Source organism: Pseudoalteromonas sp. '520P1 No. 423' (genome assembly GCF_001269985.1).
Taxonomy (GTDB): domain Bacteria; phylum Pseudomonadota; class Gammaproteobacteria; order Enterobacterales; family Alteromonadaceae; genus Pseudoalteromonas.
In genome coordinates this window covers 3,806,319-3,863,989 of record NZ_BBZB01000001.1, presented here as the reverse complement: position 1 = coordinate 3,863,989, position 57,671 = coordinate 3,806,319, and the positions used below count along the sequence as shown (strand labels likewise).

The following is a 57,671-nucleotide window of genomic DNA, read 5'->3' as shown; positions in this document are numbered from 1 at the left end:
CTATCGTTCTGAGCTAACTGATATCACCAAAAAGCTTAATCAGATTTTCAAGGGAGGCAGTATAGACAGCTGCCAGAGTAATAAATAATGTACACAGAACAAGCAAATATATTATCAGAGCATTTTGGACTAAATAATAATTTAGATAGCCAAGTTACCATAAAGCCAATAGGCAATGGTCATATTAATACCACTTTGTTACTTCAAAGCGCGAATGCGCCTGTAGTAGTGCAAAAATTAAATACTTATGTTTTTCCACAGCCAAATGAATTAGTTAATAATGCGAGATTAATTGAAAAACACTTAACAAATAAAAAACAAGATAATAATTACGATCTTGAAATCATCAAACATGTTGCTACTCTAAATAAAGACTATTTGATTGATATAAAAGGTGATAGCTGGCGTGGTTTAGAGTTTATTGGTGGCAGCTATAGTGAAGATGTTGTTGCCAATGTTCAGCAAGCCAAAATCGCTGCTAATGCTTTTGGGCAGTTTGCAGCAGCATTAGAAGATTTTGATGCAACACAACTTTTCTCAGTTATTCCTGATTTTCACCATTTAGCCAAGAGAGTAAACACTTTAAAAAAAGTCGCTAATTTAGATAAATGTGATCGTTTGAAGAGCGCAAAAGAAGAAGTCGATTTTTGCTTGAGTCAAAATGCACTAATTGATGAGCTTGAAACTTTAAAGTCTCAATTACCACTGAGAGCATGTCACAATGATACAAAAATTAATAACATGCTTTTTTGCTCTAAAGCGCACAATGCAAAAGCGGTTATTGATTTAGATACCTGCATGTCCGGTTATTGGTTATTCGACTTTGGCGATATGGTACGTACATTTTGTTCTCCTGAAGAAGAAGATTCAACAAACTTAGATAATGTCATTATTCGTGAAGATATTTTTGCAGCGATTGTTGAAGGGTATGTCACACCATTACAAAACTTAATCACTCAAACTGAAAAACAAAGCTTTTGGGTTGGTGCTAAAGTGATGTGTTTAATGATAGGTGTACGTTTTTTAACTGATTATCTCGATGGTGATAATTACTTCAACATAAAACGTGCTGGGCATAATTTAGATCGCGCTAAAAATCAATTTGCTTTATACCAAGATTTATTGAAAAAAGAAGATAAATTAAAAGCACTATTAGATTAGTAACTTTTGATAGTGTTTATTCGCGTAGAGTTATAATGATAGCCCTGCGCTGAAAACTTTAACCTTGAGTGAGGCGAATGAACTTTTCGGCTAACTCATCTAAAGACTCTACATTGTTAGGGTTTTTTTATGCAATCAATAGGGCAAACACTTACGCATGTTGGCGAATCGTAATGACCAACACATTCGGTACATTTATCGGGATCTATTTCAAATATTTTTATACCTAGGAAATTCCTCTTGGAAGCTACTATCTATAAGGCCTGTATAAATTTCATATACTTTGTTACAAATTAAATTTATTAAAAGTTGTTTCTTTATTGTTTTTAGATTATTTTCTTTTAAACTATTCCATCTAATTAATTGTTTTTTTTATTATAGCTTTGTATATTAGACTCTATGGCCTCAATACTCATTCCATTATTTAATAGAGCGCCAGATACAACTTCTAAAGTATTCTGTATTACAGAACAATAAATACTTTTATTATCAAAAGATTTTTTCTTATCATCATATCTATTCTTTAGTTCTCCCCCACGACATACAGATTTCCACTCACAATCATTACAAGCACTAGGAATAGTATGAGTATCAACCCAGGTTTGCATTAAAGGTTTATTTTCAAAAATATCTTTTAACTTTGCATTAGAAATATTCAAGTTATTACCAAAAGCGTCAGGTATGATAGATCTGAGAGTATCTTCAGGGCCAATATCTCCATTTGAATCAATAGTAATTATTAAACTGCGCAAATTTGCGTAATTATAAAAAACATCTCGTTGAAATGGAGTTTGTTTTATCCGATCAACATAAGTAGTAATAAACCTTATTTTATTACTAACTACAGAATCATTAAGCCAGCAATCTAAAAGCTTTTGAGTATATTTTTTAATATCTAAGACTTTTACTAGCGACGATGTATCGTGCGTATCATCGAAATATAGATAATGTAAATTATTGAGATCCAATGTATTAGTTAAGTGTTTATATATAATTGAAGCATCAAACTCTGGATTAATTACAGAAATAACACCAGGTTTACGAATTAACCCAGTATCATGCGCCTCCATTAGTAATTTAAGACCTGAAATCGTTTTTTGATATGTACCATTTCCGTTCTTATCAATTCGATACATATCGTTAAATGTTTCTGGCCCATCAATACTTACACCTACAAAGATATCGTATTTACTAAAGATATTAACCCAATCATCATCAATCAACATTGCATTGGTTTGAATTGAAATAGAAATTTCAATTCCTAATTCTTTTAGATTTTCAAACTCCTTGCATTGTAGTGGTACAGTAGTTTTGGCCACCTAATAAGAAATGTTATGATTATTTCATAACCAATTTAGGTGACATATGACAAAGAAAAACCGTGTAACATATTCTGCAGCGATCAAACTTGAAACAGCTCAGTTAGTAATTGACCAAGGCTACACTCAAGAAGAAGCAGCAAAAGCTATGAATGTGGGTAAATCAACTGTGAGTAAATGGGTTGCCCAGTTAAAGGTTGAGCGAAGCGGAAAATCACCTTCAGCATCACCTATGACGCCTGAACAAATTGAAATTCGAGAACTGAAAAAGCGTATACAGCGAATTGAATTAGAAAAGGATATATTAAAAAAGGCTACAGCTCTATTGATGTCGGACTCTCTGAACAATTCTCGATAATCGAGAAACTCAATAAGAGCAATAGTCACCCAGTTAAAACATTATGTGATGTATTTGGCGTACATCGCAGTAGTTATAAATATTGGGTTAACAGAGATAAATCAGTATCAACTGATGATTTAAGGTTATCTATTGAAATCAAAGCAATACATAAAGAAAGTAATGGCTCTGCGGGTGCCAGAACTATCTCTGATATTGCATCTTATCGTGGTTTTAATTTAAGTCGGTATCGAGCGGCTAAATTTATGAAAAAATTAGGACTGGTTAGCTCTCAACCGCCAAATCATAAGTACAAAAAAGCAAAGAAAGAGCATATTTCAATACCCAATTTATTAAACAGACAGTTTGATGTAATTGAACCCAATCAGTATTGGTGTGGTGATGTGACCTATGTTTGGATTGGTCACAGGTGGGCATATTTAGCCGTTGTAATTGATTTATTTGCAAGGAAGCCAATTGGTTGGGCTATCTCCTTGTCTCCAGATAGTGAATTAACAATAGCCGCTGTAGATATGGCTTATGAAAGCAGAGGAAAACCTAAAGGTATCATGTTTCACTCAGATCAAGGCTGTCATTACACAAGCTTAAAGTATCGTCAGAGGCTATGGAAATATCAAATAAAGCAAAGTATGAGTCGACGAGGAAATTGTTGGGATAATGCGCCAATGGAAAGGTTTTTTAGGAGCTTTAAAACTGAATGGATGCCGAAAAAGGGTTACATCGATTTTAAAGAAGCCAAAGGTGCAATTACTGATTACGTAATAGGTTATTACAGCGAGATCAGGCCTCATCACTATAATGCAGGCTTAAGTCCAAATGAATCAGAGCGAAGGTTCTGGTTAAATTCTAAAACTGTGGCCAAATTTAGTTGACCACTACACATCTTCCACGTCAAGTTCACGAATGGTGCCAGGTAGAGATTTAGCTGCTTGTAAAATTTTATTTTTAATACTCATAATGTATTCCTGTTTTATGTTATAAAATGGGCTAAGCCCGTGCGTCCCTTCACCTTCAATATTCTAATGAAGAAATTTTATCAAAACAAACGTAGATATAGCTACGATTGCTTTTTCATATACTCAATAGCTCGTAAAACATTCGTATTTGAAATATTTGAATAATTTTCAATCGTGATTGGAATTATTTCATTAATTATCGATATATCGCCGTCAATGTAATTACCTTCCTTATCAACGGTTGACGTATATGGAATAGAAAACCATGCAAGCTTTATACTTCCATCGTCAAGAGAGTACTGCTGGCCTTGTGCTTTGATAAAGAGCTTTAACTGTCCATTAGCAGTATAATAAATAATGCCTGATACTGTAGAATAAGTACTGTCTGTTGCAGGAGGTTGACCTAAAACGTACGCACCTGAATAATGTTTCAATCTCCAAACAAGATCATCACAAGAGCTTACGCAACCAGAATCGACGACTAGTAATATTTTTTTAATATCAAGTGTTGGTGATAAAGGGTTAATTGCTTTATACGAACAAGCTTCCTTATCACCCCGACAGAAATCAGCACGCACGGGTAAAAACTCTTGATTCAATAACTTACTATCAACAGCAAGTTTTTGGAACCAGTTTTCAGCGCTTTTTAAGCCGTAAAATATATTTGTTCTGAAATCAATATTGTTAAGCTCTACCGTATTATTAAAGTGGATTAAGTTATCAAAAAATGGTTTTTTAGAAAGTAACGACAAAAATGGAGTATTTTCACTACCGCCACTATTCCCTTGTAAGTCTATAATCAGCTTTATGTCACTCTTCTGCGATAACAAATCACGAATACTCTGAATATCGTGGCACATAGTTTCAACATTGGTGTCACCTTCACAATGAATATCATTTTGAGATGTACCCCATGGAAGAAAAGACCTAATATTAAGAATATATGTACTATTATCTTCGAGTAAGCAAACGCTTTTACTAGAGTACTTTATGTTCCAGTTTTTAAAATTATTGGCATATAAAGAGCAATATGTTTCATTTGTGTTTATTGATACATTTGCTGTAGAAACTTTGGGGGTAATTGTTTCTTTCCATGATTTTTTTTTATCAGAAAGTTCATTTTCTTGTTTGATGTTTAGATCTATTAGGCCCCACATTATTCTTTTACTGAACTTCTTCAAACATGCCTCTTGATGAGTGAATTCGCACTCAAGTTGTTCGAATTGGTTAAATCGTTTTCTTAAAGAAAACCCATTCACGAACTCAATGTATTTACTTGTTTCTATGCTGAAAAAGTTAACTTCTGGAAAGGTATAGCCTATTCCAAAACCTCGCTTATTAACTGGGTTCTCATATAATTTTCGACTATCAAAAACCTGTGAATATAACTGAAAAGATGAATGAGAATTTGTAAATCCTTGTTGAATATCATCAAATACAATAGCAAGATCTCTAAATGACTTTGCCTTTAGCATTTTATGAGTCATGACCTGTCTAAATTCAATCCAATTAACTTTTTTATATGTATTTCTTATTCTTATTGCAGAAGCATCAAGCCGCTCAATTTCATTAAAAAGTAGAGAAGCCAGTTCAGCCTTATTGATAGCCTGAAAAGTAATAGGTTGAGATGCTGTGACAACAAAGGATATAACCAAAAAACTAAAAAAAACAATTCTTTTCAGGTGGGACAAAATAAACTCCTTTTAATATAAAAATCGGGCAAAACGTATCATAAATAATTTTTATAACCAACTATTTTGTAAATTGTCGTTTAAAATGTACTTAATTGTGTAGTTTGATGGCTCTGGCTACTTTGTGCATAATAATCATAATAAAAAAACCAAATAAACCGAACTTAACTCCTTGCTCGGTTTATTTTTCTCCCTTAATACTTGATTTATGTTACATATTTCAATTTACAATTTATTGAATTATCTTCTTTAGTCGTGTAGTTTGTTCCTTTACCGAGTGTGATAGCCTGATTTGGACATTCAGGATCACACATATTACAGTTAATGCACTTGTTATTAATTAATAAAGCCATTTTAAGTACTCCTAAACAGCTTTAGCCTGCTTATATGGGTTACGTATATCTTGGCCTTGATCTAAATTTCTTAATAAAATCGCTTTATCTAAATCGATATCTTCAGGTAATGGGATTTTTACGATATGACCAGAACCTTTAGCATCATCAATAGACTCACCTTTTTTATTTTCCATATGATCTGGTTTAAAGCTGACATTCCTTTGTGGTGTCATCAGCTCTAATGAATGACCGCTACAGAATTTATTTTTAACATCAATTTCTACTAATCCATTGTCATCACGGCCTATTACTTCACCTACAAATTGTTGTTTCTCGGAAACAGAATGTCCATAATCGTAATTTTGATAATCTGATGTGCATGGCGCTTCAAGTGATAACTCACGAGATAAAATGATTCTTTCAACACCTTGTTTAGCCCAAAATAACACACTGGCGTAGTTTACGGCATTAGCCTGAACAGATAAGTGAATTGGCATATCAGGGTACTTTTCACGCACTAGCATGATAAGGCCTGGATCAGACATAATAAGTGCACCTGGTTTCATTGCGACAACAGGTTCAATATCACGCATATATGTTTTTATTTTTGCATTATGAGGTGCAATATTTGAAACAACATATAGTTTTTTCCCTAAATTGTGAGCTTCATTAATGCCGATCTCTAAATTTTCTAGATTAAATTCATTATTTCTTACGCGTAAGCTATAACGTGGCTGTCCTGCATATACTGCATCTGAACCATAAGCATATGCATAACGCATGTTTTTTAAGCTGCCAGCTGGAGATAAAAGCTCTGGGGTAAATAAGCCTGGAGAGTTTTCAGGAGTAAGAATAGATGACATTGTAAAACCTCATACATAGAACTGGGTACAAACCAGTTGCATGGATTATTTAATTGATAATGATAAAAATGCGGCATTTTATAAAAACAGCAACAAGCTGCTTTTGATCTGGATCATGTTTCTGAGCAAAACAGAATTAGATTAAAACCTTTAGTCGTCATATTTTTAAAATATTTCTATGAGATAGTGCTATTTGAATATAATTTCGACAATTAAGATAGGATCTTTGCATTTTATCGCGTATAATTCGCGCCCACTAATATACGGATGGTCTCCCATTTGTATAAACCATATTCTTTTAATTTATTGGAGCAAATAAGATGGCTTTAGAGCGTACTTTTTCAATCATCAAACCTGACGCAGTAGCAAAAAACCTAATCGGTCAAATCTATAACCGTTTCGAAACTGCTGGCCTTAAAATCGTAGCTTCTAAAATGGTTCACCTTTCTCAAGAGAAAGCTGAAGGTTTCTACGCTGAGCATTCAGAACGTCCTTTCTTTGGTGCTTTAGTTTCATTTATGACTTCAGGTCCGGTTATGGTTCAAGTTTTAGAAGGCGAAAACGCTGTTCTTAAAAACCGCGAAATCATGGGGGCTACTAACCCAGCTGAAGCACTAGCTGGTACTATCCGTGCAGATCTTGCTGATAGCATCGACGAAAATGCTGCTCACGGTTCTGACGCTTTAGAATCTGCTGCTCGTGAAATCGCTTACTTCTTCGCTGACGAAGAAATTTGTGCTCGCACTAGATAGTTTCTTTGTAGTCGCAGCTTAGGTTGCAATACACTACACGGATTGTAGAAAAGGGCTTTATGCCCTTTTCTTGTCTTTTTTATAAATAAATTATTGGTTTTGAGTTATTTATAAAGTAGATAAGTCTTATATATTTACTCATTAAAAACATTAAAGTCGTCATTATGGTAGAGGTCTTCATGAATACCACAAAAGCTAAAATTAACTTACTTGATTTAAACCGACAAGGCATGCGTGAGCTGTTTGAATCATACGGCGAAAAGCCATTCCGTGGCGATCAAGTAATGAAATGGATTTACCATTTTGGTGTTGATAACTTTGATGAAATGAGCAATATCAATAAAAAGCTTAAAGCACGCTTAAAAGACGAGTGTGAAATCCGTGCACCTGAGATATCAGAGAAGCAAGTTGCAAGCGATGGCACAATTAAATACGCGTTAATTTTAGATGGCGGTCAAGAAGTTGAAGCTGTTTGGATACCTGAAAAGGAACGTAAAACGCTTTGTGTTTCTTCACAAGTTGGTTGTGCTCTGGAATGTACTTTTTGTTCTACTGCGCAACAAGGTTTCAATCGAAACTTAAAAATATCTGAAATTATCGGTCAAGTATGGCGTGTTGCTAAAGATGTTGGTTTACACGCAGATAGTACAAATAGACCTGTGACGAATGTTGTCATGATGGGCATGGGTGAACCATTGCTTAATCTAAACAATGTTGTGCCAGCAATGGAATTGATGATGGATGATTGGGGTTTTGGTTTATCTAAACGCCGTGTCACTATCAGTACTTCAGGTGTTGTACCTGCTCTTGATATCTTAAAAGAGAAAATTGATGTTGCTTTAGCGATTTCATTACATGCGCCGGATAATGAATTACGCGACGTATTAGTACCAATCAATAAAAAATATCCTATAGATGAATTTTTAGCTGCATGTCGTCGTTATATTGATGGTTCCAAAGCAAATAAAGACGTGACGATTGAATACGTTATGCTAGATCATATTAATGATAGTACAGATCAGGCACATCAATTAGTTAAAACACTTAAAGGTACGCCTTCAAAAGTTAACTTAATTCCGTTCAACCCATTCCCAGGTAATGATTATGGTCGCTCGAGCAATAGTCGCATTGACCGTTTCTCTAAAGTACTACAGGCGGCAGGTATAACCTGTATTGTTCGCCGCGCACGAGGTGATGATATAGATGCAGCATGTGGTCAGTTAGTCGGTGATGTAAAAGACCGCACTAAACGTATCATGAAAAAAAGAATGCAAAATGATAACGGTATTGCAGTTAAGGTAATGCCAGCAAAATAATATAAGAAAACTATTTTTAGTCATTTAGTAGCGCACTTTAGCGTTAACTAAATGACAAAAAGTGATGCAGTTAAGGTACTTTTCTGTAAACTATGCTTTCATTATAAGAAATGGTTACTTATAAGAGTTTTTTGATAAACGAGACCACGTCAATCGTTTACCTTAGTCAGTTTAGATTGATTTGATCGTCTTGTTTATTAATAAGGAAGTTTATATGCGTCAATTTTCATTATATACAGTGATTTTATTTTGTTTATCGGGGTGTGTGACTCAAAACACATATGATGGCAGTAAAAAACCTGTTATCACTAAAAAAGTAGATAATACGCAAGCAGCACGTACACGCATATCTTTAGCTTTAAAATACCTTTCTATGGGTGACAGTGCCCAAGCTAAATATAATTTAGAAAAAGCCAATCTATTTTCTCCAAATTTACCAGAAGTGCATTACACAACCGCTTATTTTTATCAATCAGTAGGTGAGCCTGAAAAAGCCAAAGATTCTTATGAAAAAGCACTCAGCTTAGCACCCAATGATGCAAATACACTTAATAATTATGGTGTTTTTTTATGTGATATAGGTGAGTACGACCATGCCGTTGACAATTTTTTAAGTGCAATTGAAATCCCAAGTTACTTAAGAGTGGCAGAAAGTTATGAAAACCTAGCTTTATGTGCAATTAAGGCGGATGATTTTGATAACGTAGAAGAGTACTTAGAATCATCTGTAAAACATAGCCCTATGAGAGGTTCTTCATTAATTAACTTATCTGCTTTTTATTATGCTAAAAGTGATTTACATAAAGCACAAATGACGCTTAAACGTTATGGTGCAGCAGGGCGCATATCATCTCGATCTTTATTATTATCTTATCTAATAGAGTCGAGTATGGGGCATATTGAGCAAGCGCGTACTTTATCGCAAACAATTGAACAAACTTATACAACTTCATTAGAAGCTAGAATTTTAGGTGAACGTAAAACATCATCGAGTGAATTTGAGCAATTAAAAGAGCAATACCGTAAAAGTGAGTTAAGAAAATTACAAAAAGATATTTTATCTAGAAAAGATAAACCAAAAATAAAGATTATTAAGAAGAAAAAAGCTCCTAATACAACACAAGTGAAACAAACGCCTAATCAAGAGACTAAATTTACAAATAAGGCACCAACTCAAAAATCGATGCCTTTAATTGCTGAAATAAAAAAAGAGCGTTCGAATATTAAACCTGAGGCTGTAGTATTAGCTGAAAAGTTAAAAATTGATGGATCAACAGCATCAGTTGAGCCGACTAAAGCAGAAAATACAAACAAAGCAAAATTAATAAAGCAGCAAGTCGATTTTAAAAATCGCAGTATCACTGAAGTTGAAATACCGTTTCACATTGTAAAAAGTGGTGAGAACTTATTTAGTATTTCAGTGAAATATAACGTTAAATTACAAAGTTTATTACATTGGAATAAATTATCAGAGTCAGATCAGGTTTATAAAGGAACCAAAATCTATTTGAACAATCCAAACATATATCATCAAGTGATTGAAGGTGATACTTTGTTTAGCATTTCAGTAAAATACAATATTCTGATGAAGAAGTTACTAGAATGGAATGCTTTAGAAGAAAATGTATATTTAGCACCAAGCAATAAAATTTTATTAGTGGATCCAAAAACTTACATATTATGACAGATAAAACAATAGAGCAGGATCAAGAGCAAGCCAAACCAAATTTAGGCTATATATTAGTAAAAGGCCGTGAAGCGGCTAATATCTCTATAGCGTCTTTGGCAAGCCAATTAAATTTAGATGAATCTCAATTAATTGATTTAGAAAATAATCAATATGAAAACTTAGGGCCTGAAATTTTTGTAAAAGGTTATATTAAATCTTACTGCAAACTTTTAGACCTAGACGAAAATGACGTGATGCAGAGTTATCAATCAAGTACACATAACTCAAAAGAAAAGGAAATGCAGAGCTTTTCTAACCGCTTTGAAAAAGAAACCCATGATAGTCGCTTAATGATAGTAAGTTATATCGTTTTAAGCATCGTTCTTGGGTCTTCAGGCATTTTATGGTGGCAAAATCAAAACTCTAAAGATGAAGCTGTCATTAATTCTCCTGACGTGGATATGAATTTGAATACAGAGGAAGTAACGGATGCGGCTTCAGTTACGATAGAGCCAAAATCAACTTCAATAGTTGAACAAAGCAATGTTATTGCGACTAAAAAAGAGATCACAGCAGTAAAAGAACATAACCCTGTAATGGATTTTAAGATTGCAAAAGTAAGTACCCCTGCTACAGATTCAATTTCAGAAGAAAAAAAAGATGAGAGTATTTCAGAGATAGCACCTGAAACAGCTATTACTACAGAGCAAGCTAAACAAGAAGAAGTTAAAAATGAACTTATCGTAAGTAAAATCATTATGCGCTTCTCTGGGGATAGTTGGGTTGAGATTTTTGATGCAACAAGTGAGCGTGTTGCTTTTGGCGTTAAAAAATCAGGTTATGTTATGACTGTTAATGGTGTTGCACCTTTTTCCGTGGTATTAGGAAAACATCAATTAGTAGAAATAGAATTAGATGGTGAAACTGTAGATACCTCTAGCTTTCCTACTAACCGTTTAGCTAAATTCCAACTTCCTTTATCGCTATAAATAGACTGAGTATATTATGTTTTCTGAAACACCTATTAAAAGAAGAAAATCCAGCCGAATTTATGTAGGCGATGTGCCAATTGGTGATGGTGCACCGATTGCTGTGCAGTCAATGACAAATACAGATACCATGGATGTTGATGCCACTGTAAAACAAATCCAAGATATCCAAAATGCAGGTGCAGATATTGTACGTGTATCAGTGCCTACTATGGCAGCAGCAGAAGCCTTTAAAAGCATCAAGCAACAAGTGGATGTGCCTTTAGTTGCCGATATTCATTTTGATTATCGTATCGCATTAAAAGTCGCTGAATACGGTGTTGATTGTTTACGTATTAATCCGGGTAACATCGGTTCTGAAGAGCGTATTCGCGCAGTTGTTGATGCCGCACAAACGCATGGTATTCCAATTCGAATTGGTGTAAATGGTGGTTCTTTAGAAAAAGATATTCAAGAAAAATATAAAGAGCCCACACCAGAGGCATTGTTAGAATCAGCAATGCGACATGTTGAAATATTACAACGCCTTAACTTTGATAAATTTAAAATATCAGTAAAAGCGTCTGATGTATTTTTAGCTGTGGGTGCTTATAGATTACTTGCTAAAGAAATAGACCAACCTTTACATTTAGGTATAACAGAAGCCGGAGGTTTTAGAGCTGGTGCTGTGAAATCAGCTGTTGGTTTAGGCATGTTATTATCTGAAGGAATCGGCGATACGTTACGTATTTCACTTGCTGCTGATCCAGTACAAGAAATAAAAGTGGGTTTTGATATTTTAAAGTCACTACGAATTCGCTCTCGTGGAATTAACTTTATTGCCTGCCCAAGTTGTTCAAGACAAGAGTTTGATGTTGTTAAAACAATGAATCAACTTGAAGAAAATTTAGAAGATATCATCACACCAATTAGCGTTTCAGTGATAGGCTGTGTTGTAAATGGCCCTGGTGAAGCACTTGTAAGTGATTTAGGTTTGGCTGGTGCAAATAAGCGTTCAGGCTTATACATCAATGGTGAACGTCAAAAAACACGCATTGATAATGCAAATATTGCTGAGCAATTAGAAGCGCAAATACGTGATTTTGTAAAAGCAAAAGATGAGCAAGCGCTTATTGACGTGAAAATAGTAGAGTAATAACTTTTGCATGCAATCACTAGCTAGAAGAAGAGGCGAATTTGGTTTATAATTCTGCTCTTTTGTTTTTAACGCGTATTATTATTTTCAGCGTTTTATTATTTATCAGTAACAAATGAATTAGGACCGACAGTGGCTAAACAAATCCAAGCAGTACGTGGTATGAACGATTGTCTGCCAGGCGATACACAAATTTGGCAGAAACTAGAAGCAACATTACGTGAAACAGTAGCTTCATTTGGTTATCAAGAAATACGTTTCCCTATTGTAGAATCAACAGATTTATTTAAACGCTCGATCGGTGAAGTAACTGATATCGTTGAAAAAGAAATGTACTCTTTTGACGATAGAAACGGCGATAGCTTAACTTTAAGACCTGAAGGCACTGCGGTGTGTGTTCGCGCAGCTAACCAAGCGGGCTTACTGTATAACCAAGAGCAAAGACTTTGGTATATGGGACCTATGTTTAGACATGAGCGTCCGCAAAAAGGTCGTTACCGCCAGTTTTACCAATTTGGTTTAGAATCATTTGGTTTTTCAACAGCTGAAATGGATGCTGAAGTCATTATTTTAACTGCGCACCTTTGGAAAAAACTAGGCATAGATAAAAATGTAGCTTTAGAGCTTAATTCATTGGGTTCTAGTGAAGCGCGTGTAAAGTACCGTGAAATCTTAATTGCCTTCTTAGAAGAAAATAAATCGCAATTAGATGAAGATTCTTTACGTCGTATGCATACTAATCCATTACGTGTTTTAGATAGCAAAAACCCTGACGTTCAAGCATTATTAGTAAATGCACCTAAGCTGTCAGAAAACTTAGATGAAGAATCAGCTGAACATTTTGCAAATTTATGTGAACGATTAGATGCTGCAGGTATCGAATACCAAGTTAACGAAAAATTAGTGCGTGGTTTAGATTATTATAATCGTACTGTATTTGAATGGGTAACTAAAAATCTTGGCGCACAAGGCACTATATGTGCTGGTGGTCGTTACGATGGATTAGTTGAGCAGTTAGGCGGTAAAGCAACACCCGCTGTTGGTTTTGCAATGGGTATGGAACGCTTAATTTTACTATTACAAGAGTTAGAGTGTGTTGGTGAGCTTCGTAGCAATGTAGATGTCTATTTTGCAGCTATGGGTGATAAAGCCAGTATTCAAGCACAAGTAATAGCACAGCAGTTTAGAGATCAAGTACCTGGCGTGCGTATTATGGTACATGCTGGTGGTGGTAACTTTAAAAAGCAATTAAAACGCGCAGATAAAAGTGGCGCACAAATCGCCTTAATCATAGGTGATGATGAGCTAGAACAAGGCATTTTGACGATTAAATATCTAAGAGAAAAGAAAGATCAAATAACATTAAATATTGATGAAGTCAGAACTCTTTTAACAGATTTGGTAGGGTAGTATGGAAGTTTATTCAACAGAAGAACAACAAGCAGAAGCGATTAAAGGTTTTTTTCGTGATAATGGCGTAGCACTTGCTGTAGGCGTAGTATTAGGTCTAGGTGGTTTATACGGCTGGAAAGCATATAACCAGCACACAATTGAAACAACTGAATCATTATCAGATTCTTACACGCAGTTAGTTGAAAATGCAGGGCAAGAAGGCTCAACATTATTAACTGATGCAGATGAATTTATTAAAACAAATGGTAGTTCTAGCTACTCTGTTTTAGCTGCTTTTGTAACTGCTAAAGAAGCAGTAGAAAAAGATGATTTAGATAAAGCTGCAGAAAAATTAACTTGGATTTCAGTAAACTCAAAAAATACTGAATTTAAAGCACTTGCTTTTACACGTTTAGCGCGTATTCAGTTAGAACAAAAGCAATATGATGCCGCTTTAGCTACCTTGGGTAATACTTTACCAGAAAGTTTTAAAGCAACAGTTGCTGAACTCAAAGGCGATGTATACGTTGCTAAAAATGAAAGCGAACAGGCGCGTAGTGCTTATCAGGCAGCTGTAGATGCTGGTGGCTTAGAAAATAACTCATTATTACAAATTAAACTTGATAACTTAGCCGTTGCTGCGTTGAACGTACCAGTATCTGAAAAATAAGGTTAAAGTCATGAAAAAAATTACCATGGCAACATTGGCCTTATGCATGGCCTCATTAATGGGTTGTTCATCAAGTGATGATGAAGAGCCTGAAGAGCTAGTTTTACCTGTTATTGTAAATCAGTTTGAAACTAAAGTTTTATGGCAAGAGTCTGTAGGTGATGGTGTCGGCCATTACTACTCAAAGCTTTCTCCTACTGTTTATAAAGAGACTGTTTACGTTGCAGATAGAAACGGCAAAGTAAAAGCGCTTTCTTTAGAGACTGGCGATGTAATATGGCAAAAAGATGTGCGTGAAAACGTTGCATTTTGGCCTTGGGAAGATAGCGATAATGCAAAACTTTCTGGCGGTTTGTTACAAGCATTTGGTAAAATTTACGTTGGCTCTGAACATGGCGAAATTATCGCGCTTGATAGAGAAACTGGTGAAATCGTTTGGCGTAAAAATGTGCCTGGTGAAGCGTTATCAAGCCCAGCAGCAGGTGACGGTTTAATTTTTGCTAACTTAGGTTCCGGACAACTTGTTGCCTTGCATCCTGATACAGGTGAGCAGCGCTGGAAATACGAGCAAGAAGTACCTGCATTAACATTACGCGGCATGAGCGCACCAGTTGTTGCAAATGGTGGTGTTTTAGTTGGTGAGGAAACCGGTAAGCTAACTGTGCTTATTTCTGAAAGTGGTTTTTCAGCTTGGAAGGCAGATATTGCTGTGCCAAAAGGTTCTTCAGAATTTGAACGTTTAGTAGATGTTGATGTGCAACCTATTGTTTCAGGCTCAATGGTTTATACTTTAGCCTATAATGGTAATTTAGCAGCTGTAGATATCCGCTCTGGTAACGTTGTATTTAAACGTGAATACAGTGGCTACAGAGAAATTGCAACTGATGGTCAAAATATCTTTTTAGTAGATAGCTCTGGCGGTATTTTTGCCTTAGATAAAAACTCAGGCATCGAGCGTTGGAGTCAGCCGGCTTTAGTTGGTTGGCACTTAACTGGGCCTACAGTTATTGGAAATAATTTAGTACTAGGCGATAACGAAGGTAATCTACATTGGTTAGATAAAACCAGTGGTGACTTAGTTTCTCGTGAAGAGTTTGATAGTTCAGGCTTTTATGTAGAAGCAGTTACAGCTGGTAATAAACTTGTTATTACTACAAGAGATGGTGAAGTTTCAGTTATTGAAGCACCATAATGTAACGTTTTAGTTAATCACAGTTTAACCTGTGATTGAATAAGATAATTTTAAAGGGCTTCGCATAGCGAAGCCTTTTGTTGTTTTTAGTTTTCATACTAAATTTACAGCTAAACCACTGAAAAGTCGGTTTTATTTATATTTAGTATAATTTTAAGGGGTTGTTTATGCTTCCTGTGATCGCTCTAGTTGGGCGACCTAATGTTGGTAAATCCACATTATTTAATCGTTTAACTCGTACTCGTGATGCGTTAGTTGCTGACTTTCCAGGTTTAACTCGTGATCGTAAATATGGTCAGGCGCGTAGTGATGACTATGAGTTTATCGTTGTGGATACTGGCGGAATTGATGGTTCGGAAACGGGCATCGAAGTGGAAATGGCTGAGCAATCTTTATTGGCAATTGAAGAAGCGGATGTTGTTTTATTTTTAGTTGATGCGCGTGCTGGCATGACTGTAGCTGATCAAGCAATTGCTAATCATTTACGTAAAAAAGATAAGCCAATTTTAGTTGTTGCTAATAAAACTGATGGCATTGATGCAGATTCAAACTGTGCTGAGTTTTATCAGTTATCATTAGGTGAAGTTTATCATATTGCGGCATCACACGGTCGTGGCGTAACTTCTCTAATTGAAATTGCATTACAGCCTATTATTGATGAGTACAATAAGCTTCACGGCATTGAAGCTAATGCTGTAGAAGAAGAGGATGAGTTTTCTGAGATTTATGAAAATGATGAAGACTTAGAAGACTACAATCCTGAAGATAAGCCAATTAAATTAGCTATCATTGGGCGTCCTAATGTTGGTAAATCAACATTAACAAACCGTATTTTAGGCGAAGAACGTGTAATCGTTTATGATGCGCCAGGCACAACACGTGACTCTGTATATATTCCTATGACGCGTAATGATAGAGAATATGTATTAATCGACACTGCCGGTGTACGTAAACGTAAAAAAGTTAATGACGTTGTTGAAAAATTCTCGGTAATTAAAACATTAAAAGCGATTGAAGATGCAAATGTTGTTTTAATTGTTGTTGATGCCAGAGAAGGTATTAGTGACCAAGATTTAAGTCTATTAGGTTTTACACTTAATGCAGGTCGCTCATTAGTTATCGCTGTAAATAAGTGGGATGGCTTAGATGATTATGTTAAAGATCGTATCAAAACAGAGCTAGATAGACGTTTAGGCTTTATTGATTTTGCACGCATTCACTTTATCTCTGCACTTCACGGTACAGGTGTTGGTCACTTATTTGAATCAGTAGACGAAGCATATCAATCTGCAACTAAACGTGTCAGTACGTCTATGCTACGTCGTATTATGGATATGGCACAGTCTGATCACCAACCACCTATGGTGAGTGGTCGTCGTGTTAAGTTTAAATACGCTCACGCAGGCGGCTACAACCCACCAATTATCGTTATTCACGGTAATCAGGTACATAAACTGCCTACGTCATACAAACGTTACTTAATGAATTACTATCGTAAAGCATTAAATGTGATGGGTACGCCAATTAAGATTGAATTCCGTGAAGGTGATAACCCTTACGCTGGTCGTACAACTAAAGTTACTTTGTCGCAAAAACGTAAACGCAGACAAATTGCTAAGTTACATAAAAACAAAAGCTAGAGTTTGTTTTTAAAGTAGAAGAAAAGCGCCAATGGCGCTTTTTTTATTAATAGAGAAATAGTCGTCATGTTAAGTTACTCTTAAATCACAGCTCACGCAGGTGGTTACAATCCACCAATTATCGTTATTCACGGTAATCAGGTACATAAACTGCCTACGTCATACAAACGTTACTTAATGAATTACTACCGTAAAGCATTAAATGTAATGGGTACGCCAATTAAGATTGAATTCCGTGAAGGTGATAACCCTTACGCTGGTCGTACGACTAAAGTGACTTTGTCTCAAAAACGTAAACGCAGACAAATTGCTAAGTTACATAAAAACAAAGGTTAGAGTTTGTTTTTAAAATAAAAAAAGCGCCGATGGCGCTTTTTTTTGTTTATGGGAGATAGGAAGTTGCTCTTAAAGTCAAAATAAATGTAATAGTTTGAACTCAATCAACTTTTTATGCTTAGGACTGAAACTTGCTTGTTTTATTATCAATTTTAGGGCATATTTTAAGCTAATGATCACATAAGAATAAATTAATGATCATGTTCAAAATATAAGGGTGTTGTGATGGAATTTGCGAAAACAATTATCTATGTTGATGATGTTGAAGAAACGTTAGATTTTTATTATCAAGCTTTTGGTTTAAGCACGATTAAAGATGATGGGTCGGGTCAGTATGCTGAGCTAGATACAGGGCACGTAAAATTGGCTTTTTCTGCACACCCTTGTGCGCAATCAAACTTTAAACAAAGCTATATTCGCACTCAGCCAAAACAACCAGCACTGGGTTTTGAAATACGCTTTTATTGTGACAATGTTATTGAATCATATGATAAAGCCGTTGCAGCAGGGGCTGAACCTTTTTGTCCTCCCGCAGATAAGTCGAACGGACAAACATTAGCTTATGTCCGTTCTATTGAAGGCACCTTAGTCGCTTTATCTTCACGAAAATAGATTTAGATTTTGTAGACGGGGCTTCAGCCGCGTTTTATTTTAAAAGCAGCTTTCTACAATTAATTTCTTTATCATTGATTGTGTTGGTTTTATCTTTTCAATTGCTAAATATTCATCTGGTTGATGGGGTTGATGGGGTTGATGGGGTTGATCGATCCTGGGCCCATAATAATCGTTTCACATCCAAGCTGCTGAATAAATGGTGCTTCTGTACAGTAATTCACTGCAATTGCTTTTTCCCCTGATATTTTTTCTGCTAATTTAACAAGCGCAGAATCGGTTGTGCTTTTAAACGCAGGAATAGGTGCGTGTAAATCTATTACTTCAACAGCATTGGGGTATTGTTTATTTATTTCGTTAACCGCACCTAACAGCATTGCTTGTAGCGCTATAATACCAATTGTATTAAGTAAGTTCCCACTCAGAGCCTTTGGGGGTTTTCAATTCTAGGCATGTTATCGCAGTAATGGTCATTCCCTTAAAAGATAATATAACAACGAAGTGTAAATCCCCATAGGCTCCTGTAAGGCGGGTTTATAAGCGATTTATACTGCGTTAAATAATTTTGAAATACGACTGAATGGATTCAGAAGGTAGAGCAATGCAGGAGCTATTGCCGAGAATAACTATGACTTCAATAATTTACCTTGTCTAAAGCGCTTTTAACTCCCGCTGAATGGGAAGTTAATTAGTACAATTGGTATAACACTAATGCCCGGCAAAGGTCGCATATCGATATGTAATTCACAACAACCACAAATACGATTTGCGTTATCGCCACCATGAATATGGCCTAAATTCAAAGTGGGGTAAGGAATTACGAAGTGTTCAACTGAATACTTATTCTTTAGCTCTTGCTTTAAAATAAGGAGTTTTCCTATCACCAAATGCATAATTTCAATTGCATTTAAACCGGCTTCAGGATCTGAACTATGACCTGATTTACCAACAATTCTAATTGCACTCGACATATGCCCTTTATGGGTAAATACCGGCACCATATCCGTAGGTTCACCTACAATACAGCGAGCAGGTTTTAAGTTTTTATGTTGGCAAATTTGCTGCGCACCCGCCATGGTTGTTTCTTCATCAGCAGTGGCTAATATGATCAAAGGCTGTTTTAAATTCGATAAATCGAACTCTTGTAAAGCATGCAAAATGAATGCAAAAAAACCTTTCATATCAATCGAACCTAAACCAAATAATTTATTGTCAGTTTCCGTTAACGTAAAGGGATCCATGCTCCATTGGTTATCATCAAAAGGTACAGTATCGGTATGACCTGCTAACATTAAACCACCATGAAATTCTTTTTTCCATTTTCACTGTCGCTAGGATTTAACCTAGCCAATAAATTATATTTTCCAGGTGCACTTTCAAGCTCTGAAATTTCACATTTAAATCCCAAACTTTGACACCAATTAGCTAAGTTATTAATCACATCTTTATTGCTTAAATTTAGCTTCTCATCAATTGCGCTGATCGAAGGTAGAGATATCAGCGTTTGGTACATTTGCATAAAATTGGGTATAGACATAATAAAACCTAAAATAATTATTCATAAAACTTGAATATAAATCCAGTTTAACTTATTCTGCATACATATACACATATTTAGCATAAATATCTCCCCAGCGTAAGCTGATTTTTATTCCTTCCAATTGGAGGGAAATTTTTAGAGGTTAAGATGAAAGTAGTAATTATCGGAGCAAGTGGTTACAGCGGTGCAGAATTAGCATCTCTTGTAGCATCACATGAAAAATTAACACTTGCAGGTATTTATGTATCTGAAAATAGCTTAGATAAAGGTAAGCCATTAAGTCGTTTATATCCACAACACTTAGGTTTATTAGATTTACCTTTAGCACCTCTCACTTCAGAAGCATTTACCGATATACAAAATAATGCTGATTATGTGTGTTTATGTACAGATCATAAAGTAAGTGTAGAACTTGCGCCGATTTTTATTGAAATGGGTAAAAAAGTTTTTGACCTTTCTGGTGGCTTTCGTTTGAGTTCAGATGAAGATTATCAAGAATATTATGGTTTCAGTCATGGCAATACTACTTTATTAAATCAAGCCGTTTATGGTTTAGCTGAATGGCAAAATCAGGACGATATAAAAAATGCAAAATTGATTGCTGTGCCAGGGTGTTACCCAACAGCCGCATTAAACGCATTAAAGCCTTTGGTTGATGGCGATTTAGTCACAGAGCAACCTATTATCATAAATGCAGTGTCAGGTGTGACAGGCGCAGGACGTAAAGCCAACATAGGCACGCATTTTTGTGAGGTAAGTATAGGTGCTTATGGGTTATTTAATCATAGACATACACCTGAAATAGAAAAGTATTTAAACCATGATGTGTTATTTACGCCGCACTTAGGAAATTTCCCTAGAGGTATTCTTGAAACTATCTATGTGCAATTAAAAGACGGTGTCACGCAAGAGCAAGTTGAAGCTGCATATCAGTGTTTAGCAGATAAACCATTAATTCGTTTATTAGGTAATACGATTCCATCAATTAATGGTGTGGCAAATAAGCCATTTGTTGATATTGCGTGGCAACAAAAAGGGTCACAACTCATTGTGATGTCAGCGATTGATAACTTATTAAAAGGTGCATCAGGTCAGGCATTGCAGTGTATGAATATCAGCATGGGATTATCTGGCGAGTTAGGTTTACTGTCAAAAGGGCAGTCACAAACGTTACCTGAAGGAGCTAAATCATGAAAACTTGGGTAATTAAGCTCGGCGGTGCCGTTTTAAATAGTCAAAACGCGGCAAAAGCATTATTCGAAGTAATTGCTCAGCAAACCGATGCTAAATTTGTATTTGTTCATGGTGGCGGTGCCTTAGTTGATAGTTGGCTTAAAGATGCCGGCTTTGCAACGGCAAAACACTTAGGTTTAAGAATTAGCCCTAAAGAGCAAATGCCTTACATAGTTGGAGCATTAGCAGGTTGTGCCAATAAGCAACTTATGGGACTAGCATTATCAGCAAGCTTAAAACCAGTAGGTTTAAGTTTGTATGAAGCAGGAATTGAAAGTACTAAAAAGCTCAAAGCGTTAGGCCAAGTTGGTACCTGTGAAGCAACACAAGATAGCGTAATCCAGGCAATGCTTTGTGCAAACAGATTGCCGATTGTAAGTTCAATTGGTTTTGATTTAGAAGGTAACTGGTACAACGTAAATGCGGATGAGGCGGCAGCAGCAATAGCAGCTAACTTAGATGCAGAATTAATATTTATGACAGATGTAGAGGCTGTACTTGATGCTGACAAAAAACCTTTACATCAGCTTAATACAAATGAAATAAAAGAATTAGTTAATGATGGAGTGATATTAGGTGGTATGCAGGTCAAGGTTGAGACCAGTTTACGTGCTGCCGAACATTTACGACGAGGTGTTTATATCTCTAGTTGGCAAAAACCAGAAAATTTAGCTGGTTTACTTCAAGGTCAACATGTCGGCACAAAAGTCACTTTATAAATTATTTAGGATGAATACATCATGGCACAACATTTTTTACATGGATTAGAGTTAAATAAAACAGCAATTTTAAAATTGCTAGATTTAGCAAAAGCATTAAAAGGTAACCCACAGGACTTCAATCAAGCATTAGCTGGGTTATCTATTGTTACTTTATTCGAAAAGCCGAGTTTAAGAACACGTCTTTCATTTGATATTGGCATTAATAAATTAGGTGGTCACGCAGTTTATTTAGATCAGCAAAATGGCGCTATGGGTTCTCGTGAATCGGTAAAAGATTTTGCTTTAAATATCTCAACTTGGGCTGATGGCATTGTAGCGCGTGTTAATCAGCACAGTACTTTAACGACTTTAGCAGAACATGCAAGTGTACCAGTCGTAAATAGCTTATGTGATTTATATCATCCATGTCAGGCATTGGCTGATTTCTTAACATTACAAGAAGTGCATGGTGATGTAAGTGAGCTAAAAGTCGCTTATTTAGGTGAAGGCAATAATGTAACGCATTCACTTATGCTATTAGCTGCAACTTTAGGCACTGACTTTGTTGCAGTTTGCCCTAAAGGCGCTTCACCAGATGCGCAAATTGTAAAGCAAGCTGAGCAAATCGCAGCAATTAACGCTGCACATGTACAAGTAAGTGATCGTGTTGAAGCAGCAGCCGGTGCAGATGTATTGTATGCAGATACTTGGGTTTCTATGGGGGATACAACTCCACTTCAACAAGTAAAACAAAAGTATATGTCTTACCAGTTAAATCAAGCTTTATTAGAAAAAACTGGCGCAAGTACTGTATTGCATTGCCAACCAGCACATAGAGAGTTTGAGATCACCTCTGAGCTAATGGATGGCCCTGCTGCAAAAATTATTCAGCAAGCTGAAAATCGTATGCATGCACAAAATGCGTTATTGATAACGCTATTAAATCCGAATTTTGTTAAGTAAAGGAACAGAAATTCCCGAGATGTGTTTATCGGGAATCTAAGATTGAAAAAGATCTCCGATAAAAGACTTCGGAGATGACTAAATTATATGTTTTGTAGATTGGGCTTTAGCCCAACACGTTAAATAAAGAATTATTCAAAGGTAAAGTTATGAGCTCAATTAAAAAAGTAGTATTAGCATATTCAGGCGGTTTAGATACATCAGTGATCATGCCTTGGTTAAAAGAAAACTATGATTGTGAAGTGGTGGCGTTTGTTGCTGATGTTGGTCAAGGCGATGAAGAGCTCGCAGGCATTGAAGAAAAAGCTATCGCATCAGGTGCATCTGAGTGTTATGTAGTAGATCTTAAAGAAGAAATGGTTGCAGATTATATTTACCCTACGCTTAAAACCGGTGCGGTATACGAAGGCACATACTTATTAGGTACTTCAATGGCACGTCCTATCATTGCTAAAGCACAAGTTGAAGTGGCACTTAAAGTAGGCGCAGATGCGGTCGCTCATGGTTGTACTGGTAAAGGTAATGACCAAGTACGTTTTGAATCGTGTTTTGCTGCATTGGCACCAAACCTTAAAGTAATTGCACCTTGGAGGGAGTGGGACTTAGACAGCCGTGAATCACTACTTGATTACTTAGCAGAGCGTGATATTCCATGTGCTGCGTCAGCTAAAAAAATCTATAGCCGTGACGGTAATGCGTGGCATTTATCTACTGAAGGTGGTGAGCTTGAAGATCCGTGGTGTGAGCCGTCAGCTGAAATTTGGCCTTTAACAAATTCTCCAGAAGAAGCACCAAATGAAGCGCTGTATATTCATATTGGTATCGAAAAAGGTGAAATCACAACAATTGATGGTGAAAAACTATCTCCATACCAATGTTTAGAAGCGCTCAATAAACCTGCTGCAGTACATGGTGTTGGTCGTATTGATATCGTAGAAAATCGTTTAGTAGGCATGAAGTCTCGTGGTTGTTATGAAACACCAGGCGGTACAGTTATGGTTACTGCTTTACGTGCACTTGAAGAGCTTGTATTAGATAAAGAGTGTCGTAAGTGGAAAAACACATTTGCTAATGAGTTTGCTCACCTTGTTTATGATGGTCGTTGGTTTACACCACTTAAAGATTCAATTTTAGCAAGTGCAGAAGCGCTAGCAGAAGTATTTACAGGTGAAATCGTAGTTAAGCTTTACAAAGGCAACGTAACTGCAGTTCAAAAGAAATCACCTAACAGCTTATACAGTGAAGATTTTGCAACTTTTGGTGCCGATGATGTTTATAACCAGTCTCATGCTGAAGGGTTTATTCGTTTATTCTCACTTTCAAGCAGAATCACAGCACTAAGCAAAGAAAATACAAAATAGTTTTTAGTAATAAAAAGTAAGTAGCAAGTAATAACAAGGGCGAATTTATTCGCCCGGGAGAACAAAATGGCATTGTGGGGCGGCAGATTTTCATCAGGACCAGATCAGGCATTTAAGCAGTTTAACGACTCTTTGCCTTTTGATTATCAATTAGCAGAACAAGATATTGTAGGTTCAATAGCTTGGGCAAATGCATTAACGCAAGTAAATGTATTAACCCAAGACGAATTCCAACAAATTCAATCAGCATTAAGTGAGTTATTAGACGAAGTAGCTGTTAATACACAAGCAATTGTGGCATCGGGTGCTGAAGATATTCACTCTTACGTTGAAACTGCATTGATTGAAAAAGTAGGCGACTTAGGTAAAAAGTTACATACAGGTCGAAGTAGAAACGACCAAGTAGCAACTGACTTTAGACTATGGAGTCGTGATACAGCAGAGCAACTTTTAAAGGCAATCGCATCGCTTAAAAATGCAATTGTGACTTTAGCCGAAAAAGAGTTTGGAACGGTATTGCCAGGCTATACGCATTTACAACGTGCACAGCCTGTATTATTTAGTCACTGGTGCATGGCTTATTATGAAATGCTAGAACGTGATGAAAGCCGCTTAAAAAATGCTTTAGACAGACTTAATGTATGTCCTCTAGGGTCCGGTGCACTTGCGGGGACAGCTTATGCCATAGACCGGCAAAAACTTGCCGAATCATTAGGGTTTGCCTCTGCTACAAAAAATAGTTTAGATGGCGTATCTGATCGTGATTTTGTGGTCGAGTTATTAAGCTGTGCTTCAATATCTATGATGCATCTATCTCGTATGGCAGAAGATATGATCTTTTATAATACGGGAGAAGCTGGATTTTTAGAGTTAGCAGACAGCGTTACTTCAGGCTCTTCTTTAATGCCGCAAAAGAAAAATCCTGATGCACTTGAGCTTATTCGTGGCAAGACAGGCCGTGTATTTGGTGCGTTTTCAGCCATGATGATGACTTTAAAAGCCTTACCACTTGCATATAACAAAGATATGCAAGAAGACAAAGAAGGTTTATTTGATGCGATGCCAACTTGGCTTGCTAGCATTCATATGGCTGAAGCCTGTATTAAAGGTGTTAAAGTTAATTCAAAGGCAACCAAAGCCGCTGCACAAGGCGGACACGCTAATGCAACAGAGCTCGCTGATTACTTAGTTGCTAAGGGTATTCCATTTAGAGAAGGCCATCATATCGTAGGTGAGCTGGTACAAGTTGCGATTGGAGAAGGTAAAAATCTAGAAGACTTATCCATTGCACAATTTAAAGCTGTATGTGAAACAATTGATGACGATGTTTATCCAGTACTTGAGCTTCAAGCCTGTTTAGATGCCCGCAAAGCACTTGGTGGTACATCTGAAACACAAGTGAAATTCGCAATTAAAAATGCGCGCACTTCGCAAAAAGTAATTGTTCGTGATGCCAGATTAAGTGATGTTGAATCTATTAATGACTTAATTCAGTATTGGGCAAAAGTGGGTGAAAACTTACCACGTGCTAAAAGCGATATGGTGCACTCAATAAATGAATTTGCTGTTACTGAAGTTAACGGTAAAGTAACGGGCTGTGCGTCTTTATATATCTACGATACAGGTCTTGCTGAAATTCGTTCTTTAGGTATTAGTGAAAAAGCAGAAGTTAAAGGTCAAGGGCGTGCATTAGTAGAGCACCTGTTAGCTAAAGCTAAAAAGTTAGCACTTAAGCGTGTGATTGTATTAACACGTGTACCAGGGTTCTTTGCTAAACTTGGCTTTGCTGATAGTCATAAGTCTGAATTACCTGAAAAAGTAATGAAAGACTGTGAATTATGTTTACGTAAAGACAATTGTGATGAAGTTGCTATGGATTATTTGTTAAATGAAAAAATCGATATGGTAAACCAGATCCCATGCAAAAACGTTGCTTAACCTCAGCTTGTAGAGGAAAGTATGCCGAGGCATTAGATTGCCGCATAGTTTATTAACTGGGTTTTAATTAAGGGTTTTAACACTTTTAGTTGAGAATGAGGACTAGTTCATTAACGCAAAAAAGCCTATCGATTATAAATATCGATAGGCTTTTTTGTTGCTAAATTAAGCATGCCATTCTAAAGGATTAAATAAAAAGTATGGCACTAGGTAAATGAAAATAATTCCTTATTCGTAATTTAATGTAATCCACTGTAATTAATGGTTATTTTGTTAAAGTTGGTTCGTAATTTGCTATTAGTCTACTAAATATAGGGAAACTGTTTAGTCAGAAAACATTGAAGTCATACTTGAGATTAATATTTCAACAATTGAGGTAATTAATATTCAAGTTACATCTTTTTTTAAATAGCAAATAAGGGTAAATAATATGCAAGTTTCAAATAATTCAGCTATCTCAGTATTAGCTTATGAACAAAATCAACCAGCTAAGACAACAACCCCACCGCAAACGACTAGCACTAATACTCTACAAAATGATACAGTAATGCTTTCGCAAGCCGCTAAAGATTTAGGTGGTGCTGAGCCGAATAGGCAGGGCGGTGTAATTATCACTTCACAAGATAAAGGGCTTGAAACAGTAGAACCATATCGTCAAGGTGGAGTAATTATTACAAAATAGTGTAATTATTTAAAAATAGAGACCTCAAATGTATTTAACTAAAATGTTAGCGGAATCATTAGGAGCCTTCGTAGTTTGGGGGTTTTTAATGGCTTTGTTCTACAATGTATTAATGAAGGTATTAGCAAAAAAGCAAGATCATTTACTTCTTGCCACTTCATTAGTGATGTTTTTATCTTATTTTATAAGCGATCACTTCAATACGTTTACAGCGACTAGTAAAATTTACTTTATTTGGTTTTTATATGATGTTGTTACACTATTAATTGTTTTAATTTGTATTAGATTTATTAAAGATAAATTTCAAACAGGTGTGAAATATGTCTGTTTTGGATTAATAATTAATTCTATACTATTTTTATCTATGTATATGGATATTCATATTTATCAAAATAAAACATATTGGTGGCTTTGGGGTCTATATTCAACAGGAGTTAATTTAGTAGACTTTATGATGATATTTGCTTTAATTTTAAATAGAGATTATTTAGGACTGATTCGATTTTCCAAATTCATCACTTCACCAATTCGAAAAAAAGCGCTTAACTAGCGCTTTTTTTACCTGAATATAAGTCTTTTTTACTTAGCTTGCACGCTTATTTCAAACTTCAAATTCAAAACTAAACCTTCGTCATTCCCGAGGTGTTTTATCGGGAATCTATAAACTGGAATGTTGTGGAAAAGATCTTCGATAAAACACTTCGAAGATGACGAGTTAATTTGTAGTTAAAATAGTTTAACTAAAAACTCGATAAAACACTTCGAAGATGACGAGTTAATTTGTAGTTAAAACAGTTTAACTAAAAACTCGATAAAACACTTCAAAGATGACATCTGAAGGGTCATCAAAACCTTACTTCAAATTCGAAACTAAACCTTCGTCATTCCCGAGGTGTTTTATCGGGAATCTATAAACTGGAATGTTGTGGAAAAGATCTTCGATAAAACACTTCGAAGATGACGAGTTAATTTGTAGTTAAAACAGTTTAACTACAAACTCGATAAAACACTTCGAAGATGACGAGTTAATTTGTAGTTAAAACAGTTTAACTAAAAACTCGATAAAACACTTCAAAGATGACATCTGAAGGGTCATCAAAACCTTACTTCAAATTCGAAACTAAACCTTCGTCATTCCCGAGGTGTTTTATCGGGAATCTATAAACTGGAATGTTGTGGAAAAGATCTTCGATAAAACACTTCGAAGATGACGAGTTAATTTGTAGTTAAAATAGTTTAACTACAAACTCGATAAAACACTTCGAAGGTGACATCTGAAGGGTCATCAAAACCTTACTTCAAATTCGAAACTAAACCTTCGTCATTCCCGAGGTGTTTTATCGGGAATCTATAAACTGGAATGTTGTGGAAAAGATCTTCGATAAAACACTTCGAAGATGACGAGTTAATTTGTAGTTAAAATAGTTTAACTACAAACTCGATAAAACACTTCGAAGGTGACATCTGAAGGGTCATCAAAACCTTACTTCAAATTCGAAACTAAACCTTCGTCATTCCCGAGGTGTTTTATCGGGAATCTATAAACTGGAATGTTGTGGAAAAGATCTTCGATAAAACACTTCGAAGATGACGAGTTAATTTGTAGTTAAAACAGTTTAACTACAAACTCGATAAAACACTTCGAAGATGACGAGTTAATTTGTAGTTAAAACAGTTTAACTAAAAACTCGATAAAACACTTCAAAGATGACATCTGAAGGGTCATCAAAACCTTACTTCAAATTCAAAACTAAACCTTCGTCATTCCCGAGGTGTTTTATCGGGAATCTATAAACTGGAATGTTGTGGAAAAGATCTTCGATAAAACACTTCGAAGATGACGAGTTAATTTGTAGTTAAAACAGTTTAACTACAAACTCGATAAAACACTTCGAAGATGACGAGTTAATTTGTAGTTAAAATAGTTTAACTAAAAACTCGATAAAACACTTCGAAGATGACGAGTTAATTTGTAGTTAAAACAGTTTAACTAAAAACTCGATAAAACACTTCAAAGATGACATATGAAGGGTCATCAAAACCTTACTTCAAATACTCCGCAAACACACTTTTAAACTTAGCTATTTTTGGTCCAATTAACATACTGCAGTAAGGTTGTTGTTGATTTGCAGCATAATAATCTTGGTGATAAGTTTCTGCTGAATAAAAAATTGGGGCTGGGCTTAATTCTGTGACGATTTCATCATTATGACTTTCTTGATGTTTAATGATAGCTTGCTCGGTTAAGTACTTTTGCTCCATATGATGATAAAACACCACACTGCGGTATTGTGTGCCGGTATCGTTACCTTGGCGATTTAATTGGGTAGGATCGTGTAAAGTAAATAACATATCTAATAAGGTATCAAAGGATACTTTGTTTTCATCAAACTTAATCTCAATTACTTCTGCGTGACCCGTTAAGCCAGTACAAATTTGCTGATAGGTTGGATTATCAATGGTGCCGCCAGCATAACCTGAGCGAACTGACGCTACGCCAGCGACATTTCTAAAAGCAGCATCAATGCACCAAAAACAGCCAGCGCCAAAAGTGGCTGTTTGCAGATTATTATCCATAAATATAAGTTCGAATTTGATATATGTAACAACAGTATAACTAAAAATAGCCAAGGATCTAGGTGCTAGATAAATACCTAGAACCTAGACTGATTTAGAGTTTAATCTTTTTGTGGAAATTTCTCTTTTTGTTGCTCTAACTTATTTTGTAAAAACTCTGGTGATTGAGTCTTACGCGCAAGCGCATAATAAGCACTTGGCACAACAAATAAAGTTAATAGCGTTGCTACAATCACACCATAAAAGATCACTGTTCCAATTACCATGCGGCTTTCAAAACCAGGGCCTGAAGCCATTACAAGCGGTACAGAGCTCATTACGGTAGTAAGTGATGTCATAATAATAGGGCGTAATCTTTGAGTCGCAGCTTGAATAAGTGCTTCTTTAAATTCAATGCCTTTATCTCTTAATTGATTAGCAAACTCTACAATTAAGATACCATTTTTAGCACTTAAACCTATCAGCATAATGATACCGATTTGGCTGTATATATTTAAGCTAGACGCACTGAAATATAAACCCGCTAAAGCACCAATTAAACCTAGTGGTACGGTAAGCATAATAATTAACGGATGAACAAAGCTCTCAAATTGTGCCGCTAATACTAAAAAGGTAACAGCTAAAGCTAAAATGAATACATAGGTCATTGCAGATGCACCTTCATAAAACATTTGAGATTCGCCTTTATAGTCAATAGCACCATCTAACGTATTTTCTTCCATTGCCACTGTATTTAAAAAATCTAAAGCAGACTCTAATGCGTAACCTGGTGCTAAGTTTGCAGTTAAAGTAATCGCGCGCATTCTGTTATAGCGATTTAAACGGGCAGCTGTGGCCTTCTCAGATAAGGTGATCACACTATCTAAAGGTACTAAATCACCGGATGTAGACTTTAAATAAATATCAGAAATATTTTTAGGCTCAACAAAATCTTTTTTAGTGCCTTTGATAATAACATCGTATTCTTCACCTCTATCTATAAAGGTTGTAACACGGCGCTGACCTAACATTGATTCTAACGTATTGCCTATTTCTGATACAGTTACACCTAAATCAGCAGCTTTGTCTTTATCGATACTGATTAAAAATTGCGGGTAAGTTTCTTTAAAGTCATGATCTAATCGAACTAAGCCTGGATTTTCTTCTGCGCGTTTCAATATGCGATCACGCCATACAGCAAGCTCTTGATAATCATTACCTTGCAAAACAAACTCAATAGGGCGGCTCATGCCGCGACCGCCAATGCCTGAACGCATAATGGCAAAAGCACGTACATCGGTAATAGTGCGAAGTTCAGCACTGATATCGCCCATAATCTCCCAGCTAGTACGTTTTTTGTTTTCCCAGTCATCCATGCCTACAATGGCAACACCGCCACTGCCGCCCCAACCAGGAACGCGCACTAATAAACGGTTGATATCGCCAGATTCAACAAATGGCTCTAGCTTTTTCTCAATTTTAAACATATTTTGTGCATTATTTTCATAACTAGCGCCTTGAGGGCCATTCATTAAAATAAAGGCGGTTCCACGGTCTTCTTTTGGTGTAAGTTCTGATGGTAATTTATCAAACATCAAAAAGCTGGCGATACCAGAAAATACTAAAACTAAAGCCACACTGCCGGTTCTGTGCATATTGCCCATTAATATGTTTTTGTATTTAGTTTCAATATTTGAAAATAATACATCTACACCATGACTAAACTTTGACTGGCGTTCAGAATTTTTTAATAACTTAGAACATAAAGCAGGCGAGAGTGTTAAAGCTGTAATGCTAGAAAACATCACTGCAGCGCTAACTGCAATGGCAAATTCAGTAAATAAACTACCGATTCTGCCATCCATAAATACTAAAGGAATGAAAACAGCAATTAATACTAGTGTGGTTGCTATGATGGCAAAACCCACTTCACGTGCGCCTCTGTAAGCCGCTAATAACGGTGGTTCTTCTAGTTCTATTCTTCTATGAATATTCTCAAGCATTACTATGGCATCATCTACCACTAAACCGATAGCGAGTACTAAAGCTAATAAGGTCAATAGGTTAATTGAGTAACCCATAGAAAATAAGAATATGAAAGTGCCAACGAGTGCAACGGGTACTGTAATTGCAGGTATTAAAGTGGCTCTGATATTTCCTAAAAATAAATATATCACCAGTACAACCAAAGCCATTGCAATCGCTAAAGTGAGATATACCTCTTTAATTGACTCTTTGATAAATACAGATGAATCATATGAATTATGAAGTGTTGTACCTTCCGGTAAGGTCATTTTAATTTTTTCAAATTCAGCTTTGGCATTTTCTACTACAGTCAAAGTATTGGCTTTAGTTTGTTTAACTATGCCTAAACCGATCATGTCTTTTTTATTGCCTCTGAACATGCTTTCTTCATTTTCAGCTTCTAATTTTATATCGGCAACTTCATTTAGGCGTACTAAATAACCGTCATCACCACGTTTAATTACAAGGCGTTCAAAATCTTCAGGGCTGCGGTAACTGCGGGCAGTTCTTACTGTGAAATCTCTATCAATAGATTCAATTTTACCGGCTGGTAATTCTACGTTTTCATTATTTAATACTTTTTCTATATCTGAGCTGGTAATACCTCGGGCTGCCATCGCGCTACGGTTAAGCCAAATTTTCATGGCGTATTGGCGTTCACCGCCAATAATCACATTAGAAACACCATCTACAACTGAAATTCTATCTACAATATATCTTTGTGCGTAATCAGATAATTGCAGTGAATTCATTGTGGTGCTGTTTAATAAAAACCAAGCAATTGGACTGCCGTCGGTATCCGACTTTGATACTTCTGGCGCACGAACTTGATCTGGTAAATTATCTGCTGCGCGGGAAACGCGTTCTCGTACATCGTTGGCTGCGGCATCAATATTACGGTTAATATCAAATTCAATGGTGATATTTGAGCGACCATTTCTGCTTGATGAGTTAATGCTTTTTATACCTTCAATACCTGAAATACGATTTTCGAGTACTTGGGTTATTTTTGTTTCTATGATTTCTGCTGAGGCACCCATATATTCAGTACTGACAGAAACAACCGGCGTATCAATATCTGGAAATTCTCTTAAAGGCAACATGGAAAATGCCACAATGCCAAAAGTGAAAAGTAATACATTAATTACAATGGCAAAAACAGGGCGTTTAACGCTAAGGTCGGTTATCTTCACTTAGCTTCTCCTTCGGTGCGTACTGTAGAACCCGGTTTTATTTTTATAATGCCTTCAGTAATAATCACATCACCTTCTTTAAGCCCTGACTTTATTTCTACTAATCCACTATGACGAACGCCAATTTTAACTTGCTTTTTTACTGCAATATTGTCTTCAACAATATAAACAAAGTGATTCTCTTGAATTGGAACGATCGATTTTTCAGGTACTTGCAATGCTGTTAATTCTGATAGTTGTAAGTAAGTATGCAATAACATACCTGCTCTTAGCTGGTGGTTTTGATTAGTAAAACGCGCTGTAATTAATACGCTGCGTGTTGTTGGGTTTACACGAGAGCCAATATGCGTCACTTCACCATTAAAAAGCTTACCGTGATATGCTGGGCTTTTTGCTTTTACATTCAAGCCTGTATGTAAATGCGATAAATATTTTTCAGGAATGTTAAAGTCTACTTTAATAATACTAATATCATCTAAAGTGGTAATTTCACTGCTACTGGTAATATAAGCACCTTGCGACACTAAACGTTGACCTAACATACCATCAAACGGCGCCTTGATAGACATTTCAGATAACTTTACTTTAGCGGCTTCTAGTTGCGCTAAAGATGATTCGTATTTTGCTTGTTGTTCATCTAATAAAGACTTTGCAGTTGATTGCGTTTTAGCTAATTTAGTTAATCGGTTTAATTGACGTTTATCTTCTTTTAAGTTAACTGTTAACTCTAATACTTGGGCCTTTTCTTGTGCGTTATTCAGTTGTACTAATAACTGCCCAGCTTTCACAATATCACCATCTTTAAAATGAACAGACTTAATATAATCATCTTGAGCGCTATTAATAAATATAGCCTGATTAGCGCGACTGGTACCTAAAGACTCAATATCAATACTTTGAGTTTTATTTAAAACCGTAACAACTTTTACTAATGTTGCTTGTTTTGTTTGATTTTTATGGTTATTTTCTGATTTCTCTAGGTAAAGATAAATACATAAAGCGATTAAAATAGCTATAATAAATGGAAATAGAGCTTTACCTGATTGTGCTCGCAACATATTGATGATTCATTAATAAAATAATATTAACGATATTGTATGAAAAATTGACATTAATGCGTCTGTTACGCATCTTATTATTTTGTTGTTTAAACGAAAAGTTAATTTAAATTTAAATTTTTATTTTTGAATGTGGAAATAATGGTTAAAAAATCAAATTGTATGTACTGTAAAAGAATACGCTATATGTTAATTTGGGCATGTTTAATGGCCGCATTATATTTTGGTCATTTTCAATAAAGAGTGATAACTTTTTTGCATTTAATTAAAATGATCTATTAAGAGCTAATCAATACAGCCTTGTATTGCTATAATAAATACAAGGGTAGTAAAAGTAATAAGATAAAATTTATACCGTAGGAATGAATATAATGAGTGAAAGTGAAAGAGCCTTTATTACAAGCGGACGTAATACTATTATTCATAAAGAAAAAAAGCTAGATTTGGTAGTTGTAAATGGCGAAAATCATCCAAAAATTAAAGTGACTCAAAATGGTTTAGAACCATTTAAAGAAAAGCTGCCTAAAAATAGAAGAGAAGCAAAAGAGCGGTATTTAGAAATGGTTTATGTACCAACTCAAGATGTTTTTAGTGAAGTTAAGCAATTGATTTTTATTCAGTCTCTTGATGGTAGAGAGTATAAAGTCGATTACAGTAAAATAGGCACTAAATTATTTGTTAGGATCCATCAAGAAAGCTATATGTAAATCCTATTTTATAGCGTCAAAATTTTCTGGCGGATATCTTGCATATTGAGTGTTAGGAATAATGACAAATTAGGGTTTGCCATGAATAAAAAAGCTTTAATAGCTTTACTGGCTGTAAATATTGCCGCCTGTGGTGGTGGAAGTTCAGATTCAGAAACAAAAAAAGATGTACCTGTAAGTGTTAATGCAGGCTCAGATCAAGTTGTAGATGAAAAAACAACAATAACGCTATCAGCTATTGCAGCTCCTACTGAAGGGGCTTTTTCTTGGTCACAAACAAGCGGTCCTATTATTGCTGGTTTTCCGGCTGAAGGCGCAGAGCAAAGCATTGAAGCACCTGAGGTTAAACAAAACTCACACCTTACTTTTCAAGTTAAATACACCGCACCTGATAATTCAACAGCCAGTGATGAAGTTGTTGTTATTGTCAGCTCAGTAAATCAACTACCTATTGTGTCAATTGCACAAACAGCACCAACACAATTACCATCAAAGTATGCTGATACGGTTACTTTAAGTAGCGAGGCATCGTTTGATCCAGATTCAAACGGGTCTTTAATGACTTATCAGTGGCAGCAAACTAAAGGTGATGCTGTTGCGGTGGCAGCACTTAATCAAGCGAATTTAACTTTCTCTCATCCTTTATTGGAATCTGACAATACAACGCAGTTTAGTTTGACGATTACAGATGATGAAAACGGTAGTCAAACAAACTATTTTGACATATTACTTCATAAAACAGATCAAGTAATCGATGTAGATACAGGCATAACACAATCAGCCAATGAATTTGAAACTGTCTCTTTAGATGCCAGTAATACAAAGGCTTTAACGCCTAACTTTAGCTGCTTATGGTCTCAAGTATCAGGAACAACGGTTAATTTAATTCAAGCTAATCAATGTATCAGTCATTTTTTAGTGCCTGATGTAGATGACGCAGAACAGCTATTATTTGCAGTGACTGTCACGGATGATAAAAATAGAAGCCAAGTAGGTAATGCTAGGGTAAATATCAAAACATTCGCTTTAGGTATCGGTAATGACTCCGGCATGACTAAATGTTTTGATGAGCTTCAAGAAATAGCCTGTAATAACACTGATTTTCCTGGGCAAGATGCTGATTTAGGCCGAGATTCGGTGGCACAGCATTTAGATAAAATAGGCATAGGTAGTTCAGGCTTCGATTTTACTAAACTTGATGAATTTGCAGATGAGTTACCTGATGACGCGACAGATTTTTCATGTGTGAGAGATAATATCACAGGACTTATTTGGGAAGTTAAACAACAAAATACAGGCACTATACCTAATACCCAATTACGTGAAGGTCAAAATCATTATACCTGGTCATATTCAGGTGAGGGTAATGGTGGTGTTGAAGGTACTAAAGGTGCTGCCAACTCTTCATGCCCAAGTGATATTGATTGTGGCTTAGATACTTATGTCAGTGAAGTAAACGCAACTAACTATTGCGGTGGTAATAATTGGCGCGTACCCACTTACAATGAGTTAATGGGTTTAATGGATTTAAGCCAACAAGGCCAAACGCATTTACTTAATACAGAGATATTTCCAAATATTCCGGAGCAATCTGCACTTGACCATATACGTTATTGGACGGTAGAAACCAGCGCTGATGGTCAAAGCTTAAGTTTTGCATGGATTTTAGATATGCAAACAGGTAATGACATAGCCTATCCAAAATCAAATACGGGTTATTTACGTTTGGTTAGAACACCATAATAAAGCTATAAAGCCGCTTTATTAAAAGTCACCGTGTGACATGATAAAAAATTGGAAAATACGATGAAGAATACTCAAATAAAACTCTATTCAATGTTAGCGCTGTTATTTAGCCAATATACATTAGCGCAGACTTGCTATGATTTAACAGCAACCACACCAACAGATCGTTTTGTGCAAAATGAGAATGGTACTGTAGAAGATAGTTTAACTGGATTGATGTGGATGCGATGTAGTTTAGGGCAGACATATAACAGTGAAACAGCAAGTTGTGATAATGATGCTAAACAAATGACTTGGAAGCAAGCTTTGCAAACTGCGCAATCAACTCAGTTTGCCGATTTTAGTGATTGGCATGTACCTGACTTTAAACAGCTAGCAGGTATGGTTGAAAGGCAATGTGTTAATCCAGCCGTAAATAGTGTGTTATTTCCTAATACGCCAGCTGAAAACTATTGGACTAATACTACAAGTATTGATGTGGGTGATCATGCGTGGGCTTATGCTTTTTACAGTGGTAAAAATAATCTTAAAAGTAAAAATGCTGATATCTACGTGCGATTAGTTCGCTACGCAAAATAACTCAACTTATTTATCGAGTCATTGGGTATCCCGGGCTTTTTTTGTTAAAGTACGTCCACTGGTATTTTATGAGCAAAATAATGTTTAACAAGTTACGCATTGGCTTATTTTTAGTTTTATTTGGCTTCTATTTCTTAAGCTTTAGCGTCGTTGCTGACGAAGAGTGCAATGTTGAATTAGAACATGGCCTTATTATTACTGAAAATGTGATTCGAATTGTTGATAAAACACAAACACGAGTGCAAATAAACCTAGGTGAAAATCAGCAGGATACTCAAATTTTTATTAAAGGCTTATTGATTGAGTTAAGTGAAGATGAAACTTTAGTATTAAATGAATTTGAACGAGGGTTACGTAATACGGTACCTGAGTTAGTGAATTTAGCAACAGATGGCGTTAACTTAGGTTTAACGGCTATAGAGCAAGTGGTCAAAGGTTTTTCAGATAAAGAGCCCCAAGTATTAAAAAATCAATTAGAGTATGTTGAAAAAACCTTAATGAGTAAGTTTAAAAGGGGTGATGATTTTTTCTATATTGCACCACAATCTTTATCTCGTTTAGATGACTTTTTTAAAAATGAAATTAGTGAAAAAATTCATGCTGCAGTTCATGGTTCTTTAGGTGCGATATTAGTTGCTTTAGGTGATGCTTTTGAGTCTGATGAGGGCAATTTAGAAGAGCGAATTACAGACATGGGCACTCGAATGGATATCATAGCAACAGAAATTGATAAATCTTTACAGAAAAAAGCTATGGTATTAGAGGCAAAAGCTGATGAATATTGTAGTTGTTTGCAAAAACTAGATGAAACTGAAACTCGCTTACAAAAGATTATCCCTTCGTTATTACAATTTGATTTAGTTAAAATAAAACCTAAATACGAACTGTAATAACACATTTTGAAACTGTTCTAAAACTAAATACAGCAGTCCTAGAGCAATCTATTGCTTTAGAACTGCTGTATTCGTTCGAGTGAGCTTTTTTAAAGCTCGAATTTAGCCACTTCCTTCTCTAAGCTTGTTGTTAATAACTTGATTTCATCGCTCGATGAATGTGCTTGATTTGATACTTCTGAGGTGTTGCTAGCAGTATCAGATATATTCACAATACGCTTAGCTGTATCTTCACCTGCTTCTAGTTGCTCTTTTGCTGCAATAGATATTTGATGACTCATTTGAGATATTTCAGATAATGAGTCTGCAATTTTTTGCAGTTCTTGTGATACCTTTTGAGATTTTTCAACGGTTTCTTCACTGGTTGAAATACTTTGTGATACAGATGATTTAGCATCTTTGGTCGCACCCTGTAAGCGAGAAATCATAGTATGAATTTCTTCGGTACTGCTTTGTGTTCTTTGTGCTAACTGTCTTACTTCATCTGCAACAACAGCAAAACCTCGACCTTGATCTCCGGCTCTAGCTGCTTCAATTGCTGCGTTGAGTGCCAGTAAGTTTGTTTGCTCTGCAATGCCTTGAATGACAGTTAAAACATTTGCAATGTTATTAACTTCATCATCTAGTATTTGAATATTAGATCCTGCACTTTCAATTTGAGTTTCTAATAAGTTTATCGTTTTGGAAGCCTCTTCAGTTAGCATATGTGCATTTTGACCTTGTACTTCTGCTGCTTTGACGGATGCAGCTGTTTGTTCTGCATGGCTAGATACAGCTTCAGCAGAGGCTGTTAACTCGGTAATAGCTGATGCCACCATTTGTGTCTCATTATTTAATGCTTCAGTAAGGTGATCTAGTTCAACTGAGCGTTTTTCAGAATCTAAGGTTTGATCTTTTAAAGTATCAGAAACATTTTTAATACCTTGAACCACATCTTTTAAACCTGACTGCATATAGGTTATTGCACCGACAACGCTGTCATTTTTTGCGTTTTCGAAAGTACGGGTTTGCTGTAAATTACCTTTAGATACTTTACGTACGATTTTTAGTACCTGATTGATTTCAGCTCCTAACGCGCTATTTAATTTTAAACCAAAATGACCCAGAGCAAATGCGAGTGCTGTGGCAATTAATATTGATAAACTTAACAGCCACTTTGCATTTGACCAATATCTATCATCAACTTCTTTATAGCTAATGCCAGTTCCAATATACCAGCCCCAATCAGCTGTTTTTTGCACAACCGAAGTTAAGTCTACTATTTCACCATCGCGTTCAGAGTCCCAATGATAAGTTATGATTTGATTTACCTTATTACCTACCAGCCTTTCTACTAGTTGCCCGATACTTGCGCCTTTGGCATCTTTAAAATCATTAAAGCTCGTACCATGTAATTGCGGATCATGGGGTGTAGCAACAAAATTGAGTTTGTCATCTACCACATAAACATATTCTGAATCATGGTATTTATTTTCTCTTAAAAGTTGGCTTGCGTATTGTTTTGCTTGTTGTTCTGTTAGTTGGCCTGAGGAGGAGAGTTGTTCAAATTGCTGAACTATATTAGTGGTGCTTTTCATTAATTGATTTATACGTGCTATGTTGTCGCTTTCACTGGCGCTGCGCAAAGCTTGTAAACCTAACACTGCAATACTTATAAGCGCTACAAATAAAAGCCCTACAAAAGCAATGATTTTTGAACGTAAACTCATATAGTTACTACCTCTGGTTTATTATTATTCCTTTATGATAATAGCGCTTTTAAAATTAAGTGCTAGAGGGTTTGATTAATAAAAATCATGAACTTCATGATTTTTATTAATGTTTAATTTATGGATACTTTGAAATGAGGGCTAAATGCAGTTTATTTCATCTTGCGTTAACACACGGTAATCGCCAGGTGCTAAGTCTTCATCTAGACTTATCTCTGAAACTTGTTCTCTATGTAACGCAGCAACACTGTTACCTACAGCTGCAAGCATTCTTTTTACTTGATGGTATTTACCTTCTTGAATTGATAGTTTTAAGCTAAAACCAGCTATTTTCTCAACCTTAGCAGGCAGAGTAGGCGCTTTTTCTCCGTGCAACATCACACCTTCTTTAAGTTGTGCGATTTCTTGGTCGGTAATTTCGGTTTCAGTTTCAACTAAATAAGTTTTGAATTTTTGATGCCTAGGTGACGTTGCACGATGTGACCAATCACCATCATTGGTGATTAGCACTAAACCAGTTGTATCAATATCTAATCTGCCAGCTATATGCAACTCACTCAGCTTAGGCTCATTTAATAGCTCAAATACAGTTGCATGCATTTCATCGCTATTGGCACATACATAATCTTCAGGCTTATTTAACATGTAATAGCGTTTGCCTAAATCTACAAGTTTTTCTCCTTTAAACATAACAACATCTTCAGGTTTAACTTGATAATCAAAGCTGCGGATCACTTCATCATTAACGGTAACAAATTTCCTTTTGATCGCTGCTTTGGCTTTTGTTCTAGGAGTTTCAGCCAAGTGGCTAATAAATTTATCTAAACGACAAGGAAATTTCATTAAAGGTGTTCACAAAGGAGAATTTAATAGTGAGATTATAACGGATAGGGAGAGATAGATAAATAAGAGCAAGAGTTAGAGATAAAAAAAGCCAGCGATTAAGCTGGCTTTGAAGGGTAATGAATAAACCTGGGAGTTATGTCATATTTATAAAATATTAAAACTTAACTTCCGCACTGATATAAGCAAAGCGACCAACGCTGCTGCCGTAACCACTGTAATAATGACCTTTTCCACCTGGGCTATAGTCACCTTGATTATCAAAAACGTTGTTGATGCCGCCTGATAAACGAAGACCACCATCATTATCTAAATCCATAGAATATGAAACTGAGATATTATGTTTAATGTATGAACCGAGTTCATTAAACGCTAATGCTTCAGGGTTTGCGATACAGTTTTCACTTCCGCTAGCACAGTTTTCATCATTTGTAGCCATGTCTTCAACCCAAGAGTCATGATCGGTTTGGCTCACTCTAATAGGGCCTTTGTATTTTGTACTCCAGCGAACGCGCCAATCATCTTGATACCAAGTTAAAGAAGCTGAACCTTGTAGATCGTAAACGCCTGTATTGTAAAGACCTTCATAGTTAGTTGTTTCAGGTCCATCCGGAGATTGTACTGTTTTAGTCCAATCTAACACTTTAGTCCAGTCAGTTTTTAGTTTAATACGACCATATTCATTAAAATCATGCACATACTCTAGTGCGATATCGAAACCACTTGTGCTAATTTCGTCAACGTTATAATTTCGTTGTATTACCTCTATTAAAGCACCTGTTTCATCACGTTTTAGGTCATTACAAAATGAATTACTGCCGCCTTTTTGCTCCCATTCTAATGAAGAGTCATAACAATAGCGCATAATATCTTGATTTGAATAGCTAGATAACGCATCTTCAATTGCGATATCATAATAATCAACTGCGATACGTAAACCATCTACAAATGATGGTGCTAATGTAATACCAAAAGTAAATGTATCAGCTGTTTCTTCAACTAAATCTTCATTACCAACACTTGGTGAGTAGTTATTGTCGCTCTCATCAAACTCACCATCCTCTGCAATAGCTGCGGCAATAGTTGGCTCTTTTCGACAGTTATTATGACCTGCATCAGTAGACGTTGCTGTTGTGCCATAACAGATATCGGTTAATGAATCATAATCACCAGCAGGTGGTGATATTAAGTCATCTATAGATGGTGCACGTTGCGCTCTTGCCCAGTTAGCACGAAGTGCGTAACCATCAACTACTTCCCAAACTAAACCCGTTTTATAACTTTGCATTAAACCTGTATTGGCCCAGCTATAGTCTGCAAGTCGTATTGATACTTCAGCTGTTAAGCTTTTAGCGCCAACAATATCTTTTAATAATGGGAATGCAGCCTCACCAAATATTTCTGCTACAGTTACTTCACCTGAGTATTCAGGAACATAGTTAAATGAAACTCCGCCTTCAGTCGCGCCACCACCAGTTTCAATATTTTGTGAATCTTTTCTATATTCAAAACCAAAAGCGGATGCAACAGCACCTGCTGGCATTTCAAATAAGTCACCAGCCATATAGCCAGTTAATGTTGCTTGTTCTACCGTTGAATCTATAGTTGGATTAGCACGGATATAGTCAGCAACTTCAGGAGTTATTGATCCTTCACCAAATATATTCATTGGTAAACAGCCATTCGCTCTAGCATCAGCATCAGCACACTGAATAGTCATGCCATCTTCAGCATATTCAGCATCTAAAGCGAAACCTGCATTAATAGTATTAATTTCATTACCACGGATCTGTTCTTGAGTAAATCGACCATAACCAACAGATACATCCCAATCCCAATCGCCATCAAACACTGTGCCTTTTAAACCTGCCCAGCTACGAATTGTAGTACGTGTATTATCAGTATAAATTTGACCTACTTCTGTAAACTCACGATCCCACTTAATTGTACTGCCTCCTGCTTCAGCTATTTCAGCAGGAACATAAGGATTATCACGAGAAATTCTACCAACAACCACTTCACCAAATTCACCTGATGCAGCATCGTATGTGATTACTTTATCGCTTTCATCTTCGCTTTCTGGGGCTTTATTGTTGAATGACTTATTTAAACTATGTTGAATTTGAGCATAAAATGTAATGTCATCAGTCAGTTCATAATCAAATTTTATAGCTGTATTTAGACCTTCATCAGGAACCTTTAACATTACATATTGGTCACGATCGATACCGTGTTTCTCTTCTACCCAATCATCACGTAATGTTTGTCCATCATACCAAAATCCACCTACACTACCTGAACCTTCATGAAAAACACCACCTGGTATCGCATCATTGAGACTGCGCCAATCAGCCTGTGTAATGTCTCGCATACATTCGCCATCTTTTGGCTGATCTTCGGTAAGCATTGCATTACACATTCTTTCATTATCATAAGCATGAGATTCTTGTTGCTGCGCACGTTTACGATCTTTAAATGTTAAACCGTACTGTTTATCATAAGTAGAGCTGACATAAACATAACCACGGCCGTCAGCAAACTCAGTTCCGTAATTCATATCTACAGTAAACTCTTTAGCTCCGCCTTCTGCGCTTTCACCACCTCTGGCTTTAAATGAAAAGCCTTCTTTGTCTTGTTGTGTGATGATATTCACAACACCAGCAATCGCATCAGAACCATAAGCGGCAGAAGCACCACCTGTAATTACTTCAACTTTTTTTACCATACCTGAAGGAATAGTAGATAGACTCACTGAGTTACTGCCATGGCTATTAGAAACAACACGACGACCATCAATTAGTGTTAATGTGCGACTTGAGCCTAAATCACGTAAATTGATAGTTGAGAGACCTGTCGCTGTGATATTTGATTGTGAATTACTATTACTACTGCTTTCAGCTATTTGTGGTAATTCATCTATTAATATTTCTGCTAAAGAACCCAGGCCTGTATCTTCAATTGCTTCGTTATCCATAGTTGCAAGTGGTGTCGCAACACTAAAACTATCACGGCGTAAACGTGAACCCGTAACAACAATTTTTTCAACTTTACTTTCTTGTGCTTTTTGATTGCTGATTGAAGATTGTGCTTGTTTTCTTTCTATATTATCAGCGTCAGCTGCGAAAGCTTGACCTGAAATTGCAAAGGCAATAGCTGTTGCTATGGCACCGCGATTAAATGATTTTTTCATATGAGTTCCCCTGAACTATATTGCTTATATGCTACTTATTATTTTATGTGTGGTAGTTCAAATAAAAACGCGCTCTTATCTGAACTCCTGCTTCAATCAGTGTAAAAGTTTTTTATGAAGCTAAGCCTATTGGCTTATTTGTTTTTTAAAGTAGTTTTTACATTAGCTCAATATTAAGGCTCTCTATTATTAACCTTTTATACATCTATTTAATATCTATTCTAATCTTCACAAATTAAAACAGTAAGTTACAAAAATCTTTATAGTTGCTACATTTATCGGTATTGTTGCTATTTATCGTAAATTCTTTGCCTTTTTCATGCTGTTTTAGGTATGCTATGACACAAAATATTTATAAATAGTTTTGATACTTAATGAACCTAAATACGTCCTTTAAACTTAATCAGTGTAAAGTTCAGCCACCAGAAAATATTATTTCTAATGGTGATACTAAACTGACTTTACAGCCTAAGTTTATTGAAGTATTGGCTTTTTTAGCACAGCAATATCCTAATTTAGTTACACGTGAACAGATCATTGAAGAAATTTGGGATGGTAATTTTTATGTTGGGGAAAAAGCATTAACAAATGCAATTTGGCATTTAAGAAAAAGCTTAAAAAGCTTTGATGCTAATATTGAGTTTATCGAAACAATTCGTAAAACAGGTTACAAATTATTAATTGAACCTGAGTATATAAAATCAAATCAAGAACTAAATAAGTCATTTAATATTACTTGGTCACGTACTTGGTCTTTATATGCTTTAGCTTTATTTGCTTTAATATTTATTGGTTTTATATCTTGGCCAGATCAAACTCAAAAAACACAGTTTTCAAAACCAGCCTTAGTTACGCAATACCCAGGTCGTGAGTTATACCCATCAGTATCCCCTGATGGACGCTATTTAGCTTTTTCGTGGCGTCAAATGAATCGTAATATTGATTTATATTTAAAAGATTTATCGCAACCTGATTTAGCTGCAAGAAACTTAACACATTCCAAATTCAGGGAAGGACGAACGGTTTGGGCGCCTGATGGTAGTGCGCTTTATTATTATCGCAGAAGCAGTCAAGAAGGCTGTCAAATAGTTAAAAAAGATCTGCAAACCTCTATGGTCGAACTTTTAGGGAAGTGTGAATCAAATAGAAGTAGCTCGGTCGCGATTTCAAACGATGGTTTATTATTAGCGTATGCGGGTATTAGTGATAAAAATGCTAAAAAAGCCATATATCTAAAAAAACTAAACTCAGAAATACCAGCTAAGCGATTAACTTGTTTACAAAATTGCGATTATACAGATGAATCAATTGCGTTTAGTCCAGATCAAAAGTATTTGGTTATTTCAAGAAATACAGAATCAGGTCATGAAGATATTTTTATTCATGAAATAAGCTCAGGGATAGAAAGGCGTTTAACTTCTGGTTATCTTGATATTAGAGGCTTAGATTGGCACCCTTCAGAAAATAAACTGATCTTTGCAGCTATAGAGCACGGTAAACGATATGGTTTTGAAATGGATGTAGAAAGTGCTGAGTTTGTTAAGCTGCCAATTTCTGGCGTGAGCTTTCCACACTACTCTGATGAAAATACAATTTATTATCATAACTGGCAAATAGATACTTCTATTATGCATGTAGAGTTAGATGCACAAGTTGCCTCGTCTCCATTCCCATTATTACAGTCGGAATTTAATTTTAGATATCCTAATTATTCTATCGCATCAAAACAATTAGCTATGATCTCAAATGAGTCGGGGTTTGATGAACTTTGGATAAGTGGTCTTGATGGCATAAAAAAACAGAAGCTTACGCAGTTAAAGCAAACCATTAAAAATCCTGTTTGGTCACACGATGGTAAACATATTGCCTTTATAGTGAATACTGTTGATAGCAATGAGTTATATGTTATTAATGTACAAACTCAAAACCTAAAACGATTAGATACAGGGTTAGTTTTTCACAATAAACCCAGCTGGTCTGGAGACAACCAAACAATTTATGTATCAGATAATACAAATTTACATCAAGTCTCTGTTAATGGTGAGCAAGTTAAGCAGTTAACACAAAATGGTGGTAATTATGGCGTTGAAACCTCTGCTGGTGACCTTATCTATAGTAAAGGTCGTGGTAAAGGGTTATGGCGATTGCCATTAATAGCACCAACTCAAGAGCGAAAATTACTCGCAGATATTAAACTTCCAAGTAGTACGGGGTGGCAATATACTGATAAAGGTATTTATTATTTTAATGTTAAAGGAAATGACTACCGTTTGAGCTTTTATAATTTTGAGACGCAAGTGCATAAAGATATTATCCGCGTCCCTGAAAGAAGTTTTAGTCGTACACGTGGCATGACTTATGTACCAGAGAATAACTGGCTATTATTTACAGGTTACGAATCTCCTCAAGTCGATATTAAACGCATTACTGCAAAATAACTTTTCTAAATTAAGCACTATAATTTTATTATGGTGCTTATTCTTCATCCAAGGTTTAGACTCCCGGGCTTCATCTGTTGAGTGTTTTATCGGAGATCTGTTTTTAAGGTCTTAGTCCGGCACTGCAAACAGGTTCTCAGATGATGAGATTTCCGATACAAGCAATCGATAATGACTGGTTTAGATAATTATATAGGTATAAGTAATTAGCTAAACCCTGACTTATCCTTATTCATTTTACATATTTAATCTTTTAACTCACATTTATTCAATTATTCAGTCTCTGTAATTGCCACCCAATAAACTCTTAAAACTCCTTAGTTTCATTAATATTTTGTTAACTTTTAAAGTCTATTCTTAAAGAATAATTAATTGTTTCTCAATTTTCACGCTTGACTCGTGTCGCCCATTAACTTATATTTTACAGAAGTTGACATTTGTGTCAGGTTTATCGTAACAAACGTATTAATTTTTGTTGCTGGAAATAACAAAGAAATAAAAAGCTAGCAGGGTAGGCAATATTTTATGGCAGATAATCAAATTCAATTTTTACTTAACGATCGTTTAACGACCTTAAGTGATGTAAATCCAAATACCAGTATTCTTCAATATCTAAGAAACAATGCCGGTAAAAATGGCACGAAAGAAGGTTGTGCTTCAGGAGATTGTGGTGCATGTACTGTTGTTGTTGCCGAATATGCTGGTGGAAACTTACGTTATAAAAGTTTAAATGCATGTATTAGCTTATTACCTAGCCTGCATGGTAAGCAGTTGATCACAGCTGAAGATTTACAAGATGGCGATACCTTGCACCCAGTACAAAAAGCCATGGTTGATTTTCATGGTTCACAATGTGGATTTTGTACACCAGGTTTTATTATGTCTTTATTTGCTCTACATAAAAATTTTCCAGAGCCAGAAAAAGAACAAACATTAGAAGCACTGGCTGGTAACTTATGTCGCTGTACTGGCTATCGCGCAATTATTGATGCCGCTAAAGCGGCTAATAATCACGGACCTGATCAGTTTGACCGCAATAAAGGCCAAACAATTGAAACACTAGCTATGATCCAAAAAGATACTATGCAGCAATTATCATATGGCGATCAGGTGGCTTTTAGTCCAACAACATTAAAAGAATTAAGTGAGTTAATGCTAGCTCACCCAGATGCACGCATTGTTGCTGGTGGCACAGATATCGTACTTGAAATCACACAAATGATGAAGAGCTTAGGTACTATCATTTATGTTGGCAACGTACCTGAGCTACAAACGTTTGAGCAAAATGATTCAGAGTTTGCTGTTGGTGCTGCACTACCTTATACCGAATTTACATCTAGCCTTGCCACTGAATATCATGAGTTTGGTGAGATGATTGAACGTATCGGTTCATTGCAAATACGAAACCAAGGTACATTAGGCGGCAATGTAGGTAATGCTTCGCCAATTGGTGATACGCCGCCAGTATTAATCGCATTAGATGCACAAATTAATTTACGCAAAGGTGATGATAATCGCATTATCCCAATTGAAGATTATTTTGTTGATTATAAAGTAACATTACAGCAAAAAAGCGAATTTATTCAAAGTATCATTATTCCTAAAGCAAAAGAAAATACACACCTTAAAGTTTATAAAATATCAAAACGTTTTGATGATGATATTTCAGCTGTATTGGCTGCATTTAACTTAGAAATCGACGGTGATGTGATCAAAAGTGCACGAATTGCATTTGGTGGTATGGCTGGTATTCCTAAACGCGCAGCTAACTGTGAAAAAGCGCTTAATGGTCAACCTTGGACACAAAACACAATTGAAACCGCAATGGCTGTTTTAGCAACTGATTTTACACCTATGAATGATGTACGCGCATCAGCGCAATATCGAATGCAAGTAGCACAAAACTTATTACAAAAAGCCTTTATCGAAATGACACAACCTAACACTAATACTGGAGTTTTATATCATGCGTAAGTTAATCGATTTACCAAGTAAAGAATCTAGTAAAGTTGCAGGTAAAGTAGGTGTTTCTAGGAAACATGAAAGCGCTGAAAAACATGTCAGTGGTAAAGCTTTATATATAGATGACCGCCCAGTAATGGCAAACCATTTATATGCTGCTATTGGTCAAACAACAATTGCACACGGAATCGTTAAATCAATCGATTTAAGCAAAGTTAAAGCCGCGCCTGGTGTTGTAGATGTTTTAGTGGCTGGCGATGTGCCAGGGCATTTAGATATAGGCCCTGTATTTAAAGGTGATCCGGTACTTGTTTTAGATAAAGTAGAGTTTATGGGGCAAGCCTTGTTTGCAGTTGCAGCAACAAGCCATGAAGCCGCTGTAAAAGCAGCAAAACTCGCTGTTGTAGAATATGACGAGTTAGAACCTGTGTTATCTGTAAAAGATGCACTCGCTAAAAAGAATTTTGTTCGTCCAACACATATACAAAGCCGTGGCGATGCGCCAACTGCTATTGATAGTAGTGATCATGTGTTAGAAGGCGAGCTAAAAATTGGTGGTCAAGAACACTTTTATTTAGAAGGTCAGATCTCAAGCGCAGAGCCGACAGAAGATGGCGGCATGATCATTTACACTTCTAGCCAGCATCCTTCAGAAGTACAAATTTTAGTAGCAGAAGTATTAGATATTCCATTCAATAAAGTGGTTGTTGATATGCGCCGTATGGGCGGTGGTTTTGGTGGCAAAGAAACGCAAGCCGCACCTTGGGCATGTATTGCTGCATTGCTAGCTAATAAAACAGGTCGATGCGTTAAATTACGCTTAAATCGTGTTGATGATATGACTTTAACAGGTAAGCGTCATCCATTTGAAAATGATTATCGTACAGGCTTTGATAGTGAAGGTTTAATCAAAGGCATTGAATTTAATATTAATGGTAACTGTGGTTATTCACCTGATTTATCAGATGCGATTGTAGATCGTGCTATGTTTCATAGCGATAACGCATACTTTTTAGAGCATGCCCATGTTGTAGGTAATCGTTGTAAAACAAATACGGTTTCACATACTGCTTATCGTGGGTTTGGTGGCCCACAAGGCATGATCTCCATTGAAGGTGTAATGGATGATATTGCACGTAAGGTAGCTAAAGACCCGTTAGAAGTTCGTAAATTAAACCTATATGGTCAAACAGATAGAAATGTGACTCATTATGGTCAAACGGTAGAACACAACATTTTACCTATGATGATTGATAAGCTTGAGGCTGATTGTGAGTATCAAAAACGTCGTGCAGAAATAACGCAGTTTAATAAAGAAAACCCGTTCTTGAAGAAGGGCATCTCTCTCACGCCGGTTAAATTTGGCATCTCATTTACAGTGCAACATTTAAACCAGGCTGGTGCCCTGATTCATCTTTATACCGATGGCTCAATTCAGCTTAACCACGGCGGTACTGAAATGGGACAAGGTCTAAATACTAAGGTTGCGCAAGTTGTAGCACAAGAATTTCAAGTAGATATAGACAATATTGTATGTACTGCAACTCGTACAGATAAAGTGCCAAATACTTCACCTACTGCGGCATCATCAGGTACAGACTTAAATGGTAAAGCGGCACAAAATGCTGCAAAAACGATTCGAGCAAGATTAGTAGACTTTGCAAGTGAGCATTTCTCTGTAAAACAAGAGGAAGTGATCTTCTTAGACAATCAAGTGCATATTGGCGAAGAAAAAGTAATAGCGTTTGCTGAGTTGATTCAATTGGCTTATATGAATCGTGTTTCTTTATCTTCTACTGGTTTTTATAAAACACCAAAAATTCATTACAACCGTGATAAAGCCAATGGCCGACCATTTTTTTATTACGCCAATGGCGTGTCATGCTCAGAAGTATTAATCGATACCTTAACCGGTGAATATAAAGTTGTACGTGTAGATATATTACATGATGTAGGTGATTCATTAAATCCTGCAATTGATTTAGGTCAGATTGAAGGTGCATTTGTTCAAGGTATGGGTTGGTTAACCACTGAAGAGCTAGTGTGGGATGAAAAAGGCCGCCTTATGACCAATGGCCCTGCAACTTACAAAATTCCAGCGATTGCTGATATGCCCGAAAAATTCAATGTAGAGCTACTACAAAATGAGCCAAATCGTGAAGCCACAATTTACAACTCTAAAGCGGTAGGTGAACCACCGTTTATGTTAGCGATTTCAGTTTGGTCAGCATTAAGAGATGCGGTATCTAGTGTTAGTGATTATAAATTGAGTCCAGTGTTACATACACCTGCAACACCAGAGCGTGTATTGATGGCTGTTCAGCAAATGAAAGCACAATAAGGAACTAGGGCCATGATGACACCAAATACCTCTTGGGTAGATGCCGTAAAAGAATTAACAGCTAGGGGCGAAGCATATGTTTTAGTGACAATTCTGGGTGTTCGTGGCTCTGCGCCAAGAGATAGTGGTACCAAAATGGTAGTATGTGCTAATTCATCATTCGATACCATAGGTGGCGGTCATTTAGAGCATAAAGCAATAAAAATTGCTTTAGACATTTTATCAAAAGGTGAGCAAACACAGCATTTAGAGCATTTTCCATTAGGCCCTAAACTGGGCCAATGTTGTGGTGGTACAACGAGCGTTTTATTTGAAAGTTTTGCCAGTTCACATATCAATATTATGTTGTTTGGTGCTGGTCATGTGGGCCATGCAATCGCACCTATGCTTGCAGGTTTACCGGTTAAATTACATTGGGTGGATGAACGTGAAGAGCTATTCCCTGAAGTAGCTGCCAATAATACTAATCATGTGATCACGGATAACCCTGTTGATGAAATAGCCAGTATGCCAGCTAATAGCTATTACGTTGTTTTAACGCATAACCATCAAAGAGATTTCGATATTTGCAGTGCCATTTTAAAACGTGAAGACTTTAAGTATTTAGGTTTAATTGGTTCTGATACCAAATGGAAAAGATTCCAACAAAGATTCGACCACCACGGCATTAAAAAAGAATTAGTAGACACAATCGCATGTCCTGTGGGGTTAAGTAATGTGCCAGGTAAGTTACCTATGGAAGTTGCGGTATCAATTGTTGGCGAAATTATAGGTTTATATCAAGCAGATCTGGAGCCAACACCAAATAAGCAAGGTGTTGATTGGAGTGAACTAAAATCAATGATTGATGAGCAAGAACACAATGCTAAAAAGACAGTTCAAAGCCAAGAGCAAAAAGATAGCGCGCAATTTACGCAATAAAAAGCGTAAGCAACATAAATTAGTAAGCCGATGGTTTGCTTTAAAAGCGCAAGAAACTAGTGATGACAATAACAATCAAAATGTCGCAAAACACAATTAACTAAGAGTGAAAAAAATGTCTAGTAGTAATATTAAAAATCAAAATCCGACAAATCATTTTGCCATTCGCAGCCAACGTGTTGTGACAGAAAAAGGCGTTCATGCAGCCACTGTTATTATTAAAAATGGTTTAATTGATGCTATTAGAGAGCATGATTATCAGCCTAATTGTGCTGTCGAAGATTTAGGTAATAAAGTATTAATGCCAGGTTTAGTTGATAGTCATGTTCATATTAACGAACCTGGTCGTACAGAATGGGAAGGCTTTAATACAGCAACTCAAGCGGCAGCTGCTGGTGGTATAACAACTTTAGTAGATATGCCTTTAAACTGTATTCCAGTCACTATTAACAAGCAGGCATTTGATGAAAAGCTTGATGCTGTAGTTGACAAACTTTGGGTTGATTGCGGTTTTTGGGGCGGCGTTATTCCTGATAGCGTAAATGATTTAGATGAGTTATTAGATGCTGGTGTATTAGGTGTTAAATCATTTTTAATTGATTCAGGCATTGAAGAGTTTCCAAATATGGAAGCCGATGATTTACGCAAAGCCATGCCTATTCTAGCAAAGCACAACTCACCTTATTTAATTCATGCTGAACTTGATTGCGGTAACAGTGAACCTGCAGAAATTAGTGACAGCTATCAAACATTTTTAGACTCACGCCCTAAATCGTGGGAAAACGATGCTATTGATATGATGATAGACCTTAACCGTGAAGTGAAAGCGAATGGTCAAGATTGTCATGTTCATATTGTGCATTTATCAAGTGCAGAAGCGATCAGCAGTATCAAAGCAGCTCGTGAAGAAGGTCAAAGTTTAACAATTGAAACTTGCCCACATTATTTAACTTTATTTTCTGAAGAAATTCCTGATGGCAAAACATTATTTAAATGTTGTCCGCCAATTCGTGAAAATGATAATCGTCATCAACTTTGGCAAGGCCTAAAAGATGGTGTAATTGATTTTATCGTATCAGATCACTCACCTTGTACTCCGCAACTAAAACATATTGATAGCGGTGATATAGAAAAGGCTTGGGGTGGTATTTCAGCACTGCAATTTGGATTACCGTTAATTTGGACACAAGCGGCAGAGCGCGGTTTTGGCTTAACTGATATCGCTCATTGGATGAGTGCACAAACGGCTAAATTTATAGGTATGGATCATATTAAAGGTTATATAAAAGTGGGTTACCACGCTGATTTTGTTGTCTTTGATGATAAATCTGAATATGAGATCACTAATGAGATGATTAAACATAGACACAAAATCACACCTTATGAAGGCCGAACAGTAAAAGGGCGTGTAGAGCGTACTTATTTACGTGGTCAAACAGTTTATGACAACGATGAATTTATGAATGCGCCTGTAGGCCAGCCTTTACTAAAAGGTAGAGTTTAAAGGCTGAGTGTAGGCGGGTATTTTACGTGCATGTTTTTTCAGATAGACGGACCTACGTCCTGTATTTTCAAAAAGCATTTTAAGATGATACGCGGGGTTTTAGCGCAACGTCCAAAAATGAATAATGAAAAATGGTAGACGGGACTTTAGTCGCGTTTGTTTAATCATAAAAAGCACGACTTAACTCGCGCTAAAACAACAGAGAGAAACCAATGAATCAAGAGGAATTGAACACTTATTACACCCAACATTTTATTGATATGGCACAAGCCCGCTTAGGCGGAGAAACATTAGCTTGTAGCGATGATTTTTTTGCTGAAATGGAAAACCTGATCAAACCAGGTCGCGGTATTTTCATTGAAGAAAAATTTACAGACCGTGGTAAATGGATGGATGGTTGGGAGTCACGCCGAAGCTATGGTCGTGATAATGGTCGAGAATTTGACTGGTGTACAATTCGTCTTGGTGTTCCTGGTGTGATCCGTGGTTTTGATATAGATACAAACCACTTTAAAGGCAATGCACCGCAATCAGTTTCTGTTGAAGCATGTCATTGTGATGGCGATATTAAAGATGCAGTTTGGACAACGATTTTAGATCAAAGCACAACTGATGCACATAGCCAAAACCTTTTCCCAGTAAATGTTGATTTAGAAAATAAAGAACAAGTTTGGACTCACGTGAGGTTGAATATGTTCCCTGATGGCGGTGTAGCGCGTTTTCGCGTTTATGGTGATCCTAAATTAGATCCTAAAAACTTTGTTGAAGGTGAACTCATTGATTTAGCGTCTATTAAAAATGGTGCTCGGGCCTTGTTATGTTCAGACATGTTTTTTAGCGATAAAAATAATTTAATTATGCCAGGGCGTGGTGTGAATATGGGGGATGGTTGGGAGACGAAACGTCGTCGTGATCCGGGTCCTGATTGGTCAATAGTTAAATTAGCTGTCCCAGGTGATTTACAAAAACTGATTGTAGATACCGCGCACTTTAAAGGTAACTTCCCAGATACTTTCTCGTTAGAGGCAACAAATAGCACAGATGAAGAGGTATTAGGTGGCACTGTTGAGTGGCAAGAAGTGATATGTAAAACCAAGCTTTATGCGGATCGTGAGCATTTATTTATAAGTGAAATAAACAGCGGTAACAATTCATTTAGTCATATTCGCCTTAACATATTCCCTGATGGCGGTATTTCTCGTTTACGTTTATTTGGCTTGCCTAAATAGCTTAGCTAATACAGTTATCATTGGCTTTTCAGGGATGAAAAGCATTTTTATTGTTTAAAGGTGCATTATGAATTTTCAAGACATTAACGCAATGGATTTAGCTCAAGCAAAACATGCATTTATGCAATGTTGTACATCAAGTGCTTGGGTCTCAAAAATGGTGGAATCTCGTCCACATGCTGATTTAGATGCCTTATTTGAAGCGGCAAACGATAATTGGATTGGTTTATCAGAAGGCGATTATTTAGAAGCTTTTGATGGTCATCCTAAAATCGGCGATGTTAGCAGCTTAATGAAAAAGTACGCTAATACTAAAGAGCTTGCTGCCGGTGAGCAGTCAGGTATGAATGCCGCTGATGAATTGACTATAAAAGCATTAGCCAAAGGTAATGATGATTATCATGCCAAATTTGGTTTTATCTTCATTGTATGTGCAACCGGTAAAAGTGCTGCGCAGATGTTGGCGTTATTAGAAGCGCGTATTGGTAATGACCGCGATACTGAATTGAAAAATGCCGCAGAAGAGCAGCGTAAAATTTTTCATATTAGATTAAATAAATTTTCTTAGGATATCAGATGAGCCAGATCACAACTCACATATTAGATACAACAAAAGGGCTGCCAGCGCGCTCAGTGCCAATTAAATTATTTAAAGAAGTTGCAGGCGATTGGCAAGTGATCTCACAAGGGATCACTAATGATGATGGTCGTATTGCAGGTTTATTAGATGATGATCTTGTTTTAGACGCCGGTAATTACCGTATGCACTTTGATACTAAGTCTTATTTTGATATGAACAAAGAGCAAGGCTTTTATCCATATGTTGATATCGTATTTAGCATAGATGGCAGTGGTACGCATTATCATATTCCATTGTTATTAACTGCCTATGGTTACTCAACTTACAGAGGTAGCTAAGTATGCAGCAGTGTTATATCAGTGAAGATGAAAACGGTAAAAAGTTTATTGAAGCTATGCCTTTAACAGCTGCTGAATTTGCCCAATTTGGTGATGTCATTGAATGTGCTGATTCAGTTGAAAACTTTGAAATTAATCAAGGTTTCACAATACGTTTTCATAATTTAGCTGATGTAGATGTGGCTGATAATGACGGTAAAACCATTATAAATATTTTTCGTTCTACGCCTTTGGCGTTGCCAATTCAGATTGGCATGATGGAGCGTCACCCTAAAGGTAGCCAAGCATTTATACCTATGGGAAATAATCCGTATTTAGTGGTTGTCGCACCTAAGGGTGACTTAGACTTAACTAAAATACGCGTATTTTTAGCCTCGGCAGATCAAGGCGTTAATTATCATAAAGGGACTTGGCATCACTTCTGTTTAGCTCTTAATGATCAAAGTGATTTCTTGGTAGTAGACCGTGGTGGTAAAGGTGATAACTGTGATGAAATCGCCTTAATAGATGAACAAAAAATCACAATTAAATTTTAGAATTAAATAATACATTTAAGTGCAAGGTTAATAAGTTTATGAGTAATACAACAAAAGCATTTCGTGGTGAAATTTTACATTTTTTAAGCGATCCTGCTAAAGACAATGAGCAAAGCTATCAGTACTTTGAAGATGGTGTGCTTGTTGTTAAAGATGGCTTGGTTGAAACTGTCGGTCTAGCAAACGATATTTTGCCAACACTAGCTGATGATGTTGTTGTAAAACAGCATGATAATGGTTTATTAATGCCAGGTTTTGTTGATACTCATATCCATTATCCACAAACTGAAATAATAGGCTCATATGGTGAGCAATTATTAGAGTGGTTAGAAACTTATACTTTCCCAACTGAATCGCAGTTTGGTGATACTAATTTTGCAAAACCTAGAGCCCAATTCTTTTTAGACCAACTACTTACAAATGGTACAACAACGGCATTAGTATTTGGCACAGTTCATCCAGAATCTGTAGATGCATTTTTTACACAAGCAGAAGAGCTAAACGTACGTATGATCTGCGGTAAAGTAATGATGGATCGCAATGCGCCAGATAACTTAACAGATACTGCAGAGTCGAGTTACGAAGAATCAAAAGCACTTATCGAAAAGTGGCATGGCAAAGGTCGTTTACATTATGCGGTAACACCGCGTTTTGCTCCTACAAGTACCAGTGAACAATTACATAAAGCTGGGCAATTACTTGAAGAATACCCAGGTGTATTTATGCATACACATTTATCTGAAAACAAAAATGAATGTGCTTGGGTGAGTGATTTATTCCCTGAATGTGAAAACTATTTAGACGTTTACGATAAACACGGTTTATTAAGTAAACGTAGTGTATTTGCACACGGTATCCATTTATGTGATAGCGAATATCAAAGATTAAGCGATACCGATTCATCTCTATCTTATTGTCCAACTTCTAACTTATTTTTAGGCAGTGGTTTATTTAACTTGAAAAAAGCAGAAGAGTTTAACGTAGATGTAGGTTTAGGTACTGATGTGGGCGGCGGTACTAGCTTTTCACAATTACAAACACTAAATGAAGCTTACAAAATTCAGCAGCTAAGGGGCGAAAAACTGACTGCACTTAAGTCATTTTACTTAGCTACTTTAGGAGGTGCTTCAGCGCTCGATTTAGACGACAAAATTGGTAACTTTACTCCAGGTAAAGAAGCTGACTTTATTGTTTTAGATTACAAATCAACAGATCTAATGCGTGTACGTATGAACAATACCAAAGACATTTTAGAGCGTTTATTTGTATTAACTACATTAGGTGATGATCGTACTGTACGTGAAACTTATGTGATGGGTGACTTAGCTCATGATAGAAATAATAAAAAAACATCAGCGTTATAATAAGTCAAAAATGTAGGAGGGGCTTCAGCCTCGTTGAGATAGATAAATTTAAACCTTTGTAGGTAGGGCTTTAGCCTTACTAAATAACAAAATAGAGCGGGACTGAAGTCCCGCCGACGAAAAGAATTAAAAGATTGTAGGTAGGGCTTTAGCCTTACAGAATTAAAAGGAAAGCGGGATTAAAACCCCGCCAACCAAAGAATTAAAAAGATGTCGACGGGGCTTTAGCCGTGTTTGTATCAACAAAAATATAAAAAATAATAAGAATTCACATGCTTTGAGATAGCGGTTATCTCAATGTGCAGAATATATCGGAGATCAACATGGATCCATATATCACAGAATGGGTTAATTTAATTTTACGCTTTGCCCACGTAATAACTGGGATTGCCTGGATAGGAGCGTCGTTCTATTTTGTCTGGCTAGATAATCATTTAGAAAAACCACCAGGCTGGAAATCAGATAAAGGCATAGACGGCGATTTATGGGCGATACATGGGGGTGGCTTTTATGAAGTTGCTAAATATAAACACGCACCAGAAAAAATGCCAGAGCTATTACATTGGTTTAAATGGGAAGCATACAGTACTTGGTTAACGGGTTTTGTATTATTAAGCTTAATGTTTTACGTTGGTGCTGATATTTATTTAATCGACCCTAACATCGCAGAGTTAAGTCAAATGCAAGCAATCGCAATCGGTTTAACATCTATTGTAGGTGGTTGGATTGTTTATGATGTTTTATGTCGCACTAAATTAGCTGAACATGGTTTACTGCTTGGTATTATTTTAATGGCATTGATCACTGGTTTATCTTACGTATTAAGTGAAACATTTAGTGCCCGTGGTGCCTTTATGCATGTAGGTGCTGTGATTGGTACTATCATGGCAGGTAATGTATTTTTCACCATAATGCCATCGCAACGCGCATTAGTCGCCTCAGTGGAAAAAGGCGAACCAGTTGACCCAACGTGGGGTGCTAAAGCAAAGCTTCGCTCAACGCATAATACTTATGCCACTTTACCGCTGCTATTTATCATGATCAGCAATCACTACCCTATGATCTTTAACCATGAATATAACTGGTTAGTGCTTATGGTGATTTTTGTAATTACTGCTGCTATTCGTCAATACTTTGTAGCTAAACATAAAGGCA

At 36.3% G+C, this 57,671-nt stretch carries 46 protein-coding genes and 3 pseudogenes (2 of these 49 cut by a window edge); 36 read left to right on the top strand and 13 right to left on the bottom strand.

Going from position 1 to position 57,671, the window contains the following annotated elements; translation table 11 throughout:
* Both PSA_RS17605 and PSA_RS17600 read left to right on the top strand, forming a co-directional pair.
* A protein-coding gene (locus tag PSA_RS17605; RefSeq protein ID WP_042151829.1) for a sugar phosphate nucleotidyltransferase crosses the window boundary here: on the top strand, positions 1-88 show its 3' end. 842 nt of this gene lie to the left of the window's left edge; 88 of the gene's 930 nt are visible here — the last part of the coding sequence; its start codon lies off the left edge, out of view; it ends in the stop codon at positions 86-88.
* Positions 88-1,161: a phosphotransferase enzyme family protein gene (locus PSA_RS17600; RefSeq protein ID WP_042151833.1), complete on the top strand. Its 1,074-nt coding sequence runs from the start codon at positions 88-90 to the stop codon at positions 1,159-1,161. Before PSA_RS17605 ends, PSA_RS17600 begins: the two co-directional genes overlap by 1 nt.
* Before the next feature lie 58 nt (positions 1,162-1,219).
* Here PSA_RS17600 and PSA_RS26465 read toward each other — a convergent pair.
* Positions 1,220-1,394 (bottom strand): annotated as a pseudogene (locus tag PSA_RS26465) (ferredoxin); the annotation flags it as partial.
* A 126-nt stretch (positions 1,395-1,520) separates the two neighbouring features.
* Positions 1,521-2,480 carry a radical SAM protein gene (locus PSA_RS17595; protein WP_042151835.1) on the bottom strand — a complete coding sequence of 320 codons (960 nt, stop codon included), beginning with the start codon at positions 2,478-2,480 and terminating at the stop codon, positions 1,521-1,523.
* A gap of 46 nt (positions 2,481-2,526) precedes the next feature.
* Here PSA_RS17595 and PSA_RS24740 point away from each other — a divergent pair.
* Positions 2,527-3,710, top strand: a protein-coding gene (locus tag PSA_RS24740; protein WP_371257771.1) for an IS3 family transposase whose coding sequence is annotated in 2 segments (ribosomal slippage) — positions 2,527-2,785 and positions 2,785-3,710 — 1,185 coding nt in all. Because the reading frame shifts where the segments join, the coding sequence is not laid out codon by codon here.
* Positions 3,711-3,895: 185 nt separating this feature from the next.
* Here PSA_RS24740 and PSA_RS17580 read toward each other — a convergent pair.
* From PSA_RS17580 to PSA_RS17575, 3 genes and pseudogenes are all read right to left on the bottom strand, one after another.
* The gene (locus PSA_RS17580) at positions 3,896-5,485 is read right to left on the bottom strand and encodes a S41 family peptidase (protein WP_042152916.1); all 1,590 of its coding nucleotides are present in this window, start codon (positions 5,483-5,485) and stop codon (positions 3,896-3,898) included.
* Positions 5,486-5,757: 272 nt separating this feature from the next.
* Positions 5,758-5,838, bottom strand: a pseudogene (locus PSA_RS26460) (4Fe-4S binding protein); the annotation flags it as partial.
* Between the two features lie 11 nt (positions 5,839-5,849).
* Positions 5,850-6,683 (bottom strand): U32 family peptidase C-terminal domain-containing protein, encoded by an 834-nt coding sequence (locus PSA_RS17575; RefSeq protein WP_042152913.1) that lies wholly within the window; start codon positions 6,681-6,683, stop codon positions 5,850-5,852.
* A gap of 320 nt (positions 6,684-7,003) precedes the next feature.
* On the opposite strand from PSA_RS17575, the gene ndk reads away from it, so the two are divergent.
* The 11 genes from ndk to PSA_RS17525 all read left to right on the top strand — a co-directional run bounded on the left by ndk (position 7,004) and on the right by PSA_RS17525 (position 18,386).
* The gene (gene ndk, locus PSA_RS17570; protein ID WP_042152911.1) at positions 7,004-7,435 is read left to right on the top strand and encodes a nucleoside-diphosphate kinase; all 432 of its coding nucleotides are present in this window, start codon (positions 7,004-7,006) and stop codon (positions 7,433-7,435) included.
* Positions 7,436-7,614: 179 nt separating this feature from the next.
* A complete protein-coding gene (locus tag PSA_RS17565) occupies positions 7,615-8,751 on the top strand; it encodes a bifunctional tRNA (adenosine(37)-C2)-methyltransferase TrmG/ribosomal RNA large subunit methyltransferase RlmN (protein WP_042152908.1) in 1,137 nt (378 codons plus the stop codon).
* 214 nt (positions 8,752-8,965) lie between these two features.
* A complete protein-coding gene (gene pilW, locus PSA_RS17560) occupies positions 8,966-10,435 on the top strand; it encodes a type IV pilus biogenesis/stability protein PilW (RefSeq protein WP_042152906.1) in 1,470 nt (489 codons plus the stop codon).
* Positions 10,432-11,409 (top strand): RodZ domain-containing protein, encoded by a 978-nt coding sequence (locus tag PSA_RS17555; RefSeq protein WP_042152903.1) that lies wholly within the window; start codon positions 10,432-10,434, stop codon positions 11,407-11,409. Before pilW ends, PSA_RS17555 begins: the two co-directional genes overlap by 4 nt.
* Before the next feature lie 16 nt (positions 11,410-11,425).
* Entirely contained in the window at positions 11,426-12,544 is a 1,119-nt protein-coding gene (gene ispG / locus PSA_RS17550; protein WP_042152898.1) for a flavodoxin-dependent (E)-4-hydroxy-3-methylbut-2-enyl-diphosphate synthase, read from the top strand.
* 132 nt (positions 12,545-12,676) lie between these two features.
* The gene (gene hisS, locus PSA_RS17545) at positions 12,677-13,954 is read left to right on the top strand and encodes a histidine--tRNA ligase (RefSeq protein ID WP_042152895.1); all 1,278 of its coding nucleotides are present in this window, start codon (positions 12,677-12,679) and stop codon (positions 13,952-13,954) included.
* A 1-nt stretch (position 13,955) separates the two neighbouring features.
* Entirely contained in the window at positions 13,956-14,606 is a 651-nt protein-coding gene (locus PSA_RS17540; protein ID WP_042152892.1) for a tetratricopeptide repeat protein, read from the top strand.
* 10 nt (positions 14,607-14,616) lie between these two features.
* Complete coding sequence (gene bamB, locus PSA_RS17535) at positions 14,617-15,798, top strand: outer membrane protein assembly factor BamB (RefSeq protein ID WP_042152889.1); 1,182 nt, start codon at positions 14,617-14,619, stop codon at positions 15,796-15,798.
* A 167-nt stretch (positions 15,799-15,965) separates the two neighbouring features.
* Positions 15,966-17,438, top strand: coding sequence for a ribosome biogenesis GTPase Der (der, locus tag PSA_RS17530; RefSeq protein WP_042152886.1), 1,473 nt, complete (start codon positions 15,966-15,968; stop codon positions 17,436-17,438).
* Between the two features lie 84 nt (positions 17,439-17,522).
* Positions 17,523-17,774: a hypothetical protein gene (locus PSA_RS24730; protein ID WP_082305769.1), complete on the top strand. Its 252-nt coding sequence runs from the start codon at positions 17,523-17,525 to the stop codon at positions 17,772-17,774.
* A gap of 225 nt (positions 17,775-17,999) precedes the next feature.
* On the top strand, positions 18,000-18,386 hold the full coding sequence (locus PSA_RS17525) for a VOC family protein (RefSeq protein WP_042152883.1): 387 nt from the start codon (positions 18,000-18,002) through the stop codon (positions 18,384-18,386).
* 104 nt (positions 18,387-18,490) lie between these two features.
* Here the strand turns inward: PSA_RS17525 and PSA_RS17520 are convergent, their stop codons facing one another.
* Both PSA_RS17520 and argE read right to left on the bottom strand, forming a co-directional pair.
* On the bottom strand, positions 18,491-18,763 hold the full coding sequence (locus PSA_RS17520; protein ID WP_059364974.1) for a hypothetical protein: 273 nt from the start codon (positions 18,761-18,763) through the stop codon (positions 18,491-18,493).
* A gap of 327 nt (positions 18,764-19,090) precedes the next feature.
* A pseudogene (gene argE, locus PSA_RS17515) lies at positions 19,091-19,923 on the bottom strand (acetylornithine deacetylase); the annotation flags it as partial.
* 150 nt (positions 19,924-20,073) lie between these two features.
* Between argE and argC the strand changes: the two are divergent.
* The 7 genes from argC to PSA_RS17480 all read left to right on the top strand — a co-directional run bounded on the left by argC (position 20,074) and on the right by PSA_RS17480 (position 27,354).
* Positions 20,074-21,120 (top strand): N-acetyl-gamma-glutamyl-phosphate reductase, encoded by a 1,047-nt coding sequence (gene argC, locus PSA_RS17510; protein WP_042152871.1) that lies wholly within the window; start codon positions 20,074-20,076, stop codon positions 21,118-21,120.
* The gene (gene argB, locus PSA_RS17505) at positions 21,117-21,878 is read left to right on the top strand and encodes an acetylglutamate kinase (RefSeq protein WP_042152868.1); all 762 of its coding nucleotides are present in this window, start codon (positions 21,117-21,119) and stop codon (positions 21,876-21,878) included. Before argC ends, argB begins: the two co-directional genes overlap by 4 nt.
* Before the next feature lie 21 nt (positions 21,879-21,899).
* Positions 21,900-22,823: an ornithine carbamoyltransferase gene (locus tag PSA_RS17500; protein WP_042152864.1), complete on the top strand. Its 924-nt coding sequence runs from the start codon at positions 21,900-21,902 to the stop codon at positions 22,821-22,823.
* A 149-nt stretch (positions 22,824-22,972) separates the two neighbouring features.
* Positions 22,973-24,184, top strand: a complete 1,212-nt coding sequence (locus PSA_RS17495) for an argininosuccinate synthase (RefSeq protein WP_042152861.1) — start codon at positions 22,973-22,975, stop codon at positions 24,182-24,184.
* Positions 24,185-24,250: 66 nt separating this feature from the next.
* Positions 24,251-26,122, top strand: coding sequence for an argininosuccinate lyase (gene argH, locus PSA_RS17490; protein ID WP_042152859.1), 1,872 nt, complete (start codon positions 24,251-24,253; stop codon positions 26,120-26,122).
* A 430-nt stretch (positions 26,123-26,552) separates the two neighbouring features.
* Positions 26,553-26,804: a hypothetical protein gene (locus PSA_RS17485; protein WP_193216565.1), complete on the top strand. Its 252-nt coding sequence runs from the start codon at positions 26,553-26,555 to the stop codon at positions 26,802-26,804.
* A gap of 88 nt (positions 26,805-26,892) precedes the next feature.
* Positions 26,893-27,354 carry a hypothetical protein gene (locus PSA_RS17480; protein WP_157575790.1) on the top strand — a complete coding sequence of 154 codons (462 nt, stop codon included), beginning with the start codon at positions 26,893-26,895 and terminating at the stop codon, positions 27,352-27,354.
* 1,493 nt (positions 27,355-28,847) lie between these two features.
* Here PSA_RS17480 and msrA read toward each other — a convergent pair.
* From msrA to PSA_RS17465, 3 genes are all read right to left on the bottom strand, one after another.
* Positions 28,848-29,381 (bottom strand): peptide-methionine (S)-S-oxide reductase MsrA, encoded by a 534-nt coding sequence (gene msrA / locus PSA_RS17475; protein WP_042150637.1) that lies wholly within the window; start codon positions 29,379-29,381, stop codon positions 28,848-28,850.
* 101 nt (positions 29,382-29,482) lie between these two features.
* Positions 29,483-32,578, bottom strand: a complete 3,096-nt coding sequence (locus PSA_RS17470) for an efflux RND transporter permease subunit (RefSeq protein WP_042150631.1) — start codon at positions 32,576-32,578, stop codon at positions 29,483-29,485.
* The gene (locus PSA_RS17465) at positions 32,575-33,636 is read right to left on the bottom strand and encodes an efflux RND transporter periplasmic adaptor subunit (RefSeq protein WP_042150629.1); all 1,062 of its coding nucleotides are present in this window, start codon (positions 33,634-33,636) and stop codon (positions 32,575-32,577) included. Before PSA_RS17465 ends, PSA_RS17470 begins: the two co-directional genes overlap by 4 nt.
* A gap of 371 nt (positions 33,637-34,007) precedes the next feature.
* Here PSA_RS17465 and PSA_RS17460 point away from each other — a divergent pair, with 371 nt between their 5' ends.
* The 4 genes from PSA_RS17460 to PSA_RS17445 all read left to right on the top strand — a co-directional run bounded on the left by PSA_RS17460 (position 34,008) and on the right by PSA_RS17445 (position 37,558).
* Positions 34,008-34,343, top strand: a complete 336-nt coding sequence (locus PSA_RS17460; RefSeq protein WP_042150626.1) for a hypothetical protein — start codon at positions 34,008-34,010, stop codon at positions 34,341-34,343.
* An 81-nt stretch (positions 34,344-34,424) separates the two neighbouring features.
* The gene (locus tag PSA_RS17455; protein ID WP_042150624.1) at positions 34,425-36,086 is read left to right on the top strand and encodes a DUF1566 domain-containing protein; all 1,662 of its coding nucleotides are present in this window, start codon (positions 34,425-34,427) and stop codon (positions 36,084-36,086) included.
* A gap of 63 nt (positions 36,087-36,149) precedes the next feature.
* Entirely contained in the window at positions 36,150-36,668 is a 519-nt protein-coding gene (locus PSA_RS17450) for a DUF1566 domain-containing protein (protein WP_042150622.1), read from the top strand.
* An 80-nt stretch (positions 36,669-36,748) separates the two neighbouring features.
* On the top strand, positions 36,749-37,558 hold the full coding sequence (locus PSA_RS17445; protein ID WP_042150636.1) for a DUF2884 family protein: 810 nt from the start codon (positions 36,749-36,751) through the stop codon (positions 37,556-37,558).
* Between the two features lie 92 nt (positions 37,559-37,650).
* On the opposite strand, the gene PSA_RS17440 is transcribed toward PSA_RS17445, so the two are convergent.
* The 3 genes from PSA_RS17440 to PSA_RS17430 form a co-directional block, all read right to left on the bottom strand.
* On the bottom strand, positions 37,651-39,270 hold the full coding sequence (locus PSA_RS17440) for a methyl-accepting chemotaxis protein (RefSeq protein WP_042150619.1): 1,620 nt from the start codon (positions 39,268-39,270) through the stop codon (positions 37,651-37,653).
* Between the two features lie 141 nt (positions 39,271-39,411).
* Positions 39,412-40,113, bottom strand: a complete 702-nt coding sequence (gene rsuA, locus PSA_RS17435; RefSeq protein ID WP_042150618.1) for a 16S rRNA pseudouridine(516) synthase RsuA — start codon at positions 40,111-40,113, stop codon at positions 39,412-39,414.
* A gap of 157 nt (positions 40,114-40,270) precedes the next feature.
* A complete protein-coding gene (locus PSA_RS17430; RefSeq protein ID WP_042150616.1) occupies positions 40,271-43,303 on the bottom strand; it encodes a TonB-dependent receptor domain-containing protein in 3,033 nt (1,010 codons plus the stop codon).
* 374 nt (positions 43,304-43,677) lie between these two features.
* On the opposite strand from PSA_RS17430, the gene PSA_RS17425 reads away from it, so the two are divergent.
* From PSA_RS17425 to PSA_RS17375, 11 genes are all read left to right on the top strand, one after another.
* Complete coding sequence (locus tag PSA_RS17425) at positions 43,678-45,741, top strand: winged helix-turn-helix domain-containing protein (protein WP_042150614.1); 2,064 nt, start codon at positions 43,678-43,680, stop codon at positions 45,739-45,741.
* Positions 45,742-46,266: 525 nt separating this feature from the next.
* On the top strand, positions 46,267-47,715 hold the full coding sequence (gene xdhA / locus PSA_RS17420) for a xanthine dehydrogenase small subunit (RefSeq protein ID WP_042150612.1): 1,449 nt from the start codon (positions 46,267-46,269) through the stop codon (positions 47,713-47,715).
* Complete coding sequence (gene xdhB, locus PSA_RS17415; protein WP_042150610.1) at positions 47,708-50,044, top strand: xanthine dehydrogenase molybdopterin binding subunit; 2,337 nt, start codon at positions 47,708-47,710, stop codon at positions 50,042-50,044. Before xdhA ends, xdhB begins: the two co-directional genes overlap by 8 nt.
* A 12-nt stretch (positions 50,045-50,056) precedes the next feature.
* On the top strand, positions 50,057-50,965 hold the full coding sequence (xdhC, locus tag PSA_RS17410) for a xanthine dehydrogenase accessory protein XdhC (protein WP_231665284.1): 909 nt from the start codon (positions 50,057-50,059) through the stop codon (positions 50,963-50,965).
* Between the two features lie 115 nt (positions 50,966-51,080).
* The gene (allB, locus tag PSA_RS17405) at positions 51,081-52,469 is read left to right on the top strand and encodes an allantoinase AllB (protein WP_042150606.1); all 1,389 of its coding nucleotides are present in this window, start codon (positions 51,081-51,083) and stop codon (positions 52,467-52,469) included.
* Between the two features lie 212 nt (positions 52,470-52,681).
* Complete coding sequence (gene alc / locus PSA_RS17400) at positions 52,682-53,698, top strand: allantoicase (RefSeq protein ID WP_042150604.1); 1,017 nt, start codon at positions 52,682-52,684, stop codon at positions 53,696-53,698.
* Positions 53,699-53,765: 67 nt separating this feature from the next.
* Complete coding sequence (gene uraD, locus PSA_RS17395; RefSeq protein WP_042150602.1) at positions 53,766-54,266, top strand: 2-oxo-4-hydroxy-4-carboxy-5-ureidoimidazoline decarboxylase; 501 nt, start codon at positions 53,766-53,768, stop codon at positions 54,264-54,266.
* An 8-nt stretch (positions 54,267-54,274) separates the two neighbouring features.
* Positions 54,275-54,616 (top strand): hydroxyisourate hydrolase, encoded by a 342-nt coding sequence (gene uraH, locus PSA_RS17390; protein ID WP_042150600.1) that lies wholly within the window; start codon positions 54,275-54,277, stop codon positions 54,614-54,616.
* 2 nt (positions 54,617-54,618) lie between these two features.
* Positions 54,619-55,152 carry an ureidoglycolate lyase gene (locus PSA_RS17385; protein WP_042150598.1) on the top strand — a complete coding sequence of 178 codons (534 nt, stop codon included), beginning with the start codon at positions 54,619-54,621 and terminating at the stop codon, positions 55,150-55,152.
* Positions 55,153-55,190: 38 nt separating this feature from the next.
* Positions 55,191-56,516, top strand: coding sequence for a guanine deaminase (gene guaD / locus PSA_RS17380; RefSeq protein WP_042150596.1), 1,326 nt, complete (start codon positions 55,191-55,193; stop codon positions 56,514-56,516).
* 323 nt (positions 56,517-56,839) lie between these two features.
* On the top strand, positions 56,840-57,671 hold the 5' portion of the coding sequence (locus PSA_RS17375) for a urate hydroxylase PuuD (protein WP_042150594.1). 377 nt of this gene lie beyond the right edge of the window; only the first 832 of its 1,209 coding nucleotides appear in the window; its start codon is at positions 56,840-56,842; the stop codon falls past the right edge of the window.

Excerpts from the sequence above, each read along its gene's own strand:
- PSA_RS17555 (WP_042152903.1), top strand. The coding sequence starts at position 10,432 with ATGACAGATAAAACAATAGAGCAGGATCAAGAGCAAGCCAAACCAAAT.
- PSA_RS17460 (WP_042150626.1), top strand. The coding sequence starts at position 34,008 with ATGAGTGAAAGTGAAAGAGCCTTTATTACAAGCGGACGTAATACTATT.
- PSA_RS17540 (WP_042152892.1), top strand. The coding sequence starts at position 13,956 with ATGGAAGTTTATTCAACAGAAGAACAACAAGCAGAAGCGATTAAAGGT.
- PSA_RS17525 (WP_042152883.1), top strand. The coding sequence starts at position 18,000 with ATGGAATTTGCGAAAACAATTATCTATGTTGATGATGTTGAAGAAACG.
- msrA (WP_042150637.1), bottom strand. The coding sequence starts at position 29,381 with ATGGATAATAATCTGCAAACAGCCACTTTTGGCGCTGGCTGTTTTTGG.
- ispG (WP_042152898.1), top strand. The coding sequence starts at position 11,426 with ATGTTTTCTGAAACACCTATTAAAAGAAGAAAATCCAGCCGAATTTAT.
- xdhA (WP_042150612.1), top strand. The coding sequence starts at position 46,267 with ATGGCAGATAATCAAATTCAATTTTTACTTAACGATCGTTTAACGACC.
- PSA_RS17455 (WP_042150624.1), top strand. The coding sequence starts at position 34,425 with ATGAATAAAAAAGCTTTAATAGCTTTACTGGCTGTAAATATTGCCGCC.
- alc (WP_042150604.1), top strand. The coding sequence starts at position 52,682 with ATGAATCAAGAGGAATTGAACACTTATTACACCCAACATTTTATTGAT.
- PSA_RS17575 (WP_042152913.1), bottom strand. The coding sequence starts at position 6,683 with ATGTCATCTATTCTTACTCCTGAAAACTCTCCAGGCTTATTTACCCCA.
- PSA_RS17480 (WP_157575790.1), top strand. The coding sequence starts at position 26,893 with ATGGCTTTGTTCTACAATGTATTAATGAAGGTATTAGCAAAAAAGCAA.
- PSA_RS17385 (WP_042150598.1), top strand. The coding sequence starts at position 54,619 with ATGCAGCAGTGTTATATCAGTGAAGATGAAAACGGTAAAAAGTTTATT.
- uraH (WP_042150600.1), top strand. The coding sequence starts at position 54,275 with ATGAGCCAGATCACAACTCACATATTAGATACAACAAAAGGGCTGCCA.
- allB (WP_042150606.1), top strand. The coding sequence starts at position 51,081 with ATGTCTAGTAGTAATATTAAAAATCAAAATCCGACAAATCATTTTGCC.
- argC (WP_042152871.1), top strand. The coding sequence starts at position 20,074 with ATGAAAGTAGTAATTATCGGAGCAAGTGGTTACAGCGGTGCAGAATTA.
- PSA_RS17450 (WP_042150622.1), top strand. The coding sequence starts at position 36,150 with ATGAAGAATACTCAAATAAAACTCTATTCAATGTTAGCGCTGTTATTT.
- PSA_RS17495 (WP_042152861.1), top strand. The coding sequence starts at position 22,973 with ATGAGCTCAATTAAAAAAGTAGTATTAGCATATTCAGGCGGTTTAGAT.
- PSA_RS17425 (WP_042150614.1), top strand. The coding sequence starts at position 43,678 with ATGAACCTAAATACGTCCTTTAAACTTAATCAGTGTAAAGTTCAGCCA.
- PSA_RS17465 (WP_042150629.1), bottom strand. The coding sequence starts at position 33,636 with ATGTTGCGAGCACAATCAGGTAAAGCTCTATTTCCATTTATTATAGCT.
- PSA_RS17445 (WP_042150636.1), top strand. The coding sequence starts at position 36,749 with ATGTTTAACAAGTTACGCATTGGCTTATTTTTAGTTTTATTTGGCTTC.
- guaD (WP_042150596.1), top strand. The coding sequence starts at position 55,191 with ATGAGTAATACAACAAAAGCATTTCGTGGTGAAATTTTACATTTTTTA.
- PSA_RS17440 (WP_042150619.1), bottom strand. The coding sequence starts at position 39,270 with ATGAGTTTACGTTCAAAAATCATTGCTTTTGTAGGGCTTTTATTTGTA.
- xdhC (WP_231665284.1), top strand. The coding sequence starts at position 50,057 with ATGATGACACCAAATACCTCTTGGGTAGATGCCGTAAAAGAATTAACA.
- ndk (WP_042152911.1), top strand. The coding sequence starts at position 7,004 with ATGGCTTTAGAGCGTACTTTTTCAATCATCAAACCTGACGCAGTAGCA.
- PSA_RS17565 (WP_042152908.1), top strand. The coding sequence starts at position 7,615 with ATGAATACCACAAAAGCTAAAATTAACTTACTTGATTTAAACCGACAA.
- bamB (WP_042152889.1), top strand. The coding sequence starts at position 14,617 with ATGAAAAAAATTACCATGGCAACATTGGCCTTATGCATGGCCTCATTA.
- pilW (WP_042152906.1), top strand. The coding sequence starts at position 8,966 with ATGCGTCAATTTTCATTATATACAGTGATTTTATTTTGTTTATCGGGG.
- der (WP_042152886.1), top strand. The coding sequence starts at position 15,966 with ATGCTTCCTGTGATCGCTCTAGTTGGGCGACCTAATGTTGGTAAATCC.
- PSA_RS17600 (WP_042151833.1), top strand. The coding sequence starts at position 88 with ATGTACACAGAACAAGCAAATATATTATCAGAGCATTTTGGACTAAAT.
- PSA_RS17485 (WP_193216565.1), top strand. The coding sequence starts at position 26,553 with ATGCAAGTTTCAAATAATTCAGCTATCTCAGTATTAGCTTATGAACAA.
- xdhB (WP_042150610.1), top strand. The coding sequence starts at position 47,708 with ATGCGTAAGTTAATCGATTTACCAAGTAAAGAATCTAGTAAAGTTGCA.
- argB (WP_042152868.1), top strand. The coding sequence starts at position 21,117 with ATGAAAACTTGGGTAATTAAGCTCGGCGGTGCCGTTTTAAATAGTCAA.
- rsuA (WP_042150618.1), bottom strand. The coding sequence starts at position 40,113 with ATGAAATTTCCTTGTCGTTTAGATAAATTTATTAGCCACTTGGCTGAA.
- PSA_RS17520 (WP_059364974.1), bottom strand. The coding sequence starts at position 18,763 with ATGCTGTTAGGTGCGGTTAACGAAATAAATAAACAATACCCCAATGCT.
- argH (WP_042152859.1), top strand. The coding sequence starts at position 24,251 with ATGGCATTGTGGGGCGGCAGATTTTCATCAGGACCAGATCAGGCATTT.
- PSA_RS17430 (WP_042150616.1), bottom strand. The coding sequence starts at position 43,303 with ATGAAAAAATCATTTAATCGCGGTGCCATAGCAACAGCTATTGCCTTT.
- uraD (WP_042150602.1), top strand. The coding sequence starts at position 53,766 with ATGAATTTTCAAGACATTAACGCAATGGATTTAGCTCAAGCAAAACAT.
- PSA_RS17500 (WP_042152864.1), top strand. The coding sequence starts at position 21,900 with ATGGCACAACATTTTTTACATGGATTAGAGTTAAATAAAACAGCAATT.